This window comes from Amycolatopsis sp. NPDC050768 (genome assembly GCF_040654155.1).
In the GTDB taxonomy this organism is placed as follows: domain Bacteria; phylum Actinomycetota; class Actinomycetes; order Mycobacteriales; family Pseudonocardiaceae; genus Amycolatopsis.
The window spans coordinates 110,688-166,225 of sequence record NZ_JBFAHL010000005.1 but is presented as its reverse complement, the minus strand read 5'-3'; the positions used below and the strand labels follow the sequence as shown (position 1 = coordinate 166,225).

The window sequence follows — 55,538 nt, the reverse complement described above, 5'->3', positions numbered from 1 at the left end:
AGAACCGTCGCGAGCTGCGGTGGGGCATCGGCGCCTTCGCGCCTGGCATCACTGCGACTTCCTTCGTCCTGTCCCTGGGGCCGACCGTGCTCCGCTCCGTCGGAGTGTCAGGGACCTTCGTCGCCGGTGCCGTCGCCTGCGCCATGTTCCTGGTGGCCACCGGGGTGCAGTTCGCCGTCGCACGACTGACCACGCGCGTCCACCTGGCACTCAGCTCGGTCGCGGCGATCGCCGCGATGGTGGCCATCGTTCTCTCCGTCACCGCCGTGCCGACTGTTGCGCTCGTGGTCATCGCCGCTCTCTTCGCCGGCGCTGCACAAGGTTTGGGCCAGCTGGCCGGCCTCTCCCTGATCGCGACCCACGTCCCGGCAGACAAGCGCGCCGAGTCGAACGCGGTGCTCAACATCGGCGGCTACATCCCCGCCGGCATCCTCTCGGTCCTAGTCGGCTACGCATCCGACGCGTTTGGGCTCTCCATCGCCGTCGCACTGTTTGGCGCGGTTCTGATCGCCGCGGCCCTCACCGCCCTCGCTACCACCGGGCGCAGCGTGGGACTCCATTGAGCCGAAGCCGTCAGCGAAGGAGAGTGAACATGACGCGCCCCCTCGCCGTCGTCGCTCACCCGGATCTCGCCCACTCGCGCGTGAATCGTGCGTGGACCGATGTTCTCTCCGCAAGCGGCGCCGTCGACGTCCACGTTCTCAGCGACGACCTCACCGACGGCCGGATCAACGTGCCCAGGGAACAGGCACAGCTGGCTGCGCACGACCGGATCATCCTGCAGTGCCCGATCCACTGGTACAGCGCCCCGGGAATCCTGCGCGATTGGCTCGACGAGGTTCTGGAGCGTGGCTGGGCCTATGGCCCCGGCGGCCATGCCCTCGAAGGCATGAAGTACGTCGGCGGCCACTTCCTGAACGGAGTCGGTCACGGCACAGAAGAACAACTCGCCCTCGACGCCAAGGCTTACCTGTTGTGGCGACAGCCTAATCCCGAGCACCAAATAGAGATCCCGGATCAAGCCGCCCTCAGAAACCAGACGCTCGTACGATGGAAGCGTTCCTGGTCGAGATGCGAACCCATCTCCCGGACGACCTGACCCCGACACCCGAAACCACCTGGAGCAGGGTGAAGCCGCGATGATCACCCGCTATGCGCCCGAGGGCCTGGTCAAGCGGCTGTGGCGTACCAGCGACGGCGACGCTCCCCGCATAGTGGGGTTCCGGTGCGCCGACGGTGAGGCTGAACTGCGGTACCTGCTGGGAAATCTTCCGTTGCGTCTGTGGATGCACGTCCCCGTCAGGCCGCTCACGCCTCATCGATTCGATCCGGCGACAGCGATCTGACAGCGCGTGGACGGAGAACTCGCGACGGTTGAAACGCGAGCCCACCAGTCTTCCCGGGTTGAGGTGCTCCTCGTGGTCTGTTGCCGGCCCGACGCGCCGGTGCGGACCCGCAGGCGCCGTCCGAGATGCCGGGCGTCGCCAGCCATCTGAGCGTCAGTGCTTGGTGTGCTCAGCACGAAGGCAAGGACGCGCATGGGGGACAAGCCAGCCAACTCAACCGGACTGCGTCAGCAAAGCTGATCCCGAGCGTACGGCGTTCAACGGAAGTCGTGGGACGCCGCTGCGAGGCTTTTCAGGTCGAGTGGGGTGATCTGGTCGGCGACGAGGGACACGGCGCCCTGCCCGGCTTGGGCGATGCTGCGCACAAGCAGCGCCGGGCTGGACAGCCACACCTGCCGGCGCCACACCGCTGACCGGGCCAAGCGATAACAGGCCGGTGCGTCGGGTGTGGCGTCCAACGATCGGGTTCGAGACTTCAGCCCGGCGGTCGATGGCGTCCGCGTCGTCGAGGTCAGCGAGAACTTCCGCGGCACCTGCCGCTGCGCGGACTAGGCTGGCGGCCGCCGAACGAGCCACGTGCGCGGCATCACCGAAGACGGGCAGTGCTGATCACTCCGAGAATCCGCTGCCGGTCGGGGGGCCGGAGATAGAGGTAGTGCCCGGCTTCGGGCAGGAGGTCGACCTCGGCATGGGGGAGGAGTGTGCGGAGGTTCGCTGCGGCGGCGGCCGGATCGTGGACGACGCTGCGGCCGCCGAACAGCGCCACTACGGGCACCTGGATCGCGCGCAGGTCTTCCTCCCGCGGGCAGGTCTGGAACGGGACCCGGGCGCGGTAGGCGCGGATCCCGGCAACGATGACCTGTGCGGCGGGCTGGTCGAAGATGTCCTGCCCCGCCGACCAGATCAGGAAGCGCCGCCAGGAGCTGTCCCGGTTCAGCACCGCCGAGGTGAGGCCACGCCAGTGGACTGTCGTCGAGAACTTGGCACGACCGGCGTCCGCTGATCCTCACTGAGAACGTCAGGGAAAGAGTCGGATGGTGTGTGGTGCGGCGCAGCAGGAGACGCCGCCGGAGCGCCCGGTGTTGCGGGTTGGGGGAGCGGCGTGCAGGACGTTCAGGTCGGTCAGCTCTCCCCGGAGCGGCCCGGTCTTGGCCTCCATCGTGGAACGGCTGGGGTAGAGAGCCGTTCGCGCAATGCCTTTGACCTGCGGCCGTGGGCATCCGTCGTCAGCTGCTACTGGCATTTTGGACTGGAGTTCACTGCGGTCCGGCTAGCCATCGAACTGCGCCAGAGGGGCTGATCGCCACTAAGCCTCCGTTTTCGTCATATTTGGCGTCGGCGACGTCGGGTATCGTCCGCAGCAGTTCGCCGGTGAAGCTCGGTTCCTCCGCTACGCCCTCGAGCAAGGCCAGCCAGCTTCGGCCGCCGCCGTTGGTCCGGATCCGGGCTTCGAAGGGACAGGTGCTACGCCAGCGGCTTCGACCGTCGAGCCCGGAGACGACAATGCGGGTTTGCCGTGATGCGCCACTGACTGAGTACTTGGCAACCACGACGCCGTCGGCACCGAAGCCGCAGTCCCCGCCGGAGTCGAGACCCGTGATCGGAAGGCTCCGGCCCGTGGTGGTGTCGAATAAGACAGGCCGCTGTTCGGCCGTCACGAACTTTCTGCCGCTGGACATCGACGGACCGGCCGCGCCGCCGCGCAGCAATGGTGAGCTGCTGTTCACCGAACCTTGGGAGAGCCGGGCGTTCGGGGTTGCCATCGCGCTGCATGACGCGGCGGTGTTCCCGTGGTCGGCCTTCCAGGCCGCGCTGATCGCGCGCATCGCCGCGTGGGAGGCCGCGCCGTCCGGCGAGTGGAGCTACTACCGGCACTGGCTCGCCGCGCTCGAGGACGTGCTGGTCGACAACGGCACGGTGGACGCGGGTGCTGTGGAGGCCTTGTCGGAACTGCTGGCCGAACGTCCTGCCGGTCACCCGCACCCGCACCCGCACCCGCACCCGCACCCGCACCCGCACCCGCACTGAGCCGATGGCCGGCGCCTTTGTGGCCCCGGCCATCTCATCGTTCAGCTTCGCCTGGCGATGCGCCCTCAGACGGCGCATGCGCCGTCGACACCGCAGTGATCACCGTCCCCGAGGAAGGTGAGCGATGGCCGGGTCTCCGCCCAGGCCCGCTCCATGGCGCGCAGGAGCGTGGACGCGTCGACTCCGCCGGAAATCCCGTACTTCCCGTCGATCACCGTGAACGGCGTACCGCGGGCGCCGAGTTGCTCGCCACGCGCCTGCTCGGCCTCCACCTGGCGACGGTAGCGGCGGGAACTCAGGACCGCCCTGGCTTCCTCACGGTCCAGATCGATCTCGCCGGCGAAGTCCACCAGCTGCTCAAGCGTCCACAGTTGGCGTCCTGCCCCGAAGTGGTCGCGAAACATCCTGGTCCACGCTTCGTGGTGCTTGCCCTTTTCCGTCGCGTACGCGAGAAGTTCGTGGGTGAGATCTGTCGGGCCGAGCGTGCGGTCGATAGCCCGGTAGGGGGTGAACCCCTCGGCTTCCGCCGCGGTTTCGATGGGCCGGAGGATCGCCTCCATCTGGGGGACGGTCATGCCGGCGTTGAGACTGAGCTGAGTCTGCGTCACGCCTTCCGGCGGCAGGCCGGGGTGCACCTGGAAGGACCGGTGCACCACCTCGACCTGGTCGCCGTGTTCGAAGCCGGCGACGGTCCGGTGCAGGCGGTTCTGGGTGAGCCCGCAGATCGGGCAGATGATGTCCGACCACATCTCGATCCGCATCAGCTTCTCCTTTCGTGATCAATCGGCGAGGTGCTTTTTTATTTCTTGAGGCCGAATTCACCCAAGGTGGAGGTGAACGTCTCGGCGAGGATCTGACGCAATGCGCTACCGGTGCTGGTGGACCAGTCGAGCGCGAGTTCGCCGATCACGGTGTTGGTGGCGGTCAGGATCACGCCCTCGTTCGCCATCCTGACGCGAGCGGCGTCCTCGGAGAACTGGAAAGGGGATCCGGCTGCGTCGAGCACCGCGTGCACTTCGTAGCCGGCTTTCCGCGCGTTCAGGGCGGTGTAGAGGAGGCATCCGTCGTTGGTGGTGCCCGCCATGATCAGGGTACGCCGACCGGTCGCCTCCACCGCCCGAACGAACCTCGCATCGTTCCACGAGTCGACGATCCCGGTCCGCTTGATGCGGTTCTTGTACGCCTCGGGGTTGATTTCCTCGAGGCCGGGCATCCACCAGTCCTCGTTCTCGTCCTCGGTGCTGCTGGTCCACACGCTGGGGATGCCGAGGACCGACGCCGTTTTCGCCAGGGCAATGGTGTTGTGCCTGGCGACCTCCGGCGACTGAGTCTTGATCGTCGTCATGGAGATGATCTGCTGGTCGATCAGGACCAGAGCTGCGTCGTGCGCCTTGAGGGGCTTGTACATGACAGAATTCCGTTCTTTGATTTACAGGTGGGTCAGGCTACGTGTTGGCCGGTGGCCATTTCGGTGGCGTATTTCGGGCGAGGGCGTGCAGTGGGCGGAGCGCGTCCACAGTGGGGGCGTAGGTCAGTTCCGGTGTGATCACGTGCACGTCGAGTGCCATGAGGGATGGGGTCGCCGAGGATGGTTTTCAGGGCGGGGACGAGGAAATCCTTGCCGTGCTGAGGGGCTCCGGGCCTGTAGCCCCCGCCGCGGGCGGAGATGATGGCGGCGCGCCGGCCGGCTGAGGGTGCCGCATCCGGTCCGATCCCGATGGTCCGGTCGACGATCATGGTCTGGTCCAGCCAGGCCTTGAAGCCGACGGAATCGAGTAGTTGTACATCGGGACGGCGAAGAGATATGCGCTCGCACCGAGGAATTCTTCTACGAGTTCGTCCTGCAGCGCGGCCGCGGCAGCCTGCTCGGCGGTGTGTTCGCCCGGCGGTGTGGTGCGAGCGGTGATTCCCGCCTGACCGAGGTGCTCGACCGGGGTGAGCGCGAGGTCCCGGCGTATGACGTCGCCGGTCCAGGATTGTTCGAACGTGTCCGCGACCAGGCGGGAGAAGGACGATTCGGTCGACGGGGACGCGTCGATGCGCAGGAGGTAGGACATGTGCTCGCTCTCAATGGCTTCTGTTTTCCCGGTCTTCGTCCATTGTGCAGCAGATTCCGGACGCGTACAAAAGGCACATGAATGTGCGTGAAGGCGAGAGGCTTGACACCCAACGGGTGCGAAGAATGTGCGGCCAGTGTTGAACGGTGTCCGCTCATTGTGAAATCGGTACCGCGCCCGCGGTGGCGTGACCCGGGATCGGCACCTCGTTGACGGACGAGCCGGAAGGCCTGGCTGCTCGTGGAGTGATCAGCCGCGATCAGCAGCCGCGCGTACACGGCCCGCTACGCTGGCGATTCGGCGAAGATGCGTGATCGGCCCATCTCACGGAGGCAAACCCGCAGTGAACCGACAGCCGACCTGGACACCACGCGAGGTGAAACTGCTGCGTACCGTCCTGAACCGCAACCAGCGTGATTTCGCCAAGCGGCTCGGATACTCATAAAGTTCGGTGGTCACGTGGGAAAAGCCCGACCGTGACTCCGCTCTCCAGACCGACACGATCGATGTGCTCAACACCGAGCTGGGCAGACTCTCGCCGGAGCAACGGGACCTGTTCGACCGCGAACGCAACGTCACGGCCGGCCGCCTCGGCGCAGGGTCGGCCACGCGCACGGCAGTCCTCCTCGACGCTGCTGGCGACGGACTGGCGCCGGCAGTGCCGTACGCGCCGCCAGAGCCGATCGAGGACGCGGTCCGAGGCTTCGTGACCTCGTCAGCCCGGGTGTTCCTGGTTACCGGGGCTGCGGGGACGGGCAAGACGACCTTCATCGAGTACTTGGCTCGGCAATTCGGGCCCTCCATCGACTGCCAGCTGCTCACCCTGGCCAGCTGGGAGCTCGCCACCGTCGACGTCGCCGCAGAGATCCTGCGGTACACGTCGATCCCCCGCGGTGACGACGCCCTGCTCAGCCTCGAATCCCACAGCGCCCAGCTCACCCGGCCGTTCCTGGTAGTCATCGACGGCACCGCCACCCATGAGGCCTTTGCAGCGATCGGACGCCAGGTCGACGCAATTCTGCGTCAGGTCACGACCAGTGCACTGCGCTTCGTGCTGACCGTCCGCAGCCCCCCGGCGATCGAGACCACCGCCCACCCGTTGCTGCACGCGTCCTTGTTCAAGGAGAACCACGGCGGCGAACACGCCGGCTACCACACGATCCAGCCATGGACCACCGCTCAAGCCCGGGCCCGTTGGGATCGCGCGGCCGATGTTCCATTCAGTGGACTCCCCGCCGGAGTGCAGCACCTCATACGCACACCGCTGTACATGACCCTCGCTCTCGATGCTCCGCCCGACGCAACACGCGGAGACCTCAGTACCTACGCCCTCATCGACCATTGCGTTCGCCGCGTCCTCGGCAACGACACAGACGCTGTCGAACAGCGCATCGCCCTGCTCACCCATTTGGCTCAACATCAGAGCGAGGACGAGGTTCCGCCAACCCTCGCCGGCCTCACCAGCGCCGCCGTGACCACCGCGCCGGAACTGCCCCTGCGCATGCCCGCCACGGTGATCAGGCGAACTCACTCTGGGAAGCGCGAGTTCACCCACGACGTCTTGTGCGAATTCTTCCTCAGCACCAGTCTTGCTGATCGCCTGCACGAACAAGGCCGATCCGTGAACACGGTCAGGGCACTTAACGAACTGGCCGACCGCGCGGCCACATCCGGGACGGCGCGCAGTATCTACGACCTCGTCCTGCAGCGCCTCGACGCCGTCGCGCCAGAGATCCTCGATTTCGTGGCGACCGCCCCTACGGCGTCGCTCGTCTCGACAGTCCCGTTGATGATGACGGGAGCAGAGCGCACTCGCTTCGCGACTTCCGAAGTGCTGCGAGCGTGCGCCGACCGGGCGGCGACCAGTCAGGATCCCGCATTGAGTCGGGCCCTGTTGAGAAACCCGAACACCCACAACGCGCTCGCGCGCACCAGCTACCGGTGGCTCTTGACACTCCTCCGCAGGTTTGGCACAGAAATCTGGCCCGACATCGGGACTTTCGTCGAAACAACCTTCAACAGTGTCGACGCCTACACGCTTCTCGACAGCACCAACCTCGCCGACAGCGGCGAAGCAACCTTCTTCGCACGCCACTTCTACCTGTTTTTCGGCGACGCCGGCGACACGACGCTCGAGACATTTCTTAGCCACCCGGACTGGCGAGTGCGCGCGGCACTCGCCGAAGCCCTCTCCGACGAGACCGTCGCCGTTGACGAGACCGGCCTCACGGTCATGTCGCGGTTGATCGCCGACGCCGACTACAAGGTCCGTGCCACGGTCGCTCCCGTCGTCACCCGAGCTCCCGGAGACGCCGCGATCCACTTCCTGACGATCCTGCTTGAAGACAACAACTGGCATGTGCGCGACCGCGCGCTGCGGGGTCTCGATCGCCTTGGCATACCTCCCCGGCGCAAAGAACTGATCGACTGCGCGTTGTCCATCATGGATACATCGGCCACCTGGCGAAATGCGCCCGGAAACGTAGAGCCGACACAGGACCGACTCCGAATCCTGTACAGCGGCGAACCGCCACACGAAATCGCCGAACTCCGACGACGGCGAGGTGACCACCGTGCCCTGCGCACCATCCTCCGAGAAGTCCGCACCGGTCATCTCAACCCGCCGTTCCATTCAGATCGCGCTCGACATGCACAACATCGAAGACGCAGTCACCGTCGCTCGTGCTGCGGCCAACGCGGGGGCAGACCTGATCGAAGTTGGCGATCCTCTGATCAAGGAAGTCGGCGTCGGAGCGATTTCGCCTGCGGCGGAAGCGTTCGCGGGCAAGGCGAGGTTCATCGTCGGGCGACGTTTCACAGATGTAGGCGGCTTCGCGGGCAACGAGCCACCGGCCGTTGCGTTTTCCCTGCTCGACGAGCCTGCTCCTCGCCGCTCATGCAGGGGCAGACATCGTTCAGCTCATTGGTCCTGCGACCACCGCCAGCGTTCGAGCAGCAGTTGATGCCGGGCGTCGGCTTGCGGTCCCGATCCTGCTCGACACTCCTGTCAACGCCACGCATCGATGGATCACGGATATGGAACGTGCCGGCGTAGACGGCTTCACGGTGACCACCAACATCGACATCGGTATCGGCAGCGCAACCCCGCTCGACGTTGCCCGCGCGGTCCGCAGCTGGACGGAACTCCCCGTCGCCGTCAGCGGCGGGTTCAGTGCCATCGACTCAGGCGTGTTCGCCAGCCGGGACTGGGACATCGTCATCATCGGCCGCAGCGTCGCCGACGCCGTCGACCCGCCACGGCCGCGCGGCACCTCGTCGAACTGGGCGGCCGGAAGAGTGATCGCGATCACTCGCCGGGTCGGCAGCGGCCTCCGGCACGGCGCGGGAACGCCCGGCCGAAGAAGGGGCGGACGAAAACACCGGCGGGTACTCGCTTCGTGGCGCTGCCGTCGGGGATCGCGGTGTTGTACGAGGAGCTGATGGACAGCCATCGGCATCCCTTTGTGTTGTCCACGGCGGAGGGGCACCCCTGGCGGCGGTCTAATTTCCGGATCCGGTTCTGGCGTCCGGCGTGGGACGGAGTGGATCTCGACGAGTCCGGGGCGGGGGAGCGGCGACCGCCGATTCTGCCCACGTTCACCTTCCACGAGGGCCGGCACGCCCACGCCACGTGGCTGACCGAGGACGGGATCCCGGAGGTGGCCCGTCGGGCGCGGCTGGGGCAGAAGATGAAGGGGATAGCGCGGGTATACGACCATGTGACCCCGGCGATGGTGAACGAGATCCTGGACGCGTTGGAGGAGCGCTGGCTGCGGTCGCTGGCTTCGCTGTATCCGGGGGAACGGGCGAAACTGGTGTCGTGGTTCCCGCACCTGCGGTCTCGACGGACGATCGGGCCCGGGCCTGGGGCCATCGCCGGATCATCGCCATCCGACGACTGAAGCCCCGCCCCTCCGGGGAGGGACAGGGCTTCTGACCTGCGGTTTCAGCTGGTGCGCGATACTGGGATTGAACCAGTGACCTCTTCCGTGTCAGGGAAGTGTGGCACCTGGTTCGACCTGGTGAAACGCGTCTCTCCGCAGGTCGTAGGCTCGGATTGCTCCCCGTAGGGGCGGGTTCGGCACGGTCGTCTCGCGTTGGCGTCGCCGAGGAATCGCCACGTCGGCCGTCCCCGTTGCGGCAATCTGGTCGTGTGCGGTGCGACATTCGTTGGATGTACCGGGCGGTCATTCGTCGTGCTCGAAGGCGTGATGAATCGAACCGACCTCGATACCGGGACAAGTACGAGTGCACCTCCTACGATTGGCGCTGGTGACGCCGCTGGTGTTCGGTCAGCACGTTCTCGACGGCCTGGACGGCCTGGACGGGGGCGTTTCGAAGCCCGACGGCTTGCACCTGGTGGGGTGATTCGTCACCGACCGGGGCTCGCGTGCGATTCGTCTCGTCCTCGTCGAGAAACACTCGGTGGTCCTGCCAGCAGCGCCGGCCGACCTTCGTCGAGACCTCGAAGATGGCGAATTTGCAGGCCCAGGCCGTGAACTGCGCATCGCCCCGGAACTCACCGAGGATGTGAGTGATCTACATGAGGGCGCCGGTCGTGGCCTGGCTGGCCCCGGCGAGCGACCACCTGTTCTCAGAGGTAGCGATCATCGCACGGCTCGCGCGTGCCCCGTTCGGTGGCGACCACGGCGTGCTGTGGAGCACGTTCGAAACCGGCTACGACTCGACCCGTGACAGCATCTCGCGGGTGGTGCCCGGCTGCGAGGACTGCACACTCGCGTGCAGCAGCCCGACGATCTCGTGCCCCTCAGCCCGCCGCTCGACTGCAGAGAGTTCACTGTAACCCTCACCGGCAAGCCGGTGTTCGCGCTGAACGAGCTGGCGTTCCCCGCCGCAACGCTGCTGCAGTTGGTCACCGACTGGCGTCCCGACCTCTTCTTCAGCCCCTCGTCGGGGTGCTCCTGGCGTTGGTACCTGGCCCCGCCCGGCCTTGGCGTCGCCGGTGTCAACGGCGGGCTGGGCTCACCGCCGGAGGCGGAAGCGCCTGGCGGTGCTGGATGCGGGAATAGTGCGGTCGACTGGCAGTCCGTGGGAGCGTCGGTCCGTGTCGAGGTTGGGGGCAAGGAGCCAGGGCTGCTTGCGGTCGCTCGGCAGGGCTCTGGCGGCCGATCCGCCGAAGTGTTCCTGGAGCAAGCCCGCCGTCAGGACGCAGCTCATCTCGTGGCCAACCAGCGGCGCCCGTCGGGCGACGCTCGTCGCCGCCCACCCTGAGCCGTGGGCGAATGGCAGGGCGCCAGCTGTGCAGAGGTTGCGCGCGAGCGAGGAGTCCAGTGGGCGCTGGGCCAGAACAACGCGCCGTCCGGCTGGTTCGGTTGTACATAAACCGTAAAAGCCGCCTAAGCTCGCTTGTGGTGTGCCGGGAAGTCTGGTCGGCGATGTGACGTGCACCCGACCGACTGGAGCGGCGATGACCTCGACCCCATCACGGTACCGGGCGGTTTTCATCCGCGGATCCTGGCCGGAAGCGCGACGTATCGCTGACATTCTCCGTAAAGAGACCATCGGGGGCGCGCTGCTGCTCGCGGCCGCGGTGGTGGCTCTGGTGTGGGCGAACTCCCCCTGGGCGCCGGCTTACGAGGCAATGCGCTCGTTCACCATCGGTCCGGCCGCCCTGCACCTGGACCTGTCGTTGGGCGCCTGGGCGGCTGATGGGCTGCTCGCGATCTTCTTCTTCGTCGCCGGCCTCGAGCTCAAACGGGAGTTCGTCGCGGGCGACCTGCGCGATCCCCGCCGCGCTGCTGTTCCCGTAGCCGCCGCTGTCGGCGGTGTCGCCCTCCCCGCCCTGATCTATTTGCTCGTCAACTGGAGCGGAGCCCTCCAGGGCTGGGCGATCCCCACCGCCACCGACATCGCGTTCGCTCTCGCGGTGCTGGCGGTGGTCGGCCGGTGCCTCCCCGCGGCGATGCGCACTTTCCTGCTCACCCTGGCCGTCGTCGACGACCTCATCGCGATCGTCATCATCGCCGGCTTCTACACCGACCACCTCCAACTCTGGCCGTTGCTGGGTGCGCTGGCACCGCTGGCCGCCTTCACCGTCCTGGTGCAACGCCGGGTCCGGTCCTGGTGGCTGCTGCTGCCGTTGGCGGTTGCGACATGGGCTCTGGTGCACGCCTCCGGGGTCCACGCCACCGTCGCCGGCGTCCTGCTCGGCTTCGCCGTCCCCGTGGTCCGCAGCCAGGCCGCCGGTGGCCCCGATGCCGGCCCCGGTCTGGCCGAGCACTTCGAGCACCGGTTCCGGCCACTGTCGGCCGGGGTCGCGGTGCCGGTGTTCGCCCTGATGGCCGCCGGGGTCCCGCTCGGCGGCTGGACCGGGCTCACCAATGCCCTGTCCGACCCCGTCGCGCTCGGCATCGTCGCCGGGCTGCTCCTCGGCAAGACCTTCGGGATCCTGGGCGCGACCTGGCTCACCGCCCGAATCACCCGCGCCCGCATGTCCGAAGGTCTGCACTGGATCGACTGCGCCGGGCTCGCGCTGCTCGGCGGTGTCGGATTCACCGTGTCCCTGCTCATCGGCGAACTCGCCTTCGGAACCGGCACTCCTGCCGACGACCACGCGCGGATCGCCATCCTCACCGGCTCCCTCATCGCGGCGCTGCTCGCCACGATCGTGCTCCGTGCCCGCAACCGCGTGTACCGCCGCATCCACGACGCTGAAACCCGAGACCAGGATCGCGACGGCATCCCCGACGTCTACACCGAACTCGCGACACCGACCGATCCCGCGACAGGAGTTGACAAGTCCCGTTGACGAAATCTCGCGCGTGCGCTTGGGAGACATGCCGCTGCAGCCTCCCACCGCTCGCCGGGTCCCGCTGAGTCGGAGCCGCGCGTCGACGGTAGTCCGTTCGGCCAAGCTCCCGCGTCATTGCTGGTCGCGGCGCGCGTGGACTGGCGCGTGGCTGACAATGCCGCCCCGAGGCCGGGTCGTCGATTGAGCGCAACAGGACAATGACCGGTGTCTTATTTCCGACTTGTGAAGTCTTGTCGTCACTATCGAGTGCGTCGGAACCGAGAGCCCCCGCAGCCGAGCGCGATGGGTCATGCTCGGGGTGCCCCTTCGCAGCGGACGACTTCGACCTCGTCGAGGAGCACTGTGCCATCGGCGATGAGCTCGTCGAGCTCGGGCAGGAACGCGCGGACTTGTCTTCGGTGTCGACGATGATCACGACGATGGGAAGGTCCTCGGTCAGGCTCAAGATCTCGTCGGTGTGGATTCGTGATGTCGTGCCGAAACCTTCGCAGCCGTGCAGCACCGTCGCGCCGGCAAGGCCGGCTTCGCGGGCACGTTTCACGATTTCGTGGTGCAGTGGTTGGTGATTCCAGGTGTCGTCCTCGCCGAGGAAGATCAAGGTGCGCAACGCCTTTTCGGTGAGCTGCATGGGTCGCGCCTCCTGCCCGGGAGTCCTCGTGTCGGGTACCGTCTGCCTACTCGGTGTGCTGCCACCAGTGGGTGTGTGGGCGCTCGGGTGCGGTGTAGCGGATGCCCTCGACCTCGTCGAGGGTGACCAACCCGCTCATGTCGAGGTCGTCCAGTTGTGGCAGGAAGGCCCTGATCCGCTCTTCGCTGTCGGCGATCGTGATCAGCATGGGGAGGTCGTTGCCGAGCCGGAACGCGTGTTGGGTGTGAATCCGGGAGGTGGCGCCGTAGCCCTCGATGCCGCGGATGACGGTCGCGCCGGCGAGGCCGGCATTGTGGGCGCGGTCGACGATCTCCGTGGAGAGCGGTTTGTGGTGCCAGAGGTCGCCGTCGCCGACAAAGATCGACAGCCGCAAAACCCGCTCGGAGCTCTTCGTGGTCATCTGCGTCCTCCTGGCACGAGTGGTCGTCACACGTCTGCACCAGGAAGCCATCAGCCTCATGCGAGGCGGTTCGGCCCAGCGGGCCCGGGGGGATCCATCGCCAGGTCCAGCACATCCCCGGTGGCCCGATCGCGTCAAGCACGAGAAAAAATGCGATTCACGTCGACCTGGTCCCGCTTGCGCAAATGGCCACGCCCACGAGTCACACCAGCGCGAGTCACGGTGCAATTCGCACCCTGCCTTGATTTCTGACGTGGTGCGGCTTCACTGCGGAGCCGGCGGGCTCAGCGGCTGAACAGTGAGGTCACCAGGCTTTCCGCGATCGACTTCAGTTCGGTCGGGGAGTAGTTCGCGCGTTCCATCACTGCGAGGCCGCGGGTTGTGGTGACGATCAGGCGGGCGGCTGCGCGCAGGTCGACGGAAGGGGACGCGCCGTCGTCGGCAGCAGACAGTTTGATGAAGATGATGGTCTCCAGGTTGTTCAGCATGGTGCGGACTGCGGATTCCGCCCGGGGCACCTCATTCGCCGCTTCGATCGCCGTGCGGGTGGAGAGGCAGCCGTGAGAGGGACGGCCCTCGGTGAAGGTTTGGATGCAGTACTCGAAGAAGGACAGCACCGCGGCGTGCTTCGTGGGCCGGTCCAGGGCTGCTTCTGCGCCGGCGAGGAAGCGGGAGGTGTACGCGCCGAAGGCGAGCAGGAAAATCTCCTCTTTGCCGCCGTAGGCGTGGTAGAGGGAGCCGCGCTGGACGCCGGTGGCGGTGGCGAGCTCGGGCATCGTTGTGGCGCGGAAGCCGCGTTCGGTGAAGAGGTCCAGGGCGCGGTCGAGGGTCACGCGCTCGTCGAACTGGCGCACGCCAACCATGGGGCTCCTCCCGGTGGCCACCACGCGGCTTGATCCGCGCGGCGACGTCGTCGACGCAGGCGGACCGTAGTGTGGGCCGCCAGCTGTTACTCACGGCAAGTGTTGCATACTGCAACTGTGTCTGGAGGTAATGGTGTGACAGGTCGGCGACTGGTGGTTCCTCCGCGGCAGCTGTTGGGTCGGTGGTTGCGGGAGAGCACGACCGGCTTGATCGGCCTGGCGCTGGTCATTGGTGCCGGCGCGGGGTTGGGTGCGGTCGTGTTCCGGTGGTTGATCACCACGTTCACGCACGTGTTCTCCGGGCATGGCGATTATTCGGCCGCGGGACGTGAGGCGCACCCGTGGTTTCCCCAGCTCGGACCGTGGTTCCTGCTGCTCGCGCCGGTGGTCGCGGGGCTGGTGTACGGGCCGTTGGTGTATTGGTTCGCACCGGAAGCCCGGGGCCACGGGGTGCCGGAGGTGATGTAAGCGGTCGCGGAGCGGGGCGGGCGGATCCCGGTGCAGGTGAGCGCGGTGAAGGCCCTCGCGTCCGCGCTGACGATCGGGTCGGGCGGTTCGGTGGGACGAGAGGGGCCGATCGTGCAGATCGGGTCGGCCCTGGGCTCGACGCTGGGGCGCGTGGCGAAGCTTCCGGAGTCGCGGTTGCGGGTGCTGGTGGCGTGTGGTGCCGCGGGCGGGATCGCGGCGACGTTCAACGCGCCGCTGGCCGGGCCCTTTTTCGCGATGGAGCTGATCCTGCGCGATTTCGCCGCGGAGTCCTTCGGTGCGGTGGTGCTGGCCAGCGTCACGGCGAGCGTGGTGGGCCGCGCGGTGTTCGGCAACGTGCCGTTCCTCGACCTGCCGCCGTTCACCCTGCGCAATCCGGTCGAGTATCTGCTGTTCATCGTGCTCGGGCTGATCGTCGGGGCGTGTGGTGTGCTGTTCACCCGCGTGCTCTACCTGATCGAGGATCTGTGCGACTGGCTGTGGCGCGGTCCGGAGTGGCTGCGGCCCGCGGTGGGCGGGGTGTTCCTCGGGGGCCTGCTGCTGCTGTTGCCCCAGATGTACGGGGTCGGCTATCCGGTGCTGCAGAACGCGGTCGAGGGCAAGTACGTGATCGGGTTCCTGCTGCTGTTGCTGGTGGGCAAGATCGTGGCGACTAGCTTGACGATCGGCATCGGCGGCTCGGGCGGGGTATTCGCGCCGTCGTTGTTCATCGGGGCGATGGCGGGCACTGCGTTCGGCATCGTCGCCCACGCCTGGCTGCCGGATCTTACCGCCTCACCGGGGGTCTACGGCCTCATCGGGATGGGCGCGGCCTTCGCCGGAGCGGCCCGGGCACCGATCACAGCGGTGATCGTGCTGTTCGAGCTGACGGGGCAGTACACGATCATCCTGCCGATGCTCACGGCCATCGTGATCGCGACCGCGACCAGCCGGGCGTTGAGCCGCGACACGATCTACACGCTCAAACTGCGCCGCCGAGGTGTCGACCTCGACCGGCACCCGGACGCTCGCCGGCTGGCCGAGACCCGGGTGGCGGCGGTTGCCGAACCGTTGCCGGATCCGCTGGACGGGGGGCTGGCGCTGGAGCGCGCAGCGCACGCCCTCGCCGTGTCCGGTCACGGGATCCTGCCGGTGGTCGGATCGGATGGCCGGTACCAAGGATGCGTCACCGCGCGGGCGGTCGCCGAAGCGCTCGCCGACGATCACGAAGGCACCGTCGGGGACCTCGCCGAGCTGCCCCCGCTGGTGACCTGTGAGACCAGCCTCGCCGACGCCCTGACCGCGCTGACCAACGCTCCCGGCACGGGCCTGCCCGTGCTGGAAGGAGAACACCGGCTGAGCGGGTGGATCACCCACCAGGCGGTCCTCACCGCCCTGGACCCCGCGACGGCGGCCACGTGACGTCGATGCTGCCGCAGTGGGCCCGCCTGGCTTGGGTGGCCGTCCTCGCCGGCGCTGCTGTCGTGCACCTCGCTCACGTCGTCGCGATGGACGGCCGGCAGCGCTGGTGGCACGCCGGGCACACGGTGATGGCCGCGGCCATGGCGGCGATGTACGCGCTGCCGAGAATGGCCCATCCGAGCCTCTACGAGGCCGGCGCAGTGCTGTTCTCGGCCGGCGGGGCCGTGCTCGCCGTGACAACTGTCAGTCTGTGGTGGCGTGACCGCCGCGTACACCACCGCTGGGTGCTGTCGACGGCGGATTTCCTGGTGATGGCCGCGATGTGCGCCGAGTCGCCGGCGCGGCTGGGCCTCCTGGCGCAGCTCTGCGCGGCCTACCTCACCATCGAGGGTTTGGCGTGGGTTTTCGATGTGTGGGGGCGGATCCACCAGGGCCGTACCGGAACCGAACCCGCGCGGAACCCGGCGGTTGTCACCCGCACCGACCTCGGGGCCCGGGCAATGCTCGCCACGATGGCCGGCGGGATGGCGTTCATGCTGGTGGCTGCGCGGTGATCACGCGGCGCGTGGCCACGGCCAGTGCCGTCGCGGTCGTCGGTCTCGGCGTCGCGGCGTGGCTCGCGGGGTCGGGGCCGTATCTGGCGGTGGGCGACGGGGACCCGGGCGTCGTGGTCGCCGTCGGGGCTCCGGTGGCGAGGCTGGTCGCCGACTTCGCCGCGGCGATCTGTGTGGGCTCGCTCGCTTACACCGTGTTCTGCACGCGGCCGCGCCCGTCCGGATCGGTGGGGCCCGACGCGTACCGCGAGCTGCGCGTGGCGTCCGCCGCTGCCGCCTGCTGGATGTTGGCCGCCCTGGTCGAGGTGCCGCTGTCCGCGGCGAACGCCGCTGGGCTGCGGCTGGGCGATGTGCTTGTGCCTGAGCATTTGATCGACCTCATGGGGGCGACTGAGGAACCGCGTGCCTGGCTTGTGACGACGGTCTTGGCAGCGGTGACCGCTCTGGGCGCCCAGGGCACCCTCCGGTGGACCACATCGGTTGCGTTGCTGGCGGTCGCCGTCCTGGCCGTGCTGCCTCCCGTCGTGACGGGGCACGGTTCGGCCGACGTCGGTCACGACCTCGCGCTGGGCGCACTGATCCTGCACGTCCCGACGGCGTGCGTGTGGCTGGGACTGCTTTTCGCTGTGCTGCGCCGACGCCCGGCGCCCGATAGTTCCGCATTGCTCAGGTACCACCGTGCCGCAGTCGGGTGCTGGCTCGTTCTCGTCGCCAGCGGGCTGGTCCTTGCCGGAGTGCTGGTCCCGGCCACGGGCTGGACATCCGGCTACGGGCTCGTCTTGATCGGGAAGACGACGGTGGTCCTGGGCATCGGCGTCCTGGGCTTCCGGCTGCGTCGCCGTCCGGGCTGGCTCGCCTGGACGGGTGCCGAGTTCGCGGCGCTGGCCGGTGTTTTCGCGGCGTCCGTGGATCTGACACACCTCCCGCTGCCCGAGTTCTTTTCGCGGGCGGCCACGACGGGACAGGTGGTGCTGGGTTACGACCTCACCGGACCGCCGACCCTGCTGCGGCTGCTCGTCGACTGGCGCCCCGATGTGGTGTTCGGCCCGCTCTCGGTCGTGCTCGCCATCGGGTACTGGCTCTTGGCGCGCCGCGCGGGTGAATGGCCGTGGTCTCGCACTCTGGCGTGGCTGGGCGCCTGCCTCGTGCTCCTCTTCGCGACGTCGTCGGGCTTCGGGCGGTACGCGGCCGCGCAGTTCAGCGTGCACCTCACCGTTCACATGGTGCTCTCGATGCTGGTTCCCGCGCTGTTGGCGCTGGGCGGACCGCTCGGTCTTCTCAGAGCGTCCGCTCCCGGCCTTCGACCGCGGCTGGACGTGCTGATCGGCACCGGGCCGCTACGGTTCCTCACTCATCCGGCGCCGTCGCTGCTGCTGTTCGCCGGCTCCCCGTTCGGGCTCTACTTCACCGGAGTCTTCGACGCCGCGGTCCGCTTCCATTGGGCGCATCTGGCGATCGACTGCTGGTTCCTGGTGGCCGGCTACCTGTTCTTCTGGCCGGTGATCGGTACCGACCCGCCACCGCGCCCGATGCCGAACATCGCCCGCCTCGGGGTGGTCCTGGCCGCCATGCCGGCGGACGTCGTCTTCGGTGCGGCCGTGGTGACCAGCCACCGCGTGCTCGGAAACGGCCCGGCCGCGGCGGCCATGTACCAGGCCCTCGCACTGCCCTGGGTCCCGGACCTGCACGCCGACCAGCGGCTGGCCGGGATCCTCGCGCTGGTCGTGAGCGAACTCGTCCTGCTCGCCGTGCTCGCCGCGCTGCTGGCGAGCTGGGAGCACACCGACCTCGACGTCCCGGACACACTACGAAAGGACACCTTCGAGAAATGGCACGGAACAAACGCAACCCGGTGACAACCGGGAAAGGACTGTCGGCGAACACGTGGACGACGATCGCCGTGATCGTCGTCGCCGTGCTGGTCATCGGTGGTGTTCTGGTGTTCAACCACAGGGACGAGCCCGCGCCGAGCTCCGGCACCGTCGCCGCGGACGTCCTGCGCCATCGCGACAGCCACACGTTGAGCCAGGCGGACAACGGCGCGGTCACCGTGGTCGAGTTTCTCGACTACCAATGCCCGGTGTGCGAGGCCTACTACCAGAACGTGACCAGCAGCATCGAGCACGACTACGCGGGCCGGATCACGTTCGTCACCAGGAATTTCCCGCTCCCCATGCACCCGCTCGCCGTCCCTGCGGCCCGGGCCGCCGAAGCCGCGGCGCTGCAGGGCAAGTACCAGCAGATGTACGAGAAGCTCTACGGCGATTACCCCACGTGGGCCCTGGCCGCCGACGGCAAGAACGTCAGTGACGACACTGCTCGTGCCCAGGCCCGGTTCGACAGCTACGCCGAGGATCTCGGCCTCGACCTCGGCCGGTTCCACTCCGACATGGCCTCGAAGGCGGTGCAGGCGCGGATCGACCAGGGGCAGGCCGACGGGAACGAAGCCGGGGTCACCGGAACGCCGACGATCTTCGTCAACGGCAGCAAGTTCTCGCCGGCCGGCACCACCTATGCCCAGGTCGCCCGGCAACTGCGCGGGCAGCTCGACCGGGCACTGGCCTCGTGACCACCACCGGCGACACCACCCGGGGGCCGGCTTGGCTTTACCTGATCGGCGGCGCACTCGGACTGGCCGCGGCGATCGCCCTCACGCTGGAGAAGATCGCGAAGCTGCGCGATCCGGCCTACGTGCCCAGCTGCTCGATCAACCCGGTCATCTCGTGCGGCTCGGTGATGGACAGCCCCCAGGCCTCCGCGTTCGGCTTTCCCAATCCGCTGATCGGGATCGCGGCTTTCGCCGTCGTGGTGACTTTCGGTGTGGTGCTGCTGACCGGGTACACAGCGCCGCGCTGGGTGTGGTTCGGGATGCAGGTCGGCGCCACGTTCGGCGTCGGGTTCGTCCACTGGCTGATCTTCGCTAGCCTGTACCGCATCCACGCGCTCTGCCCGTATTGCATGGTCGTGTGGATCGTCACGATCGCCACGTTCTGGTACACCACGCTCCACAACCTGCGCGGGACTGTATTCGGCGGACTCGTCCGACGTGTCCACAGTGGACTGCTCGCGTTGTGGTATGTCGTTGTCGTGGTGCTGGTGCTGCAGGCGTTCTGGCCCTACTGGTCCACTGTGGTCTGACGGTCGGCGTCGAACGTGCGCAGCCGCAGGCTGTTGGACACGACGAACAGTGAGGACAATGCCATCGCCGCGGCGGAGACGAGCGGGTTGAGCAGGCCGGCTGCGGCGAGCGGCAGAGCGGCGATGTTGTAGCCGAACGCCCACCACAGGTTGCCGCGGATGGTCCGGGTGGTGGCGCGGGCCAGGCGCAGCGACCGTGGCACCACGGACAGGTCGGTGCTCACGAGGATCATGTCCGCCGCGCCTGCGGCCACGTCGGTTCCGGTGACCATGGCCAGCCCGAGGTCGGCGCGGGCCAGCGCCGGGGCGTCGTTGACCCCGTCGCCGACCATGGCGACCGTGCGGCCTTCACGTTTCAGCCGGTCGATCACCGCCGCTTTGCCGTCGGGCAGCACGTCGGCGATCACCTCGTCGATGCCGGCTCGGGCGGCGATGGTGCGGGCGGTGGCCTCGCGGTCACCGGTGAGCAGGATCGTGCGCAGCCGGAGACCGTGCAGCGCCGAGATCGCCGCGGGCGCGGTGGGGCGCAGGGTGTCCGCGACCGCGATGAGTCCCGCTGCTGTGCCGTCGACCGCTGCGGCCACGACGCCGAGGCCGGCGTGTTCCCAAGTCTTCACGTCGTCGTGGAAGCTTGGCGACAGCGCGATGCCGTGGTCTCGAAGCAGTCGGGTCGACCCCACGAGCACGTCGTGGCCTTCGACGCTGCCGCGTGCCCCCAGCCCCGAGAGCGACTTGAACTCCTCGACCATGGGCACCTCACCCGCTTCAGCACGGGCCTCGGCGGTGATCGCTGCCGCGATGGGGTGCTCGGACGCGGTTTCGACCGCTCCCACCAGCCGCAGGAACTCTTCTCGGCCGTACTGCTCGCTGCGGACTCCGGTGACGACGAGCTGTCCCGTGGTCACGGTCCCCGTCTTGTCGAAGACGACAGTGTCGACCTCGCGAGCCGAGTCGAGCGGCGCGGTCCCCTTGAGGAAGATCCCGAGCTGAGCACCGCGGCCCGACGCGACCAGCAGCGCCGTTGGTGTGGCCAGACCCAGCGCGCACGGACAGGCGATGATCAGCACGGCGAGTCCGGCGCTGAACGCGTGCGGCGCACCGCTGCCCGCGAGCGCCCAGCCCACCGCGGTCAGCACCGCCAGAGCGACCACGGTGGGGACGAACACCGCCGAGATCCGGTCGGCCAGCCGTTGCGCGGAGGCCTTGTCGTGCTGGGCTCGTTCGACGAGCCGGGTGAGCAGTCCGATCCGGCTGTCGGCCCCGATGTGGGTGGCGCGGACGACCAGGCGGCCCCCGAGCGCGACGGTCGCGCCCAGCACGGTGTCGCCCACGGTCACGTCCCGCGGCACGGACTCCCCGGTCATAGTGGCCCCGTCGACCGTGCACGCGCCGTCCAGGACCACGCCGTCGGCGGCGATGGTCTCCCCAGGCCGGACGACGAAGCGGTCACCCGCTCTGAGTTCGGCCGCGCGCACGCGCCGCTCGCCACCGTGCTCGTCGAGCAGGGAAACGGCTTTCGCGCCCAGCTCCGACAGCGCGCGCAAGGCGGCTCCGGCCGTCCGCTTGGCTCGAGCTTCGTACAAGCGGCCGGCGAGGACGAACACCGTGACGCCGATGGCGACGTCCAGGTAGATCGAGCCGGCCGGCCGCAGCAGCAACCCCCACACTCCGTCGGCGCCGGAAGCGGTGTCCGCCCCGAACATCGAATACAGCGACCACGCGGTCGCCGCGAGGATCCCCGCCGACACCAGGGTGTCCATCGACGTGCTCCCGTGCCGCAGCGCCACAGCGGCTTTGCGATGGAACGGCCACGCCGACCACGTCAGGACAGGCGCGGCCAGTGCGAGCACCACGGCCTGCCAGCCGGTGAACCGCAGCGACGGAACCAGCGCGAGGGTGAACGACAGGTCCGCCGCCGGAATGCCGAGCAACAGCGCCACCACAAGGCGACGCCACACCCGCCGGGCCTCGTCGCCCCGCGCCGCCGACATCCGTTCCGGCCGCAGCACCTCGGCGGTGTAGCCGGCCTGGCTCACCTGCCGCAGCAGCACGTCCTCGTCCGGCGGGGCGTCAGACTCCACGATTGCCCGTTCGGTGGCGAAGTTGACACTCGCGCGCACCCCGTCCAGCTTGTTCAGCTTGCGCTCGACGCGCGCCGCGCACGCCGCGCAGGTCATGCCGCCGATGGCCAGTTCCACCGAGCGCACGGGGGCGACCGAGGTCATCCGCACCGCTCCTCTCCGGGCCCAGCAGGCCGAGTAGCATCGTGCAAGTGTTGCTCACTGCAAAAGTTACCCCGAGCATGATTATCGGCCGAGCCGAGCCCCGGTGACCACCGTGGCACCACTCGGCGCGTGGACGCTGCTGACCGACTGGGACGTGCCGGTGGCCGGCGCGATCGCCGTCGGTCTCGCAGCGCTGGGGTACGGCTGGGCCGCGGCGCGGGCCGGTTCCTGGCCGGCGCGGCGGACGTGCGCGTTCTCCGCCGGCCTGATCGTGGTTCTGTTCGCGCTCGGCAGCGGGGTGAACACCTACAGCTCGGTGCTGTTCACCGTGCACATGGCTCAGCACCTGCTGCTCATCATGGTCGCTCCGGCGCTGCTGCTGTTCGGGCAGCCGTTCGAGCTGCTGCCCCGCGGCGGCGCGGTCGTCGCCGCAGCCGCTCACCCGATCTGCGGGTTCGCCTTGTACACGGTGGTGGTCGTGGGCACCCACCTCACCCCGTTCCTGCAGGGCGCCCTCACCGTCCCGGCACTGCACGGAGTCGAGGAAGCCGGCTACGTGCTCGCCGGTCTGCTGCTCCTGTTGCCGATCCTGGGGGTACGACCGCGCAGACGTCCCACGCCCTATTTGATGCGGCTGGTGCTGTTGTTCGCCGCGATGGTGGTCGACGCGGTCGTGGGGGTCGCGCTGATGATGACGCCGCACGAGCCGTTCCCCGCCTATGCGGCCGTGGCCCGGCACTGGGGGCCCGGACTGGTCGAAGACCTGCACTGGGGCGGCGCGATGATGTGGGTCGGTGGCGACGCGCTGATGGCCGTGCTGGCCGTCGTCGTGATCGGCGGCTGGCTCCGGTCGGCCGAGCGTGGCGACGACCTCGGATCGTGGCTGGAGAACGCGCGCCGGTCCGCGCTGGAGCTCGGCGACGGGACTCGAGTCGACGAGGACGAGGACGCGCTACGGGCGTACAACACGATGCTGGCCCGTCTCTCGGACCGCGACGCGCGCCGGTGATCCGCGAACGGCCGTTGCCGCCGGAGGAACTCGGGCTCGCTGCGTACATCCGCGCGGTCGGCCACGCCCTGCGGGTGCCGCCAGGGGGAACGGCTTGCGAAGGCGGGGCACGACCAGCCGCCTACTTGGCACTGCCCGACCGGTGCGTCCGCCATCCGGACCGAGACGTGATGGCGATCTGGTCCGCGCGCAGCGGCTGGAAAGTCGTGCTGGAGAACACGAGCCGGCAGCCTTCGACGGTGCTTGCCCGGCTGGCGGAAGCGACGGTGCCGCCGCCCGCCGTGGTCGAGGGTTTTGTGCGCGATGTGTTGTCCGGCGCACGCGAAGGCGGCGCGCCGGCCCGCGGACGGGACGCGGCGGGGCTGCGGGAACTGCTGGGCTCCTACGCGGTCTGGGGCTGGCCGGAGGACGAGGGAAGCCTGTTCTGAGTTCCGCGCGTGGCGTCGACCAGCCGGACGAGGCGGAACCGGGCCAGCCGGTGCAGCATTTCGTCCAGTGCTTCCGGAACGATCTGGCCTTCGAGGTCGCGGGCCGCGGCGTGCACGATGGTATCGATCGCCGCGGCGGAGAGCTGTCCGGTGAATTCTTCCGCCAACCGCTCGCTGACCTGGGCGGGGACGGCTACAGAAGTTTGGTTCGGCACGGGTGGTTCCTCGTTCCTGCTGCTGTGATGACCGTCCCATTCTGCTGCTCCACGGCTGTGGTGCACCTGACGACTGCCTGACGATCGGCGCGGCGAGGGCGAGCGTTGGTGGAGAGTCGGGTCATCCGCGAGCTTCCGCTAGCTCGACCACGAACCGGGCTCCGCCGCCCGAGCGGTCTTCGATGTGCACGCTGCCGTGGTGGCGGCGCACGTGGTCGGCGACGATGGCCAAGCCGAGACCGGTTCCGGAATCCGGTCCGCGCCGCCCGGAGTGCACGCCCCGGGCGAAGCGTTCGAAGACGCGTTCGCGGAGATCCGCGGGCACGCCCTCGCCGGCGTCGTCGACCTCCAGCCGTACCGCGCCGTCGTGAGCGAACACCCCGACGCGAACCGGCCCACCGCCGTAGCGATCGGCGTTGTCGAGCAGGTTCGTCAAGACCCGGTCGAGCCGTCGCCGGTCGCCGAAGACCAGAAGCGGTTCCGCCGGTGAGTCGACGGCGAGGCCCGGGCCGGATCTGCTGGCGATGACGTTGCGCGCCAGCGCCGCCAGATCGATCAGTTCGCGGTCGTGGTCGGCATCCTGTTCGTCGGCCGAAGAGATCTCCAGCAGGTCCAGCACCATGCGCTGGAAACGGCGCAGCTCGGCGAGCAGCAGCCGCAACGCTTTCTGCGCCGGGGCCGGCATGGACTCGCGGCGGCGGTCCAGGACTTCGGCGACGGTGGTCATCGTCGTGAGCGGGGAGCGCAGTTCGTGGCTGACGTCAGTGGTGAACCGAGCGTCCCGGCGCACTCGCTGTTCGAGCGCGTCGGCGGTCGCGTTGAAGCTGGTGGCCAGCGGAGCGAGATCGGGATCGGCCTGGTCCGGCAGCCGGGCGCTCAGGTCGCCACTTGCGACCCGGGACGCCGCAGCGGTGAGCGCGGTCAACGGGCGCAGGGCGCGGCGCGTGGACCACGCGCCCAGCGCGACCCCCAGGACGCTGCAGGCCACGGTGCCCGCGATCAGGATGGTGCTGAGGTAGCGGAAGGTCCGATCGAGTTCGAGCAGGGGGTAGAGCTCGACGTAGAGGCCGTTCTGGGCGGCGACGGGAAGGGCGACACCGAGGACCGGAACGCCATCGGCCGTGAACCGCTGCCGCGCCGGCTGCCCAGCTCGCGCTTGCGCGACCAGCTCGGCCGGAAGGGCCTGGGGGACGATGTGGCGGCCGGCGGTCAGCCAACCATCCGGCAGGGACAGCAGGATCGTCGAGTCAGGTCCGGTGGCGAGCCCGGTCAGGAGCTCGTCGAGGCTGTCGGGGTGCGCGCGGATCGCCGCGTCGACCAACCTGACGTTGACGTCCGCTTGCCGTGCTGCGCTTTGTTCGCGCTGGCTGAACATGTACCCCGTCGTGAGGTTCCAGACCGCGATGGAGAGCGTGCTCACCACGAGCAGAAGTCCCAGCCCGAACGCCGCGGAGACCCGCCAGCGCAGGGAAACGCGACTGAGTGCGCCGGTACTCACGCCGGCGAGCCCACACGGTAGCCGATCCCGCGCACCGTCACCACCATGGTGGGGACGTCGGGGTCGGGTTCGACCTTGCGCCGCAGCCGTCTGATGTGGACGTCGAGCAGTCGGGTGTCGCCGAAGTAGCTGTGGCCCCATACCCGCTGCAGCAACTGCTCCCTCGTGACAACCTCGCCCTCGGCCGCGGCCAGCTCGGTCAGCAGGCGGAACTCGGTACGGGTCAAGTGGATCGGCTTACCCGACCGGTATGCGCTCGCGTCTTCGGGGCGCAGTTCCAGATCACCGACCCGCAGCCGTGCCGGGCGAGCCGGAGCCGCCCGGCGGAGCAGGGCCCGGACCCGCGCCGCCAGCTCTCCTGGCACCAACGGCTTGGTCACGTAGTCATCCGCGCCGGCTTCCAGCCCCGCGATCACGTCGGAGCTGTCAGTGCGCGCGGTGATCACGATGACCGGCAGGTCGCCGTTGTCGCGCAAGGTCCGACATACGCTCAACCCGTCGATGCCGGGCAGCATCAAGTCGAGGAGCACGACGTCGACGGTGGTGGTTTCCACGGTTTCGAGCGCTTCTTCACCCGAGCCCGTGGAAATGACGTCGAAACCTTCGTCGGCGAGCGTCAGGGCGAGCGCCTCGCTGATCATCACGTCGTCCTCGACCAGCAGCACGCGCACGGTCATCGTTTCGGGCCCTTCCCGGTCATCGTTCACCACGATACCGCCCACCCCGGATTGATGTCGTAGGAAAATGTTGCATACTGCAATGGTGACCGGGGAGGTGGGAAGCTGTGGCGAATGGTGACCGGAGGTGGTTCGGCAAGCCGGACCCGTACTGCTGGCTCGCGGTCGTGCCCGTGCTGCTGGTGTCGGGTTTGGCGGTGGCGTTCGGCGCCGTGCTGCTGGGCGGGCTGGGTGTCGTCGCGGCGTTGTCGCTGCTGGCGTTGGACTGGTGGGTGAACCGGCCCGAGCAATCCGTGCGGCATCGCCGCCGCGACCCCGGCTGTCTGCCGTCGCCCGGTGGTGTGCGGTTCACCCCGGGGGCTCCGCGGGCCGGTGGTAGCGGCTCGTCCCGAGCCACGCGACGGCCGACCGGACGGCCTCGCGGTCGCCGGTGAGGCGAACCACGTGGTCCTTGATCGCGTTGAGCCAGCTGTCGTGGCCGAGCCAGATCGCCGCGAGCGCGGAGGGCGTGCACTCGATCTGCATGATGATCGGCAGTGCGGGGTCCTCGGCTGTGGCCACGGCGGCTGCCTCCGACAGGACCAGCCACCACCACCGCTGCCGCAATGTTTCGGTGAACCGGAAGTGGATGCTGACCGGCGCGGCCGGCAACCGGAGCCGGCCGATGCCGCGGGCGATGTCGAGCAACAGCAGTTCCGGATCCAGGTCGCCGGTGCGCGGTGGTGGGAGCCACCGACGTCCCCAGCGCCCGAGTAGGTCGATCACGCCTTCGAGTGCTCGGCCAGCGTCGGTCAAGGCACACGCGGTGAGCGTTCCCTTCGACCGCGCCACCGTCACCAGCCCGGCTGCGGACAGCTGGTGGAGACGTTTGCCGAGGAGACCGCGCGACAGGCCTGGCAGTCCGCGGATCAGCTGCGGGGGAGTGCTGCTGCCGTGCAGGAGTTCTCGGATGATCAGTACGGTCCAGGGCTCACCGAGGACTTCGGCTGCTGCGGCCACCGGGCAGTGTTGGGCGTAGCGCATCACCGATCCCGCAGCACCGTCCGGCCCGGGTGCGGCTGATCCTGTCGATGGCTGGTGCGATCGGGAGCGCTCACTGGCTCATTCTCGTGCGCGGCGGGTCCGCGGCACCTGACATTTGCCTGACGATCCTGTCAGCCCCAGATGCCGTCCGCGGTCGCGTCGACAGAGGGCTCGCCGCCGGCTTCGGTGAAGGCGGTCAGCACATCGACCAAGCCGTGGCGGGCGTGTTCGGGCATCTTCGCGACGATCTTGGCGATCTCGCGGCGGCGCCGGTTGGTCACCAGTCGCACCACCCGGGCGCCCTCGTCGGTGAGCTCGATGAGGATTTCCCGGCGTGACGACGGGCTGTTCTGCCGGGCGACCATGCCGACTGCGGTGAGCCGGTCGACCATGCGGCTCGTGGTCGAAGGTGTGACGTTCAGCAGTTCCGCCAGCGCGGCGTGGTTCAAGGCGCCGCGCGAGTGCAGGATCACCAGGACGCGGAACTGCGGCAAGGTGATGAGGTCGCCGGCTGCCGCGATGGATCGGGCCGACACGGCGACCAGGAGCCGGGACGCCGTGAGCACGGCATCCGTGATCGCGTCGACGTCGGTACCGGCTGCGGCGGGCGTGGGACGGGCCATGCTTTCAGTGTGCCGTATCCGGTCGAAAGCGGTCGGACAAGGCCAGCGCGTTTCCGGCAGTGTGCTTCTCCGGTGTGGAGGGCGCGACCGGCCGTGCCGCGGGCGGGGTCCGCTCACCGCGACGAGAGTGGACCGCGCGAGCCGTCAGAGGCCGGCGAATGCCTGGTCGACCAACTGTGGTCGGCCCACTTCCCGGCCGCGGCCATCTCCTGGCCCCTGGGTGCCTGCTGGCTCATGTCCTCGAGCGAACCGAGCTGGTCGTCGGTGAGCGTGAGGTTGTTCGTGATCTTGCCCAGAGCGGGGAAATCCGCTCCGAAGCTGCTGCGGCCGATGGCGTGCAGCTGCTCGCCCTTGCCCATGGCATCTTGAGGGTCCTTCAGGTGGTAGTGGGAGTAGGTCCAGTGCGGGTGCCAGAGCGTCACGACGATGGGCTTCCGGGCCTTGATCGAGCTGTCCAGCGCGGCGAGCATCGCCGTGGTCTCGCCGGCGCTCACCTCGATCCCGGTGATCTTGCCGCCGAATTCCGCGGCGTGCGTCTTGAGGTCGACGATGCTGTCGACGTCCTTGACGTAGTCGGGCGCTGCGAGGTTCAGAGTCGCATTGTCATACCAGACGCCGAGGTCTTCGAGTTTGTCCTTGTACTGGTTCCAGTAGTCCTTGCGCGTGGGCGGCGTAGATGGGGCCGACGTCGAGAAGCTGGGTCTTGACGGTGTAACCCTTATCCGCGAGCACCGACTGGTACAGGGTGCTCAGCGCGATGTCCTCGTCCCAGTTGATGTAGCCGATCGAGAGCGGTCAGAGAGACGGTGGCCGTGCCCGGCGCGAGAATCCACTTGGCTGTGCGCACTCATCAGTCCTTTCTGGACGGCGTTCGTATCGGGAGGCGCCCGCGAGCCGGCGGGCTTGTCCACGGCCGAGCGATCGCCCTGCGACGACGTGATCCTGTCGAGGTAGATGGCGAGGACGACGACACCGAGCCCGGATTCGAATCCTGGGTCGAGCTTCAGGCTGGTCATCGCCGCATACACCTCGGCGCCGTGGCCGGGCGCGCCGACCATGCCGGAGATCACGACCATCGCCAGCGCCGGCATGGTGATCTGGTTGGCCCGGCCATGATCGTCGGCATCGCCAGCGGGATCGAGGAGCTGGTGTCCCCTGAACATCGCCGACGTCTGCGCGGACCTGATGACCGGAGGCGGCGCAAGCACGTACTCCACGGTGGTTCCGGAGTCGGCGGGATCTCCAAGTGTCGAACTGTGCCGGGCGTCACTCCGGCGGCACCACGGGGCGACGCTGCTCGCGGTGCGGGACCGCGACCGGCTCATCGTGAACCCAGCGGGGGCGGCGTCCCTTCCACGCGGCGCGACCGTCTACTACGTCGCGTCCGAGCGGCTTTCCCCGCAACGCCTGGTGTGGTCGCTGCGCCAGGAGGAGTGATTCCCGGTTTGCCCCGAGCCGGTCTTTGCGGCATCTTTACGCGCGGAGCGCCGGGAAGTCTGGTCGGCCTGCTCGTGCCCGCCCGGGTGACGAGTCGGTTTGTCGACCTCGGGGAGTGCCATGGCGCTCGTTCTCGCCTTCGGTGTCGTGTTGCTGATCAGCGTGTCGCTGTCCGGCGTCGCGGCGCGCACGGTCTTGTCGACGGCGTTGTTGTTTCTGCTCGCGGGAGCGTTGCTCGGGGGCGGCGGTCTGGACTTGATCCACATCGCGCCACGCGACCCGCTCGTCACCTCGCTGGCCGACATCGCGCTGTTCACGGTCCTGTTCACCGACGGGCAGCGCGCGAACCTGCCGGCCTTGCGGGAGAACTGGCGGCTGTCGGGCCGGGCCCTGGGGCTCGGGATGCCCCTGACGATGGTCGGTATCGCGGTGCCCGCCCATTTCCTGGTCGGTGTGGACTGGCCGACGTCGTTGCTGCTCGGCGCGACTCTCTCCCCGACGGACCCGGTGTTCGCGGCCGCGATCGTCGGCCGCGATGACGTGCCCCTGCGGCTGCGGCGGTTGCTCAACGTCGAGTCGGGCCTCAACGACGGGCTCGCGCTGCCGTTCGTGCTGATCTTCCTCGCCACCGCGACCCACACCTCGTCCGACCTCGGCACGGTCGTCGTCGAACTGTTGCTCGGCCTGGCCCTCGGGATCGTCCTGCCCCTGCTGGTCGCCCTGGCGTGGCGGCTCAAGGTCCTCACCGCGGAACCACGCCTGCATGCGCTGGGGCCGCTGGCGATCGCGGTGATCCTCTATGCGGGCTGCCACCTCACCCACGCGAACCCCTACCTGGCCGCCTTCGCCGCCGGTTCGACACTGGCGACCGTCGACAAGACCGCAGCCGAGCAGTTCGAGCCGCTGGGCGACCTGCTCTCGGAGATCACCAAATTCGCCGCGCTGCTGGTGTTCGGCGCGCTGATCACCCCCGACCGGCTCTCCCACCTCGACGCCGGCGGCTGGGTCTTGGCCGTGCTGGCGATCCTGCTCGTCCGGCGCGCCGCGATGCTGCTGTCGCTGCTGCGGACCCCGCTGTCCGGGCGCGAGCGAGCGACCGCTGCGTGGTTCGGGCCGAAAGGCTTCGCTTCCGTGGTCTACGGCCTGCTCGCGCTGCAGTCGGGCATCGCCGACAGCGAACTCTTGTTCGACCTGGTCGCGGTGACGATCGCGCTGTCGATCGTGCTCCACTCGTCGACCGACGTGCCGATCGCGAAGCTGCTGCGGGTCGAGCCACCCGGCAACCTGCCCACCGGCCGGGCCCCCGCCGGTGATCGTCAAGAAAACGACAGGAGCGGCCCGTGAGCCCCAGCACCACCACTCGATTCGTCGTAACCTGGGCGAATGCATGCTGCCGAGATGGCCGAGGAGTACCCGGTCGTCGACCTGGACTCCGATGCGCTGGCCGCGGTGCGGCTGCTCGCTCAGCAGCGGCTGCCCGGCCTGGTGGTGACCGACTCGACCGGGTGTCCGCAATCGGTGCTGCCGGCCTCACAGGTAGTGCAGTTCCTGGTGCCCCGGTACGTGGTGGACGACCCGGCCCTGGCCGGGGTGCTGAACGAGTCGATGGCCGATCGGGTGGCCGACAGGCTCGGCGGCCGCACCGTCCGCGAACTGCTGCCGGCCGAGCCCACGGAGCTGCCGCGCGCGAACGCGGACGACACCGTGGTGGAGGTCGCCGCGATGATGGCACGGCTACGCTGCCCGCTCGTCGCCGTCATGGACGGCCGGACGCTGCTCGGCGTTGTTTCCGCCTCGCGCCTGCTGGAGCTCGCGCTGCGCTGACCCAGGCGGTGCCGCGATGAGCACCGTCATCGCGGTCACCGTGTTCGTCATCGCCTACTTGTTCATCGCCACCGAGAAGATCCCGAAGATGGCCGCGGCACTCGCCGGAGCCGGTGTCGTGCTCGCGACCGGGGTCAGCGGATCGGCCGATGCGTTCTTCTCCGAGGACACCGGCGTCGACTGGAACGTCATCTTCCTCCTGCTCGGCATGATGATCATCGTCGGCATCCTGCGCCGTACCGGGGTGTTCGAGTTCGTCGCCATCTGGGCCGCGAAGCGCGCCAAGGGTTCACCGCTGCGGATCATGATCCTGCTCGTGCTCATCACCGCGGTCGCCTCGGCGTTCCTCGACAACGTCACGACCGTGCTGCTGATCGCCCCGGTGACCCTGCTGGTGTGCGACCGGCTCGGCATCAGACCGGCACCGTTCCTCATCGCCGAGGTCGTCGCGTCCAACATCGGCGGGACGGCGACCCTTATCGGCGATCCGCCCAACATCATCATCGGCAGCCGCTCCGGCCTGACCTTCAACGACTTCCTGGTCAACCTCGCGCCCATCGTCGCCCTCGAGCTCGTGGTGCTCGTCCTGGTGCTGCCGTGGCTGTTTCGCGGTTCCTTCTCGGCCGACCCGGCCCGGGTCGCCGACGTGATGGCACTCAACGAACGCGAAGCGATCCAACGGCCGAAACTGCTGCTCAAATCCGGCTTTGTGCTCCTGTTCGTATTCGCCGGGTTCGTGCTGCACTCGGTGATCCACCTCGACCCGTCGGTCGTCGCACTGCTCGGTGCCGGGGTGCTCGTTCTCGTCTCGGGCACGCAGCCGAAGCAGTATCTCGCCGGGGTCGAGTGGGAGACGCTGTTGTTCTTCGCCGGGTTGTTCATCATGATCGGCGCGCTGGTCAAGACCGGTGTGATCGACAACCTGGCGCACCTCGCGGCCGAGGCCACCGGCGGCAACGCACTCCTCGCCGTGTTCCTGATTCTGGGTGTTTCCGCACTGCTGTCCGGAGTGATCGACAACATCCCGTACGTGGCCACGATGAGCCCGCTCGTGCTGGCTCTTGCGCAGGACATCCCTGACCCGGCGCATTCACAGGCGCTGTGGTGGTCGCTGGCTCTCGGTGCCGATTTCGGCGGCAACATGACCGCGGTGGGAGCCAGCGCCAACGTCGTCATGCTCGGCATCGCCGCCCGCTCCGGCTCACCGATCTCCTTCTGGGAGTTCACCAAGAAGGGCGCGATCATCACCGTCATCACCGTCCTCGTCGCGGCACCCTACCTCTGGCTGCGCTATTTCGTGCTTTCCTGAAGACACACACCGGACGAAGGAGCTCGCATGAACCAACTCATCGTCGCGGTGATGGTGATCGTGGTGTTCGTTCTGGTGGTCCTCGCCCTGCGCTTCTCCAACCACCACCAAGACCGCTGACCCGGCAAATCCGCGCGTAGGAAACACCGGGCACCGCACACGTCCACGCCAAACTGGCCCCTGTTGCGGAGTGCCGGCGCTGCTTTTCGTTACCAGGCCAACCTCTTTGCCGCTGATGGCTTCATCGCCGCCTCTTCGGCCACGACGGTGAGCACACCTGCGGGCCTCATGGTTCGGGTGCACCAGTTCGACGAGCGCGTCCTCGACGTCGTCACCGAACAAGGCTTCCGTGCCGCGATGATGGTCGGCGTGGTTACGGTCACCGGCGTCCAGTGCGGCTCCCCGTACCACACACCTACGGCGGCAAAGAAATAATCTTCCTGCGCGCCTCAACTCACGGCGGTCGCAAGGCCATCGTCAGCTCACTGTTTCGCCGCTGATTCCGCTCAGGCGGTGTCGCTCAGCGGCCGTGGACCTGGTCACCGGGGTGGCGACTGAGTCAGTACCACGGTGCGATCGCCAAGCGGTGCGGCGAGCGTCACGGGGAGGTACGGGTAGCGCAGATCCTTCGTGCAGAGTTGGCCGGGTGGGACCTTGGTCTGGCTGAGGTCCACGACCACGTGCTGTGCGGTCTGCTCTGTCACCTCCGCGAGGGCGTGCTGGCAACCGCCCTCTATCGCGCGGACGTAGAGGACGGTGCCTCCGTTGGTGATGTACGCCTCGGCTGGGAACCTGGGTGGCAGAGCGGCCGCGTCGACCTGCCCCGCCGGCACTGGCGTGCTGTCCGCAGGTACGTCGTACCGCGAATCGCCAGGCGGGCTGGCTGATGGCGAAGACGCCGAGGGCGGCGAGGTCGAGATGGTGCCGCTCGGCGCTCCAGAGACGCCGCCCGAGCCAGGTGGGGTTTGGGTCGTCGGGCCGCCACAGGCCATCACCGTGACGAGGGCCGAGACTGCGCCGACCAGCTTCGTCAAGTACCGCATGCCTCTACGACGGAATGCGCGCCGTACCGCGTTGCACGACATCCTGAACCAGGACGCAGTATTAGTTTCGGGCCGCGCGGTTCTGTCAGCGGCACCGGCAGCGACAGTTCGCGCACGTACGGCGGGCACCGCTGCCCGGAAGGCGCGGTCGTAACGGTGATCAGCACGACCACCTGTTGCGCGGTCTGTTCGCCGGCGGCCGCCGTGACGTGTTTGCAGCCACCCGGTTCGGCGCGGGCCATGATGACGCTGCCGCCCGCTCGAGGGTCACGTTGTGGGGATAGCTGGGGGGCAGCGCTGACGCGTCGACTTGACCCGCAGACGGTGCGACGTCGCCTGCCGGATTCCTTCGGCATCATCCTCGTGACCACCACGGTGAACATCGGTTTACAATGATAAACATGGGTTCACTTCCGGACGACCGGACGGCGAAGGCGAGGATCCGCGACGAGGCGCTGCGGCTGTTCGGCGAGCGCGATCCGGACGCGGTGACGGTCCGTGAGGTGGCGTCGGCGTCGGGCGTCTCGCCGGCGCTGGTGATCCGGCACTATGGGTCCAAGAACGGGCTGCGTGCCGCGGTCGACGAGCACGTGGCGCGAGTCTTCGCGGCTGCGCTCGCCGAGGCCGCCGCCCCGAGCGGCGACCACCCGTTCGACCCGGAGGCAGTGCCCAGCCTCGTCGAGGCGGTGGCCGGCAACCTTCCGGCCGACTCGGCCATCCCCGGATACCTCGGTCGGCTGCTGCTCGCCGGTGGGCCGGCGGCGTCCGCGTTGTTCGGCAAGCTCCACGCGCTGAGCCGCGACGTGCTCACGGCCATGGCGCGGGCCGGCCTGGCGAATGCGGGTGCCGATCCCGAGGTGCGTGCGGCGTTCCTGCTTGTCAACGACCTCGCCGTGCTGATCCTGCGCGACCGACTGCGCGATGTGCTCGGCGTCGACCCGCTGTCGGCCGAGGGGATGCGCCGCTGGGGCACCGAGGTGTTCGCGGTCTACCGCGACGGCCTTGGCGACCCCGCGGCCGGGCCGGGCTGACAAACCCTTCCTCCGACAACGAATCGAGGTCGGCAGATGACCGATGCCCCATCACCTTTCGCCTCAGGCATGATCGGACGCACGGGCGCCCGGCTGCTGCGCAACCGGCGGCTCATGCGTGCCCCCATCTGGCTCTACCGCGCCCGGCTCGGGTTCCTCCTCGGTTCCCGGTTGCTCCTGCTCGAGCACGTCGGCCGCAAGACCGGTGCGCGGCGCACGGTCGTGTTGGAAGTCGTCGGACACCCAGCCCCGGACACGTACGTGGTGGCGTCCGGCTTCGGCGACCGGGCGCAGTGGTACCGCAATGTCGTCGCCGAGCCTCGGGTTCGGGTCGCCAGCGGAGCGCGGGGCCTGTCGCCGGCGACTGCGCGGAGGCTGCCCACCGCGGAGGCGGACGCCGTGCTCGCGGTCTACGTGAGCGAGCACCGGCGAGCCTGGCGCCGCTTCAAGACGATCCTCGAGAACACTCTCGGCACGACGATCAGCGAGCGGGACACCGACCTGCCGATGGTCGAGCTGCGCCTCGACGGAGCGGGATCATGAAGGCCGTGGTGTGTGGTGCGGGGATCGCCGGCCTGGCCGCCGCACAGTGCCTTTCGCGGCACGGTTGGGAAGTCGTGATGCTCGAGCGCGCACCGGCCCCACGCGCCCAGGGCTACATGATCGACTTCATGGGCCCCGAATACGACGCCGCGGAGGCGATGGGCATCCTCCCGCGGCTGCGCGAGCTCGGTTACGCGGTCGACGAGGCCGGCTACTACGACGAAACCGGCCGGCAGCGTGCCGTGATCCGGCACGACGCGTTCGCCAAGCCGGTCGGCGGGCGGCTGCTGAGCATCATGCGGCCGGATCTCGAGCTGGCGCTGCGGGAAAGCCTGCCCGGCGACGTCGAACTCAGGTTCGGCGCGGAGGTCACCGCCGTCTCCGACCGCGAGAGCGGCGTCCGGGTGGGCATGGCCGAGGGAACCGATTACGAGGCCGACTTGCTTGTCGGCGCCGATGGGGTGCACTCGACTGTCCGCGGGCTGGTGTTCGGTCCCGAGCACGGCTATTTCAAGTACCTCGACTTCCACACCGCGGCGTTCACGTTCGAGGACCCGAAGGTGCAACCGCTGGTTCGTGACCGGTTCTGCCTCTCCGACAGCACGGGCGCGCAACTCGGCTGCTACGGGCTCCGTGACGGCCGGGTCGCCGTCTTCGCGGTCCACCGCACCCCGGATCCGACGCTGCCCGCTGACCGCGCCGCCGCGCTCCGGCGCGAGTATCGGGGGCTCGGCTGGATCGCGCCGCGGGTGCTCGCCGCTTGCCCGCCGGACGACGAGGTGTACTACGACCAAGTCGCGCAAATCGTGATGCCACGCTGGAGCAGCGGCCACGTCGTCCTCGTCGGCGGAGCGGGGAGCTGGCACGGTCGCGGGAACAGGGGCACTCGATCCTGCTCGCGCGGTGCCGATGGGGCCGGTGGGTGTGACCGGGAGTCTTCGTGGTGGGGCTGGACATTCCCGTTACCGCCGCGGCAGCGGGAGTCCAGCGGCAGGAGCAGGAGGCACATGAGCCCGACCGCGCTGCCGTGCGGAAGGGGGCGCAGCTGGACGGGTGGCTTGAAGGCCGCAACGCTGCCCGGCTCCGGATATTCCACAGTGGACGTGGGGGAGGTGCTCCCACTCGCGGCTCCGCCGTCACGAGGAAGCAAGCCCCGGCCGGGCGGCCCGCCACCACAGTTCGCCGTCCTGGCGGGGATCCCCGTCGTCGACGTTGACGATGGCGCCCGTGGTCCAGTTCGAGACGGACGAGAGGAGGAAGACGATCGCGCTCCTGCGGGGTGCCGACCCCAGTGGGTGCGGTCCGCTTAACTGGTCTCGAAGGTGGCGAGCTGTGTGAGCTGGCGTCATTCCGGCGTCGCCGGAATGACGGAGTTGCCGACTGCGGTGAGAGCGCTAGTTCGCGCGCGCGGTCAGGATGGGCACGGCGCCTTCGGCCAGTTTGAGCCGGGTCCAGACGTTCATGTTGATGACGATACCGATGATCTCGAGGATCTCCTCGGGCGAGAAATGCTCGGCGAGAGTGTCGTGCCGGGCACCGAAACCACCGGCAATGGGCGCATCCGCGACGCGTGTGAGCGCCTCGGTGTAGGCGAGGGCGGCGCGTGCCGCGTCGTCGTGGAAGTCGGTCTCCCACCAGGCGGTCAGGGTGTCGATGACCGGTCGGGGTATGCCGGCGGCGCGGGCTGCCTCGTAGTGGAGGTTCAGGCAATAGACGCAGTTGTTGAGCTGCGAAACCCTCAGGCGCAGGAGCTGGGCAAGTTGGCGGTCGATGCGCAACTCGGCTCGGTAACCGAAGGCATCAGCGCCCTGGCGAGCCAGTTTGGCGAGGGCCTCGTGGGCTGAGCTGTCGGCCCGCCGGTTCCGAACGGTCTCGTCGGTCATCTCGTTACTCCTGTCGGTTATGGTGATCTCCCAGCGAAAGCTTAAACCTCAGGATTGGACTGTATAGTCCCGTTCAGGGTTTCGAGTACGGACTGACGTCCACCCGGTCGCTCTGGCGCAGGCGATGGCTCAGCTTGGAGCAGTTCAGCTGAGAGATGGCCGGGCCCGCATGTGTCGGCGGCGGCGTGGTTCGCGGCTACGGTGGGCGCTTGTCTCGCCGGGGAGGATGGATAGCTGTTGAGGACGTGCGGCGTGTCGATGTGAGGGGTGAGGTGCTGGTGCTTCCCGTCGCCGACGTGGAGCGCGCGAAGGAGTTCTACGGGCGTCTCGGGTGGCGGCTGGACGTGACCCGCCGGGGGTTCTGCAGTTCACGCCGCCCGGATCGGCGTGTTCGGTGCAGTTCGGGGCGGCGCTGACCGAGGCCGAGCCCGGCTCCGCCAAGGGGTACCTGATCGTCGCGGACATCGTGGCGGCGCGGGACGCGCTGGTAGCCGCCGGGGTCGAGGTGGAGGAGATCTTCCACGAGGGGCCCGGTGGACGCGAGGCGGGCCTCGATCCGGACCGCGGGACGTACCGGTCACGCGCGACGTTCGCCGATCCGGACGGCAAGCAGTGGCTGCTGCGGGAGATCACGAGCCGCCTGCCGGGGCGGGTGGACCCGGCAGAGGCGAGGTTCTCGTCGGCCGGCGACCTCGCCGCGGCTCTGCGCCGTGCGGAGGCCGCGCACGGTGAGCACGGGAAGCGCACCGGCGAGCGTGACATCAACTGGCGCGACTGGTACGCCGAGTACATGGTCGCCGAACGAACCGGCACGGGACTGCCGACCTGGGACCGACGCGGAGGCGATTAGAGCCGAGCAGGGACTCGCGGGCCAGGCCGTGGTCCTCATCAGGAAGGCCTGAAATCCCAGCACGATTACGTAGTGATCGCGAACAACGCAACGATCACCGGGAACAGCGTCGATCAGGTCGTGCAGCAGTAGCTGCAAAACCCTGTGGGGAGAGAAGACATCAGTGATGTTGTCGAACGGGTCGTAGCTGCCCAGCCGGCCCGGCACCGGCGAGGCGTTCTCCCGCGCGATCTCGCGAGACCGATCGGTCGAGGACCTGCGGCATGAGTGACCCATCGGGCACGAGAACACCACGCGCCTGGTCGTGTGCGGACTGTACGGCTCAGGCAAAACGACGTTGGCCGAGGCCTTGCGCATCAGCTACGGCCGCGGCCTGGCCCTCGTGCGGCGGGACGTGCTTCGCCGGCAGGTGCTGCGTGAGCAGGCACCCGCGTTTATCGGAGATGCCCGTGCGCGGGATCGCGGCCGAATGCGGCAACGACCTGGCGACGTGGGCCATGCACATGGTCACCGGCGAGGACGCGTCGTTGTTCGTCGCCACGACCGCGGGGTTCGTGCGTCGCGCGTTCCCCACCCAATGGCGTGCCGAGTTGCTTGAGGCGCGCTCAGTAACAATGCCTCGTTAGGCTTGATCGGTAAGACCATCAAGCTCTAGCGCCGCAGTGTTCCTGCGAGTTAGTTTCGCTGCTACATACCGAACCCAGCTCAAGACGACGGACGGATCGCATCATGCCCCTGGTTGTCAAACAGATGGCCGATGTCTACCCGAGTTCCCGGCCGGTCTACCACGACGCACTGATCGAGTGCGTTGAAGAATGCCTCGCCTGTTTCCAGGCCTGCGCCGCGTGTGCCGATGCTTGCATGGCGGAACCTGACATCGTCTCGTTGATCAAGTGCATGCGCACAGATCTCGATTGTTCTGACGTGTGTGCCGCGACAGCAACCGTCCTATCGCGTCGCACAGCTGTTGACCTGACCGTCACCCGGGCAGCCGTGGAGGCCTGCCTTGCCGCTTGTATTGCATGCGCCGAGGAGTGCGAGCTGCACGCTGCGCACCATGAACATTGCCGCATCTGCGCTGAGGCGTGCCGGCGGTGTGAGGAGGCGTGCCGGCGGCTCTTGGCAGCGCTCCCCGGTTCCGGATAGGTCGCACCGCGGAGGGGCTGCGCGGATCGCGCTGGCTGGCGAGCGCAACGACGACCCGTTGATAACTCTGAAGGACCTGGGCCAGGCCGTCGCGGCGATCGCCGCGACCGCCCACGAGTTCGTGACCAGCCGGGTCGGCGGTGACGAGCTCAGCGAGGAGGAGCGTCATGGTTCTGACCTCACCGAAGTGCCTGGCCGGCCATATTCGCCCCATCACCGTGGAGGCGTGATGGGTGCCTCGTCCACGCAGCTCGCAGCCGACCACGCAGTGAGAGTTGCAGGCTGGAGGGGCGTTCGCAAGACGCGCGTCGCGTCAGTTACTCTGACGGCATGATCTCCCAGAAGCTGGGAGATCTCCCATACGTGGGGGTTCGAGTCTCGGACACAGTATTACCCCACGGATCGCGAAACGCGATCCTGGTGGTTCTGGCTGGCGTGTGGCTCAGATCGAGTTGATCGTTTCGAGTCGCCAACCGGTGCTGTCGCAGATGACGAACGTTGCCGATGTGCGTAGCGCTGTCGCGATGCGGTTGCGTCGTGTTCGGTCGGATCCAGGTCCGGTGTGGCCGCCGTGGGTCGTCGGGTCTTCGAGTTGGATGCTGATCTGATCGATGAGATGGTCTTCTCGGATGTACAAGGTCTTCGGCCGAGCCTGGTTTGGGCCTCGGGTGCTGGTGTGGCCGTGGCGGCAGCGGTAGGTGGGGCGTCCGTGGTTCCAGTGGGAGTCCAGACGTCGGTTGCAGGTGCCGCAGTGGATGAGGCCGGCGAGGGCGAACTGGTGGGTCCGGCCGTCGTTGGATGGTCGCGCCGCCCGGATCTGCTGAGCAGCGACGAAGTCGTGCTCGGTGACGAGGGCTGGGTGGGCGAGCTTGATCGACAGCGCGGGTGTTGAGCTGGGATCGGTGGACCCTGTGGCGCGGCGGTTCCAGGTTTGGCGTCCGGTGTAGCGGGGGTTGGCGAGGATGGCGGCGACGGTGCGCAGTGTCCAGGTGCCGCGGGTCCGGTGGCGGTTGCGTTGTGGGTCGGCGCTGGAGGGGCAGGGGATGCCGCGTTCGTTGAGTGATCGGGCGATGCTGGCGACAGTGTGCCTGGCGAGACGTTGCTGGAACATCCGTGTCACGTGGGGTGCGGTGCGTGAGTCGGGGGCGAGGCGTTGGAGTCGTCGGCCCCAGCGAGCCTCGGCGGGATTGGGGTGCGGTCCGGCGTCGACGAGTTGGTAGCCGTAGGGGGGTCGTCCGCCGAGGTAGCGGCCTTGCTGGGTCGCTTGGTTGTGCATCGCGGCCAGGACCCGGTGTCGGGCGCGGAGTACTTCGCGTTGCGACTGGGTCGCTAGCAGGGAAAGCAGTGCTCGGTGGTCGCGGTTGCCGAGGTCTACTGGACCTTCTGTTTCCGGTAGCCAGAGCTGGATGCCGTACCGGGTGCACCAGGCGTAGATCGTGGCGAACTGGCTTCCGGTGAAGGCGCGTTCGTATTCACCGACCACGATCGCATCGATCGCCGGCTCGGGGTTGGTAATCTCTGCCATCAGCTGGGCAGCTTGGGGTCGCTGCGGCCACGGGGTGCGGCGGGAGGTGCCGGCGTCGAAGTAGTCGGCGACGATCTGGCCGTGGCTGGTGACGAGGTCGTCGGCGGTGTCGCGTTGCCAGCCTTGCGAGGACACGCGGTCTTGGTGGCGCAGGGTTGAGGTGCGGCCGTAGAAGGCGAACCGCAGCCCGCCGTCGCGGTGGGGTGGGGGAGAGGGCTGGGTAGGTCTGCTGGTGGTCATCCACTGCGCGAGCGCGTCCACCGTCGCTGTTGAGGATGGCGCTGGCCCGGGGAGTGGTCGGGGAGGGGGCACGATGAACCGATGCACCGGTTCCGGGTTCATGACGGTGAGCCTGGCTACGTTCGCCCGAACAGCGCAGCCGAGGCACCGGCGACGAGGGCGTATAACGCCGTAGTCATCGCCGTGTATGAGTCTTTGAACTCGGCGCCTTCCGCCTCGTCAGGTCACAGGGATTCGACCAGGCTTCCGACCGGGAGACGGCAGCGCGTTGCTGGCGGTCGGTGCAGTTGGTGGCGGTCGGCTCGACGTTGGAGCTGTCCGGCGTCGTTGGTTGATTGCTGCGAGGCTGTCCGCAACCAGAGCCTCGATGCCGAGATCATCGACCGCCTCATCGCCGATCTTGATGCGGCTAAGGCGTACTCCGAGAGCGGCAACATCACGGTCGACTTCTCTGCGGAGCAGTACGAGACCCTGGTCCAGGTTGTCATCGACTACACGCGGCAGCTGGCCCAGGCGAACTCGATCGATCTGGATGAGTCGCCTGAGTCGACCCCGACTTCGGCGGACGCTCCCGTCGTGGACCTGCGTCGCTCCCTTGAGGTCCAGCGGAGGATCTTCAACGACGCAGCCTGATCGACTCAGCCCTTCGGCGTCCCGCTGCAACGCCCACTGAAATCTTGGGGTGCCGGGCTGAAGTCTTCGGCGGCACCCGACACCTGGCCCCCACCGCGATCGAAGAGGGGGCACAGCAGTGAAGCACTACCAGGTCACCGTCATCCGCGAGGGCAAATGGTGGCGCAAATGGTGGATGGTGCACATCCCCGAGATCGACGGGCTAACTCAGGCCCGCTGTCTCAAGGACGCACCTCGCATGGCCCGCGAATCCATCGCTGCCGCCCTCGACCTCAACCCCGACGACATCACTGTCGACGTCCACGTCAAGTCGTAAATCAGCTGGTAGGTCACGACTCGGGGTGCTCGGCGGCCTCGCGCAACGACGTGGTGCGCTTGCCAATTTCCGCGAACGAGGGACTAGTTGGGGGGCGGGGACACGGATTCAATCCAGTCCCCGGCCCCGATGCGGGGGACCTTCTCACACCCACCCCCCAAGGCCGCGAGTCCCTCACGATCTCCGTCCGGCGCCGCATCATAGCCAGAGTCACCGACAACTTTGGCCGGCGACGGCAGCGCGCTTGCCGATCTCCGCGAACTACTGCCGCAGCTCGCCGACGCGGATCAGCGCGCGCCGGCCATGGAAATGCCAGAGCACACCCAAGATGGGGCATTGAGTTCGACTGGCTGTCGGCTCGGCGGGGTCAGATCTCGTCTTGGTAGATGTCGATCGAGGTCGGCTTGAGCTGGTTCAGGACGGACCACTCCGGTCGGAGTGAGATGGCCCCCGCCCAGTCGTCCACGGCGGTGTCGTCCTCGCTGAACCACCATTCGGTGTGTCGGCCGAGTGCGACGAGCGAGGGGTCTAGCGCGAATCGGATGTCGAGATGGACCTGGACGTACTGCTCTTCGCGAAGGGCAAGCTGACGCGTCGGGTCCAGGTGAAAGGCCGGCTCACCGGTGAAGTCGTAGACACCGAACTGGTAAAGCAGGCCGTCGGCATCTGGCTCGTCAGGGAGGTCGAAACGAAGGGCTGCGAAGTCCAGGAACGCCGCCCAGGCCTGCTGCGCGCTCAGGTCGCTGACGGACCATCGCCGTGCGTCGATCTTGGCGAGCAACGCCTCGGCGGCGCTGTCGATGGGCAGAGTGTGCTCGGCTGTCACAGGAGCATTGTGGCGTCTAGTCACTCGGGTGGGGCGGAAATTCGTGACGACAAGGCCGACCGACCGCGCAGTCACAGCGGCATACCTCTCGCGGTCTGGTCGCGGGGTTTCGGCCTCGATCAGGACTCCCCAGCTGCGCACGATGGGTCTTCTACCGGCGTCGCACTGTGCGCCGCCGGGCCTGTTGCCGCGACGTCCGCGGCGTCGTCATCCCCGCGTCCGGTCACAACATGGCGTGGGAGAACCCCGACGCCCTGGCCCAGGCCTACCTCGACTTCTTCGCCACCGGCTAAGAGCGTGTCTCAGTAGGGGTTTGGCTGGTCTTGGTGGATGATCTTGGGTTGTGGATGATCTGTCTCGGCGGCTGGTGCCGGATGAGTTGTGGGCGCTGGCGGAGCCCCTGATTCCGGAGCATGGGGTTCGTCCGCAGGGCGGTGGGCCGGCGCGGGTGGATGACCGGGAGGTTTTCACGGCGATCGTGTTCGTGTTGACCAGGGGGTGCGCCTGGCGGTATCTGCCGCCGTCGTTCGGTGTCACGGTGCCGCCCGCGCATCGCGTCGTTCGTCTGACGCTGGCCCGCGGATCAGCGGTGGGCGCGCATCGCCGCTTGGGCGATGGAAGTCGATCCCTCCTGGTACATGGTTGCCAAGGACGATCAAGCTATCTCGCCCGATCCCGAGCGGTTCAAGGCCTGCCGGGCACACGCACACACCGTCGAAGTGGCCTGCCCGCATCTGATCAAGCCGACCGCGTGAGTTCCGTCGCCCTGAAGTTCAGGCGCTGAGATCACCCGCGGGTTCCAGCGATGCGCTCGCGTGTCGCCGGCCGCCGCCACCAGCGGACCCTACCTGTGCGAGGTCGATGAGCGAGGTGCACGGCTGGATACCGCAGCAGCGGGCCCGATGCTGGCCGACTGTCCCGAGAGTCAGGGACTTCTTGCCCTGACCCCGCTGCCTGCAGCCGCGCACACTCGACGGTGAACTCACTTTTCCGCCGACTACCGGGATCAACGATGACCGAGTTGCGCCCTTTGACCACGCGGGAATGCATCGACCTGCTGTCGACCCAGCCTGTGGGCAGGCTGGTGTTTACCGAGAACGCGTTGCCTGCCATCCGGCCGGTCAACTTCTCCGTGCACGAGGGAAACATCATCGTCCGGAGCAGCCGCACCGGGTCGGTTGCCAAGCTCCGCGACGAAGTGGTCGCGTTCGAGGTCGACAGCATCGACCTCGCCACCCGCACCGGATGGAGTGTTGTCGTGCTTGGCAAGGCGAATCCGATCACCGAAATCGACGAACTGGTGGCGCTGGCCGAGCCCCGCCACCGGCCATGGCCCGGTGGAGAACGTTCACACTTCGTGCGGATCCCGATAGAAGTCATCAACGGGCGAATGTTCCACGTGTCGGACGCTGGCACCACTCAGCCCTGCGGACTGGGAAGCCAGGAATAGATTCTCTCGTCCGTGCCGGGAACCCTCAGTCCGGCTGGTGAGGAGTTCGTCCCCCCGCTCATCGTTGATGCTTGGCGCATGGTCGGCGGGTTCTGTCCGTGTCCTTGGTGACCTCGCCGGGGCGGAGTAGCGTCGTCCATCGTGGCTCACCGCGATGGCGGGAGGTTGCTCGTGAACCAGGAAACGTTGGCCTGGGAGGTGGACCGGGCGAGCACGGAGCTGGTTGAGCTGGTCGGTTTGGCGAGCGACGCGATGAGTCGCGCGACCGAGGCCGTGTTTGCTCCGGATGCTTCCCTGGGCGACAGCTTGAACACCGCTTACCGGGCGGTCGATGCGCTGCGGCGTGAGGTTGACAGCCATGTGACTGACACCTTGGCCGTCCGTCGCTGCTCGGCGGAGCCGAAGCTGTTGCCCGCGACCATTGCGGCCGTGCACATCAACGCCGAGGCCGAGGAGATGGGGCAGCTGGCGAGGGAGGTCGCCGACATCGCCCGGACCCGGCGTTCCTGGTCATCCATCCCCGAGGCGCTGCGGGAGGTGCTGCGCGAGGTGAGCGGGATCTGCCTCGATATGACTGTCAAGGCAGCCGATGTTGTGGAGTCGCGTGGGGCTGTCGGGATCGCGGAGCTAGCCGGGTTCGACGCGTCAGCGGACCGTGCGCAGCGGTTGCTGTACCGGCGCCTGCTGTCTCGAGGTGGTTCGATCGACGCGGATGCGGCGGTCGATCTCACCCTGGTGGCGCGCTGCTACGAACGCTTCGCCTGGCATGCCATGGCGGTCGCTCGCCGCGCAGCGCTGCTCGATGTGGACACAGCGACGACGTGAGTTTCACGGCAGCCCGGCGATCGCGGTCTCGGCGAGGATCCGCCGCCACACCGCGCTGTTGAGGACGTGCCGGTCATGGGTCACCACGATCGTGGCCTGGAGGGGGTCGCTCAGGTCGATGGTGAGTGCCCCGTCGCGGACCAGGTGCTCGAGCAGGTCCGCGAGGATCGTGGCGTAGTCCTCCGATCCGGCGTGTGCCGGAGGTACGCTGACGAAGGTCGGGGGAAGCAGGTCCAGCGCGATCGCGGTGAGTCCCTGATCGGCCCAATCGCGGATCCGGAGCGGGATGCGCAGCGGCTGCATGAGACAGAGCAGTGCCTGTCCACGGCGGAACCGATGCCCGAACGGGTTGACCGGGAGCCTCACGCCGGCGAGCACGGTGGCGGTGTCGAACAGGTCCTGACGCGGTACCAGGTGCGCGCCCATCGCGGTGTAGCTGTCGTCCGGGATTCCGGTCCGTCGCCCGGCGCCGCTCTCGATCAGCACGTCCAAGCCAAGCCCTCGGATTCGTTTCACGGCCGCGGGCACGAGGGCGACGCGCCGTTCGCCAGGGGTGTCCTCGGTGTAGACACCGATCGTCTGGGCTGTCACTTCGGATCACCTCGCTTGCCGGTCGCTGTTGACAACCCGAAAAGCGTGAGTCACCGGCTGTTCGGTGCGGAACGCGCGGGCGTGTCCGCCACCGCTGACGATTGTAGGCTCGGTGGGAGGGGCCTGGTGACCGGTGAAGGGAGCCGGTGTGGCGAATGCGGAGTGGCAGTTCTGGGTCGACCGGGGCGGTACGTTCACCGACATCGTGGCGCGGCGGCCGGACGGGCAGCTGCTGACGCACAAGTTGCTGTCCATGAACCCGGCGCGCTACCGCGACGCGGCGGTGGCTGGGATCAAGGTGCTGCTGGGGGTGAGCGGGGATGCGCCGGTGCCGGTCGAGCGGGTCGAGACGGTGCGGATGGGCACTACGGTGGCGACGAACGCACTGCTGGAACGCAAGGGCGAGCGCACGCTGCTGGTGATCACGCGGGGATTCGCCGACGCGCTGCGCATCGCGTACCAGAACCGTCCCAGGATCTTCGACCGGCACATCGTGCTGCCGGAGATGCTGTACGAGCGTGTCGTCGAGGTCGACGAACGGATCGCCGCCGACGGCACGGTGCTGCGCGCGCCCGATCTCGACCAGCTGGGCCACGGGCTGCGGCAGGCGTACGCCGACGGGATTCACGCCGTCGCGGTGGTGTGCCTGCACAGCCACTTGTACCCGGCCCACGAGCAGGAGATCGGCAGCCTGGCCGAGCAGATCGGCTTTCCCCAGATCTCGCTGTCGTCCGAGGTCAGTCCGCTGATGAAGCTGGTGCCTCGCGGAGACACCGCGGTGGTGGACGCCTACTTGTCCCCGGTGTTGCGTCGCTACGTCGACCAGGTGGCCGCTCAGATGCGCGGCGTCCGGTTGATGTTCATGCAGTCCAACGGGGGACTGGCCGAGGCCGGGCATTTCCGTGGCAAGGACGCCATCCTGTCCGGCCCGGCTGGGGGCATCGTCGGCATGGTGCGGATGTCGGCGCTGGCGGGATTCGACCATGTGATCGGCTTCGACATGGGTGGTACCTCGACCGACGTGTCGCACTACGCCGGCGAGTACGAGCGGGTGTTCACCACTCAGGTCGCCGGGGTCCGGCTGCGCGCCCCGATGCTGGACATCCACACCGTGGCCGCCGGGGGCGGGTCGATCCTGCACTTCGACGGGAGCCGCTATCGCGTCGGCCCGGACTCGGCCGGCGCGGACCCCGGCCCGGCCTCCTATCGCGGCGGCGGACCGTTGACCATCACCGACGCCAACGTCATGCTCGGCCGGGTACAGTCCGCACACTTCCCGGCTGTGTTCGGCCCCGACGGGGACCAGCCGTTGGACAGTGACGTTGTGCGGCGCCGCTTCACCGAACTGGCCGGCGAGGTACGGGCACAGACCGGTGATGAGCGCTCACCGGAAGAGGTCGCCGAGGGGTTCCTGCGGATCGCGGTGGCGAACATGTCGAATGCGGTCAAGAAGATCTCCGTCCAAAAGGGACACGACGTGACCCGGTACGTACTGACCACTTTCGGTGGTGCGGGCGGGCAGCACGCCTGCGCGGTGGCGGACGCACTCGGTATCCGCACGGTGCTCGTGCCGCCGATGGCCGGCGTGCTCTCCGCGCTCGGGATCGGGCTGGCCGACACCACCGCGATGCGGGAACAGTCCGTCGAGATCAGGCTCGACGCCGCGGCGCTGCCGAAGCTGGCGCAGGTCGCCGACACCCTCGAGGAGGCCGCGCGTTTCGAGCTGCTCGACGAGGGCATCCCGACTGAGCGGATCCGAGCGGTCCGTCGAGTGCAGGTGCGCTACGACGGCACTGACACCGCGGTGCCAGTAGAACTGGCCGAACTCGACACCATGATCACCGAGTTCGAGACAAGCCACCGAGCGACGTATTCGTTTCTGATGGACCGTCCGCTGATCGCCGAAGCGATCTCCGTCGAGGCCACGGGACTGACCGAACAACCGGATCTGTCCCAGCTGGGCGAGCAGACTCCCGACGCCGCCGATCTGGGCGACACCGCGTCCCTCTGCACCCAGGGAGCCTGGCGCGAGGTGCCGTTGCGGCAGCGGGAGCGGATGTGCCCCGGCGATATTCTGACCGGGCCGGCGATCATTGCCGAGGCCAACGCCACCACCGTGGTCGACGACGGCTGGCGGGCGACGATGACGAGGTCCGGGCACCTGGTCGCCGAGCGGGTGGCGGCGCCGGATGAGACGGACGCGGCGACTGCGTCGGATCCGGTGCTGTTGGAGATCTTCAACAACCTGTTCATGTCGATCGCCGAACAGATGGGCACCCGGCTGGAAGCCACGGCCCAGTCGGTGAACATCCGCGAGCGGCTGGACTTCTCGTGTGCGTTGTTCGACGCGGACGGCAACCTCGTCGCCAATGCGCCGCACATCCCCGTCCATCTGGGCTCGATGGGGACCAGCGTCAAGGAGGTGGTCAGCCGACGCGCCGGCGAGATGAAACCCGGTGACGTGTACGCGGTCAACGATCCCTACCACGGCGGCACGCACCTGCCGGACATCACCGTCATCACCCCCGTCTTCGACGCCGTGGGCAAGCACATTCTGTTCTTCGTCGCCTCTCGCGGGCACCATGCCGAAATCGGCGGTATCACGCCTGGCTCCATGCCGGCCCACAGCCGCGAGGTCGACGAAGAAGGGGTGCTGTTCGACAACTGGCTGCTCGCCGAAAGCGGCCGGTTCCGCGAGAGTGAAACGCTGCGCCTCCTGACCGACCTGCCTTACCCGTCTCGCAGTCCGGAGACGAACCTCGCCGATCTACGTGCCCAGATCGCCGCCAACCAGAAAGGTGTCGACGAGGTCGGCAAGATGATCGACCATTTCGGACTCGAAGTCGTCCAGGCGTACATGCGGCACGTTCAGGACAACGCCGAGGACGCTGTCCGCCGTGTGATCGACACGCTCGGCGACGGTGAATACCGGTACCGTATGGACTCCGGCGCGATCATCGCCGTGCGGGTCACAGTGGACCGCGCGAGTCGCAGTGCGACCATCGACTTCACCGGTACCTCGCCCCAGCTGGACACGAATTTCAACGCACCGTCCTCGGTCGCCAACGCCGCGGTGCTGTACGTGTTCCGGACCCTCGTCGCCGACGAGATCCCGCTCAACGACGGCTGCCTGCGCCCATTGCGGATCATCATCCCGGAGGGCTCGATGCTCGCGCCCACCTATCCCGCGGCCGTCGTCGCCGGCAACGTCGAAACCTCTCAGGCGATCACCGGTGCGTTGTTCGCCGCTCTGCGGGTGCAGGCCGAAGGCTCGGGGACGATGAACAACGTCACCTTCGGCAACGAACGTCACCAGTACTACGAAACCCTCGCGTCCGGCTCCGGTGCAGGCGAGGGATTCGACGGTGCGTCCGCGGTGCAGACGCACATGACGAATTCCCGGCTCACCGACCCCGAGGTACTTGAATGGCGCTTCCCCGTCCTGTTGCGGGAATTCGCCATCCGCCGCGGCAGCGGCGGCCGCGGAAGATGGCACGGAGGCGACGGCGCCACTCGCCGCCTCGAGTTCACCGAACCCGTGACCGTGAGCACCTTGTCCAGCCACCGCAAGGTCCCGCCCTACGGCATGGCGGGCGGCTCGCCCGGAGCGCTCGGTCGCAACCACGTGCGGCACGCCGACGGCACCGTCACCGACCTCGCGGGAGCCGATTCGGCCCAGGTCCGCCCTGGTGACGTATTGATCGTCGAAACCCCGGGCGGTGGTGGCTACGGCGCGCCGCAACCACCACAGTAGTCCACAGCGGATCATCAGTGGCCGCGATCCAGCTCCGATTTGGCTCAGTTCCTGACTCATTGTCCGAGACTGGACGAACCGACACCGTAGATCCAACAAACAGCGGTTTAGAGCGTGTCTCATTTGGTGAGTTTCTTGTAGCAGGTGAGGGTGGCAGCGAGGGTGAGGAAGGCGCAGAAGTGGTTGGCGTAGCGGTCATAGCGGATGGCGAGTCGGTGGTAGCCGAAGAGCCAGGCGATGGATCATTCGATGACCCAGCGGTGTTTGCCGAGTTTCTTGCTGGTCTCGATGCCTTTGCGGGCGATGCGCACGGCGATGCCGCGGTCTCGGACCCAGTCCCGCAGGTCGGCCTGGTCGTAGGCCTTGTCGGCGGGCAGCTTGCCGGGTTTGCGGCGGCGGGGTCCGCGCCGGGACCTGATCGACGGGATGGCCATGACCAGGGGTTTGAGGGCGTAGGAGTCGTTGGTGTTGGCGGCGGACACCGCGACCGCCAGGGGCAGACCGGCCCGGTCGGACAGAACATGGATCTTCGATCCGGACTTGCCGCGGTCGACCGGGTTCGGGCCGGTCATGGGTCCCCTTTTTTCGGGCTCTGTTGATCTATGTGTGGGTGCGGTCGGGTAGTTCGGGGCGGTAGCCGCCGAGGGCGAGGAGCGCGAGGGAGATCAGGGCGTGGGGGTGTTTGAACCCGAACGCCAGACGTGTCAGCAGCCGGATCTTGGTGTTGGTCGACTCGATCAGTGCGTTGGACAGGCGATGATCGAGGGTCGCGTGGATCGCCGGCAGTCCCGATTCGACGCCGAACTCCCCGAACGGCTCGGCAACCACTTTTCCCTGGTGTTCGCGCGGTTGCCGCTGGGCGGCCGGACGTTCGGGGAACGGCTCGCCGAGACTCACTGGCGCGTCGCGCGGATCTGTGAATCCTACGAACCGGTGGTGAACTACGGGCTCTAATACGTCGTCGCCCGTACCCCGGGACCGGTGTCGGAGGGGCTGAGCGCATTCCTGTCCGCCAAGGCGGTGGGCGTGCTCGCCAACGTGCCCGGCCCCGCGGGTCGATGGCGACGGCAGGGGCACCCGTCGAGGGGATCGTGGGCTGGGCGCCGTGCGGCGACCGCCACGCGATCACGGTGTGCGAGTTCAGCTACGCCGGTCAGGTCCGCTTCGGCTTCGGCATGGACCGGCGCGGGCTGCCGGATCCGCGGGATCTCGTGGCGGCCCTCGATGCCGAGACCGCGGCGGTCTTGAGCGCATCCAGCTCTGCCACGACCGCGTCGGCGAGGAACCGCGGATCCGGCACGGTCGCGCGGTCGACCGTGACGCCGAAGAAAACGCAGCCCCGGTAGGTCAGCATCGCGACCCCGGTGCGCAGGCGCAGGGCGATCGGCACGTACGGGTAGAGCTCGAGCACTTCGCGGCTGGTGACGGTGAGTTCACCGGGCGGAGCGGGCACGTTCGTGGTCACCGTGACGATGTTGTGCTGGGGAAGCCGGGCGGCGCCGCGAATCGCCCACGCCGATGCGGCGAACGGGCCCAGCGCTGCCGATGTGGTCACGAACTCGCCCGCGATGGCCTCGCGGCTGTCCTTCAGCGCGGCGACCCTGCGGTGCACCCGGATCAGGCGCTGGACGGGATCGGCCAGGTCGACGGGCAGCAGCGGCAGCAGCAGCGACACCCGGTTGTCCACCTCGGACTCGTGCCCGGCTCGTACCGCGACGGGCACGAGGCTGCGGACGCTGTCGGCGGCGGGTTCCTCACCGCTGCGGACGAGCAGCTCCCGCAAGGCGCCGCTGACCGCGGCGAGCAGGACGTCGTTGACGGTGACCTCGAACGCCTTCGCGGTGGTGACCACGTCGTCCAGCGCGGCGCGTGTGAACGCGTAACCGCGCCGCCGGCCGAGCGGCCCGCTCAGCGAAGTGGGGGCGACGGGCATGAGTGCCGTGCTGAGCGCGGCGAACCCCCGGGCGACGTCGGTAGCGCGGCGGGCGAGCGCGCGGGGGTGCAGCGCGCTGCGGGCCAGATGGCCCAGCCCGCTGAACGGGCTGGTCACAAGGTCGCCGAGCGCGAACGCGAGCAGCCGCAGCGAACCGGGGTCCGGCGCGGGTTCGGCGTCCTCGGCGGATGGGGGCGCCGAGCCGAATAGCACCCGCTGCAAGCCGATGCCGGCGACACCGTCGGCGAGGCTGTGGTGGACCTTGGACAGCACGGCCCACCGGCCACCGGTGAGCCCTTCGATCACCCAGAACCGCCACAGCGGACCGTCGCGGTCGAACCGTTCGTCCATGAGCAGTGCAACGAGCTCGCCCAGGGCGGCCTCGTCATGGGGTGCCGGCACGGCCAACCGGCCGATGTGGTCCTCAGGGCGGAAGGCTTCGTCGTCGACCCACACCGGAGGCCCGAGGTCGAACGGCACACGGCGGATCTTCTGGTGGCACCGCGGGACGCCGGGCAGCCGGGAGGTGATCGCCGCGGCGAACTCGTCCTGCGCCGGGGCGGGGCCGGCCAGGATCGCCAGCGACGCGATCGCGAGAGTCGCGTGCGGGTCCTCGTCCTCGATCTCCAGGAACGCCGCGTCGAGGGGACTGAGCCGCTCCATGGCGACCTCCTCGGTGATCTTCGGCCGTGTCGAGGGGCGTCACGACGTCTTCCAAGTCACGGCGCGGGATGGCTGGCAGCGAGTCTGCGTTGGCGGGTGCCCAGCCGAGGCGCAGGACCATCTGCGGGAAGGGTGTAGGACGAGACTTTCGCCTTGACGGTGTCCCGGACGGTGGGCAGCTCGAGCGGTTCGGTCATCGGGCACGCGGCGAGCCCGAAGCAGGTCGCAGTGAGCGGGGCCGCGCTGGTCGCTTCCCCTGCGCAGGCGGGACATCTGGTCTACGGACGCGGTACTCAGCACGAGGAGCACGGTCTCATCGTCCTCGCTGGCGGCGCCGGGCGGTTCGGCCAATTCGGGTTCGGCGAAGGGCCGAGCCGGGACCGTCCCCGGCGTGCCGTTGTCCTCGTCGATGAAGATGTCCAGCCGCCAGTGCTTCTCCTGCATCACAGGCCTCCTTCCGGATCAGGTGCTCGGATACTTGGCGAGGATCTCGCGCAGCGTTCAGGCAACCACCGAGGCGGCGGCCTTGCCGTTCGGCTCCGCCACCTGCGGGGCCGGCGGAGTCGAGGCAGCCGCCTCGCGGGTCAGGAACGAACCGAGCTCGCCGATGGTGCTCATCAGCGGCGCCGGGAACACGACGGTGCTGTTGTGGTCGACGGCGATCTCGACCAGGCTCTGGAGGTTCCGCAGCTGGAGGGAAAGCGGGTGCGCCATCATGGTGTCCGACGCCTCGCCGAGCTTCGCCGCGGCCGGCGCTTCACCTTCCGCGTTGATGATCTTCGCGCGCTTTTCCCGCACGGCTTCGGCCTGTTTCGCCAAGGCGCGCTTCATCGTCTCCGGCACCTGGATGTCCTTCAACTCCACGAGCGTCACGTCGACTCCCCTTTCAGTCGTGGTGGTGTCGAGGATCAGGCGGATGTCGGAGTTCACCGCATCCGTCTCGGCCAGCGTTTCGTCGAGCGTGTGCTCCCCGATGACCTTCCGCAACGTTGGTCTGCGCGATCTGGTCGATCGCGGCGTAGACGTTTTCGATCGCGACGACCGACTTCACTGCGTCCACTAGCCGGAAGTATGCGACGGCCGAAACGTCGACGCTGACGTTGTCCCGCGTGATGATGCCCTGCGACTGGATCGGCATGGTGACGATGCGCAGAGAGATCCCGCGCAGGAGGTCGATCACCGGTATGACGAACCGCAACCCGGGCTCGCGGACACCGATCACCCGGCCCAGCCGGAACTGAACACCTTTCTCGAACTGCTTGACGATCCTGATCGACATACCCAACAGGAACAGGACCACACCAGCGATACCAACGATCACCCAGGGATTCATCGTCGGTTCCTTCCTTGGAAGCGCGGTTCGCCCGTCCAGCAGACCGGTTCCGCCTGGCACCAGGGAACGGCCGCTCGGCCCTGGCCACGAGGACCAAAGGCACTCGCGGTGGCCGCCAGGGCGCCACTGGGGGACGGATTCCGCTAGGCGAGTCAGGCCAACTGCCTGCAACGTCGTACACAGCCCTCCGCGACGACCTCGGTCAACCACCCGCATCGCAAACGAAACAAGCCGAATCGCCGTCGGCGCACGATCCATCCATCGCGCGATCGACCTAGGGTTCACTCGTCGCGCATCGAGAGGCTCAAGCGAGCAAGACGCCGCTGTCATCGGCGATGTGGCTGCCAATCAGGCAGAAGGCCAGCTCAAGAACAAGAAAGCGGGCCGTTCGACCGATGTGTTCGGGGTGGCCAATCCGCTGCATCGGGAAGTTCCGGAGCAAACGTTTCAACCTGCGCACTCATGCCGTCGACGGCTACCAGCCAACGGCGACACCACAAGTCGAGCCCAACGGCCTGCCAGTGACGATCGACGTCGGGTCACTACGGGCCGATCAGCTGTAGTGAGGTCAGGGCCGTCGTCATCGATCTCGTCGTCCAAGAGAGTGCCGGAATCCTCGCTGCCACCGCAGCGAAGCACTGCCACCGCGTCGTGTTCTCCCGGAACCGATTCCTCCTGGTACGCGACCGGCTCACCGTCGAGAGCGCCGAAACACTGCGCGATAGCACCGGCGCAGAGGAGGCTCCGATGGACCGCGTGATCGCCAGATACGACGGCTCACCACACTCGGCGACAGCGCTGGCGTGGGCAGCCGAACAAGCCCGCCTGCGCCACGCGGAAATCCACGCACTCACCGTCGTCGACCGCCATACTCGACGCGACCGCAGTGAGGACCTTCGCGCGCAGATGCTGCCTGCCATCGAACGGGCCAGCCACGGCCTTGCGGTCAAGCACCACATCGAACACGGCGATGCCGCGGCCCACCTCGTCCAAGCCTGCGCCACCACCGACCTGCTGGTTGTCGGCTCCCGAGCACACGGCCCGGTGACTCGACGGCTGCTCGGCTCGGTCAGCCGGGCCTGTGTGCACACTGCCGCGTGCCCGGTCGTGGCCGTGCGCACGGAACCAGAGGAAACCCACGGCGTGATTCTCGTCGGCGTCGACGGATCCACGGCCGCCCGCCACGCCCCCACCTGCGCGGCGCCACTCTGCTCGCGATACACATAGTCCACACCGTCTGCTGGAACCACTTCGGCGCTGAGTGGGCCACCCCCACTGTCCCGACCTCCTGGACAGTTGCTGGCCAAGGAATTCGACGAGACCGGTGTGACCGCAGAGCCGGAAGTGATCCACGGCCACCCTGCCGACGTTCTCGTCCGTCGCAGCGATCACACCGATTTGCTGGTTCTGGGGTCACGCGGACACAGCCCGCTGGCCAACCTGCTACTAGGGTTCACCGCAGACCACTGTGCCCGCCACGCCCTCTGCCCGACCATGCTCGGCCGTGCTTCGTAGCCTGGCCCCGGCCATGTCCTCATCGATTTCCGGTGGAGCGGAATTGACCGTAAGACGCGAGGACGGCTCGATACCCGACCACCGTCAGGTTGTGGGACAAAGCCTGGGCCGAGTTCGTGCCGCTCCTGGCGTTCGACCCCGAGATCCGGCGGGTGATGTGCACGACCAACGCGATCGAGAGTGTTAAGGCCCGAATCCTCCGCGCCGTGAAGGCCCGCGGACACTTCCCGAGGCGAGCAGGCCGCGCTCAAATGCGTCTACTGGCGATCATGAGCTTGGACCCGACCGGCGCCGGCCGCAAACCGACCATGCGCTGGAAACCCGCTCCGAACGCCTTGGCCGCCTGGCCGCCGGACGCAAGTAGCTCCTCAACCCGACTTACACTGCTCGTTTGACAGACCCGCTGCCGTGGCAGGCTGCGCACGCTGGACACTCGCGGGGCGAGCTCCGCTCGCGAAAGCGGTCGTGGCCCGTGCAGGTTCGGCGCAGGGATGGGACACCGGTCACCTTCGACGTGACGCGGATCGGGGCCGTGGTCGCCTTCACAGCTCGCGACGCCGGACACGCGAACCCCAGTCAGGCCCAACGTCACCTTAAAGCGACAGCCGACGCACTCGCGACCCCGTTGCGGGGCGCGTTCCCCGCCGTTGTCCTCCGCGGGCGCCATGGTTAACGCGGTCGCCGCGGTCGGCCTGTACTTCGTGACGTGCTTTTCACCGCGGCTGGCCTACTGGAGTTCCGTGTTCGCGCTGAACCGTCATCGTGTCGGAAGTGGCACCGGGAGTGGTCGGCGGAGCTGGAGAAGAAGGCGCATTCCTGAGCCCCTTCTACAGCTGCCCGGGATCGCGCCGGTGGGCAGAAGGGACACCCAGTGCGGGTCGGCACCTGCGGCCAGGCCGCCCGGTCGGGTGCCAGGATCCGACCACCCGTGCGTCTCGGCGTTCCGGCGGAGTTCGCCTCTGTGCCAGGGTTTCGCGGTCATCGGTTCGCCCTTGCGGATTCGAGGTACGCGGTGCGGTAGGCCTGCGAGCAGACCTTCACCGCGCTGCTGCATGAAGCGATCGACGGCACAACGGCGGTGTATCGGCGTCAACGATGAGGACTTCCGCCGGCGTGCCCTCGTCGCGGTGTCGGACGAGGTGTCCGGGCCGGTGCGGTGGTTCGTGCGCAACACCGAGGCCAACGTCGAGCTCGACCTCACTGCGGCCGATGCCCTCGACCAGCTGCGTGAGGAACTCACCCGCTGCGGCGTGTCCGCGCTCGCGCACGTCAAGCAGGACCTGCGCGACGACCTCGAAGCCGCGGGACTGGTCGGGAAGGTGGGGGAGAAGCGGATTTTCCCGACGCTGCCGACGGCCGTGAGCGGCGACCGGGACTGGGTCGCCGCGCGGAGCTGACGTTGGTCCCCGGCTGCCAGGACGAACGGCTGCAGCAGAGCAGGTCCGCGCGGGCCTACGTTCGTGCTTCGTCGTAGTG

The 55,538-nt window shown here is 68.1% G+C and carries 57 protein-coding genes and 8 pseudogenes (1 of these 65 only partly in view); 37 read left to right on the top strand and 28 right to left on the bottom strand.

All coding sequences use genetic code 11. The features are described from left to right. The 3 genes in view from AB0H62_RS16860 to AB0H62_RS16850 are tightly spaced (at most 40 nt apart) and all read left to right on the top strand, a layout consistent with a single transcriptional unit that may run on beyond the window. On the top strand, positions 1-563 hold the end of the coding sequence (locus AB0H62_RS16860) for an MFS transporter (RefSeq protein WP_255638131.1). 613 nt of this gene lie to the left of the window's left edge; only the last 563 of its 1,176 coding nucleotides appear in the window; its start codon lies off the left edge, out of view; it ends in the stop codon at positions 561-563. A 29-nt stretch (positions 564-592) separates the two neighbouring features. Next, entirely contained in the window at positions 593-1,099 is a 507-nt protein-coding gene (locus AB0H62_RS16855; protein WP_360586776.1) for an NAD(P)H-dependent oxidoreductase, read from the top strand. Positions 1,100-1,139: 40 nt separating this feature from the next. After that, positions 1,140-1,346 carry a muconolactone Delta-isomerase family protein gene (locus AB0H62_RS16850; protein ID WP_255638130.1) on the top strand — a complete coding sequence of 69 codons (207 nt, stop codon included), beginning with the start codon at positions 1,140-1,142 and terminating at the stop codon, positions 1,344-1,346. Between the two features lie 257 nt (positions 1,347-1,603). Here AB0H62_RS16850 and AB0H62_RS16845 read toward each other — a convergent pair whose 3' ends face one another. After that, positions 1,604-1,768 carry a hypothetical protein gene (locus tag AB0H62_RS16845; protein ID WP_220241626.1) on the bottom strand — a complete coding sequence of 55 codons (165 nt, stop codon included), beginning with the start codon at positions 1,766-1,768 and terminating at the stop codon, positions 1,604-1,606. Between the two features lie 164 nt (positions 1,769-1,932). Then, positions 1,933-2,286, bottom strand: coding sequence for an alpha/beta hydrolase (locus tag AB0H62_RS16840; protein ID WP_220241625.1), 354 nt, complete (start codon positions 2,284-2,286; stop codon positions 1,933-1,935). A 677-nt stretch (positions 2,287-2,963) separates the two neighbouring features. Here AB0H62_RS16840 and AB0H62_RS16835 point away from each other — a divergent pair. After that, a complete protein-coding gene (locus tag AB0H62_RS16835; RefSeq protein ID WP_360586772.1) occupies positions 2,964-3,374 on the top strand; it encodes a nitrile hydratase accessory protein in 411 nt (136 codons plus the stop codon). A gap of 65 nt (positions 3,375-3,439) precedes the next feature. On the opposite strand, the gene AB0H62_RS16830 is transcribed toward AB0H62_RS16835, so the two are convergent. From AB0H62_RS16830 to AB0H62_RS16820, 3 genes are all read right to left on the bottom strand, one after another. After that, on the bottom strand, positions 3,440-4,135 hold the full coding sequence (locus AB0H62_RS16830) for a DsbA family oxidoreductase (protein WP_220241623.1): 696 nt from the start codon (positions 4,133-4,135) through the stop codon (positions 3,440-3,442). 38 nt (positions 4,136-4,173) lie between these two features. After that, entirely contained in the window at positions 4,174-4,782 is a 609-nt protein-coding gene (locus AB0H62_RS16825; protein WP_220241622.1) for an isochorismatase family protein, read from the bottom strand. 325 nt (positions 4,783-5,107) lie between these two features. Beyond that, positions 5,108-5,431: an NAD(P)H-dependent oxidoreductase gene (locus tag AB0H62_RS16820; protein WP_220241621.1), complete on the bottom strand. Its 324-nt coding sequence runs from the start codon at positions 5,429-5,431 to the stop codon at positions 5,108-5,110. 451 nt (positions 5,432-5,882) lie between these two features. Between AB0H62_RS16820 and AB0H62_RS16815 the strand changes: the two genes are divergently transcribed. The 4 genes from AB0H62_RS16815 to nhaA all read left to right on the top strand — a co-directional run bounded on the left by AB0H62_RS16815 (position 5,883) and on the right by nhaA (position 12,200). Further along, positions 5,883-8,486: an AAA family ATPase gene (locus AB0H62_RS16815; protein WP_220241620.1), complete on the top strand. Its 2,604-nt coding sequence runs from the start codon at positions 5,883-5,885 to the stop codon at positions 8,484-8,486. Positions 8,487-8,829: 343 nt separating this feature from the next. Further along, the gene (locus AB0H62_RS16810) at positions 8,830-9,333 is read left to right on the top strand and encodes a hypothetical protein (protein WP_255638128.1); all 504 of its coding nucleotides are present in this window, start codon (positions 8,830-8,832) and stop codon (positions 9,331-9,333) included. An 838-nt stretch (positions 9,334-10,171) separates the two neighbouring features. Then, the gene (locus AB0H62_RS16805) at positions 10,172-10,663 is read left to right on the top strand and encodes a hypothetical protein (protein ID WP_360586769.1); all 492 of its coding nucleotides are present in this window, start codon (positions 10,172-10,174) and stop codon (positions 10,661-10,663) included. A 196-nt stretch (positions 10,664-10,859) separates the two neighbouring features. Next, the gene (nhaA, locus tag AB0H62_RS16800; protein WP_220241618.1) at positions 10,860-12,200 is read left to right on the top strand and encodes a Na+/H+ antiporter NhaA; all 1,341 of its coding nucleotides are present in this window, start codon (positions 10,860-10,862) and stop codon (positions 12,198-12,200) included. A gap of 290 nt (positions 12,201-12,490) precedes the next feature. Here nhaA and AB0H62_RS16795 read toward each other — a convergent pair. The 3 genes and pseudogenes from AB0H62_RS16795 to AB0H62_RS16785 form a co-directional block, all read right to left on the bottom strand. Further along, positions 12,491-12,831, bottom strand: a pseudogene (locus AB0H62_RS16795) (DUF190 domain-containing protein). A 46-nt stretch (positions 12,832-12,877) separates the two neighbouring features. Continuing rightward, positions 12,878-13,252 carry a DUF190 domain-containing protein gene (locus AB0H62_RS16790; protein ID WP_220241617.1) on the bottom strand — a complete coding sequence of 125 codons (375 nt, stop codon included), beginning with the start codon at positions 13,250-13,252 and terminating at the stop codon, positions 12,878-12,880. A gap of 284 nt (positions 13,253-13,536) precedes the next feature. After that, positions 13,537-14,106 carry a TetR/AcrR family transcriptional regulator gene (locus AB0H62_RS16785; protein ID WP_220241616.1) on the bottom strand — a complete coding sequence of 190 codons (570 nt, stop codon included), beginning with the start codon at positions 14,104-14,106 and terminating at the stop codon, positions 13,537-13,539. 144 nt (positions 14,107-14,250) lie between these two features. Here AB0H62_RS16785 and AB0H62_RS16780 point away from each other — a divergent pair. The 5 genes and pseudogenes from AB0H62_RS16780 (at position 14,251) to AB0H62_RS16760 (ending at position 19,694) form a co-directional block, all read left to right on the top strand. Beyond that, positions 14,251-16,002, top strand: a pseudogene (locus tag AB0H62_RS16780) (chloride channel protein). Positions 16,003-16,007: 5 nt separating this feature from the next. Beyond that, a complete protein-coding gene (locus tag AB0H62_RS16775; RefSeq protein WP_255638862.1) occupies positions 16,008-16,556 on the top strand; it encodes a DUF5134 domain-containing protein in 549 nt (182 codons plus the stop codon). Between the two features lie 11 nt (positions 16,557-16,567). Next, the gene (locus AB0H62_RS16770; RefSeq protein ID WP_360586766.1) at positions 16,568-18,412 is read left to right on the top strand and encodes a cytochrome c oxidase assembly protein; all 1,845 of its coding nucleotides are present in this window, start codon (positions 16,568-16,570) and stop codon (positions 18,410-18,412) included. Next, on the top strand, positions 18,385-19,125 hold the full coding sequence (locus AB0H62_RS16765; protein ID WP_360586764.1) for a thioredoxin domain-containing protein: 741 nt from the start codon (positions 18,385-18,387) through the stop codon (positions 19,123-19,125). The genes AB0H62_RS16770 and AB0H62_RS16765 overlap by 28 nt, the downstream gene beginning before the upstream one ends. Further along, positions 19,122-19,694, top strand: a complete 573-nt coding sequence (locus AB0H62_RS16760; protein ID WP_360586762.1) for a vitamin K epoxide reductase family protein — start codon at positions 19,122-19,124, stop codon at positions 19,692-19,694. The genes AB0H62_RS16765 and AB0H62_RS16760 overlap by 4 nt, the downstream gene beginning before the upstream one ends. Here the strand turns inward: AB0H62_RS16760 and AB0H62_RS16755 are convergent. Then, positions 19,673-21,919 (bottom strand): heavy metal translocating P-type ATPase, encoded by a 2,247-nt coding sequence (locus tag AB0H62_RS16755; protein WP_360586760.1) that lies wholly within the window; start codon positions 21,917-21,919, stop codon positions 19,673-19,675. The genes AB0H62_RS16760 and AB0H62_RS16755 overlap by 22 nt on opposite strands. Before the next feature lie 103 nt (positions 21,920-22,022). On the opposite strand from AB0H62_RS16755, the gene AB0H62_RS16750 reads away from it, so the two are divergent. Together AB0H62_RS16750 and AB0H62_RS16745 are read left to right on the top strand one after the other, a co-directional pair. After that, a complete protein-coding gene (locus AB0H62_RS16750) occupies positions 22,023-22,928 on the top strand; it encodes a cytochrome c oxidase assembly protein (protein WP_220241609.1) in 906 nt (301 codons plus the stop codon). After that, positions 22,925-23,356 (top strand): DUF6292 family protein, encoded by a 432-nt coding sequence (locus tag AB0H62_RS16745; protein ID WP_360586758.1) that lies wholly within the window; start codon positions 22,925-22,927, stop codon positions 23,354-23,356. The genes AB0H62_RS16750 and AB0H62_RS16745 overlap by 4 nt, the downstream gene beginning before the upstream one ends. On the opposite strand, the gene AB0H62_RS16740 is transcribed toward AB0H62_RS16745, so the two are convergent. The 7 genes and pseudogenes from AB0H62_RS16740 to AB0H62_RS16710 all read right to left on the bottom strand — a co-directional run bounded on the left by AB0H62_RS16740 (position 23,311) and on the right by AB0H62_RS16710 (position 28,609). Next, entirely contained in the window at positions 23,311-23,571 is a 261-nt protein-coding gene (locus AB0H62_RS16740; protein WP_360586756.1) for a hypothetical protein, read from the bottom strand. The two genes, AB0H62_RS16745 and AB0H62_RS16740, sit on opposite strands and share 46 nt — an antisense overlap. A gap of 121 nt (positions 23,572-23,692) precedes the next feature. Continuing rightward, entirely contained in the window at positions 23,693-25,069 is a 1,377-nt protein-coding gene (locus AB0H62_RS16735) for an ATP-binding protein (RefSeq protein ID WP_360586754.1), read from the bottom strand. Continuing rightward, on the bottom strand, positions 25,066-25,746 hold the full coding sequence (locus AB0H62_RS16730; protein WP_360586752.1) for a response regulator transcription factor: 681 nt from the start codon (positions 25,744-25,746) through the stop codon (positions 25,066-25,068). The genes AB0H62_RS16735 and AB0H62_RS16730 overlap by 4 nt, the downstream gene beginning before the upstream one ends. A 348-nt stretch (positions 25,747-26,094) precedes the next feature. Continuing rightward, positions 26,095-26,769: a helix-turn-helix domain-containing protein gene (locus AB0H62_RS16725; protein ID WP_360586750.1), complete on the bottom strand. Its 675-nt coding sequence runs from the start codon at positions 26,767-26,769 to the stop codon at positions 26,095-26,097. A 131-nt stretch (positions 26,770-26,900) separates the two neighbouring features. Continuing rightward, a complete protein-coding gene (locus AB0H62_RS16720; RefSeq protein WP_220241605.1) occupies positions 26,901-27,392 on the bottom strand; it encodes a MarR family transcriptional regulator in 492 nt (163 codons plus the stop codon). 113 nt (positions 27,393-27,505) lie between these two features. Then, a pseudogene (locus AB0H62_RS16715) lies at positions 27,506-28,124 on the bottom strand (glycine betaine ABC transporter substrate-binding protein). Positions 28,125-28,141: 17 nt separating this feature from the next. After that, positions 28,142-28,609: a hypothetical protein gene (locus AB0H62_RS16710; protein WP_360586749.1), complete on the bottom strand. Its 468-nt coding sequence runs from the start codon at positions 28,607-28,609 to the stop codon at positions 28,142-28,144. Between the two features lie 85 nt (positions 28,610-28,694). On the opposite strand from AB0H62_RS16710, the gene AB0H62_RS16705 reads away from it, so the two are divergent. The 5 genes from AB0H62_RS16705 (at position 28,695) to AB0H62_RS16685 (ending at position 32,397) form a co-directional block, all read left to right on the top strand. Next, positions 28,695-28,829 carry a hypothetical protein gene (locus AB0H62_RS16705; protein ID WP_360586747.1) on the top strand — a complete coding sequence of 45 codons (135 nt, stop codon included), beginning with the start codon at positions 28,695-28,697 and terminating at the stop codon, positions 28,827-28,829. Between the two features lie 120 nt (positions 28,830-28,949). After that, positions 28,950-30,173, top strand: coding sequence for a cation:proton antiporter (locus AB0H62_RS16700; RefSeq protein ID WP_360586745.1), 1,224 nt, complete (start codon positions 28,950-28,952; stop codon positions 30,171-30,173). Positions 30,174-30,212: 39 nt separating this feature from the next. Then, the gene (locus tag AB0H62_RS16695) at positions 30,213-30,653 is read left to right on the top strand and encodes a CBS domain-containing protein (RefSeq protein WP_360586743.1); all 441 of its coding nucleotides are present in this window, start codon (positions 30,213-30,215) and stop codon (positions 30,651-30,653) included. A gap of 16 nt (positions 30,654-30,669) precedes the next feature. Next, complete coding sequence (locus tag AB0H62_RS16690; RefSeq protein WP_360586741.1) at positions 30,670-31,962, top strand: ArsB/NhaD family transporter; 1,293 nt, start codon at positions 30,670-30,672, stop codon at positions 31,960-31,962. 183 nt (positions 31,963-32,145) lie between these two features. After that, positions 32,146-32,397, top strand: coding sequence for a hypothetical protein (locus AB0H62_RS16685; protein ID WP_220241601.1), 252 nt, complete (start codon positions 32,146-32,148; stop codon positions 32,395-32,397). Positions 32,398-32,501: 104 nt separating this feature from the next. Here the strand turns inward: AB0H62_RS16685 and AB0H62_RS16680 are convergent, their stop codons facing one another. After that, positions 32,502-32,666 (bottom strand): hypothetical protein, encoded by a 165-nt coding sequence (locus AB0H62_RS16680; RefSeq protein WP_255638125.1) that lies wholly within the window; start codon positions 32,664-32,666, stop codon positions 32,502-32,504. A 740-nt stretch (positions 32,667-33,406) separates the two neighbouring features. On the opposite strand from AB0H62_RS16680, the gene AB0H62_RS16675 reads away from it, so the two are divergent. The 3 genes from AB0H62_RS16675 (at position 33,407) to AB0H62_RS16665 (ending at position 35,889) form a co-directional block, all read left to right on the top strand. Continuing rightward, complete coding sequence (locus AB0H62_RS16675) at positions 33,407-34,036, top strand: TetR/AcrR family transcriptional regulator (RefSeq protein ID WP_220241600.1); 630 nt, start codon at positions 33,407-33,409, stop codon at positions 34,034-34,036. Positions 34,037-34,105: 69 nt separating this feature from the next. Further along, on the top strand, positions 34,106-34,579 hold the full coding sequence (locus AB0H62_RS16670; RefSeq protein WP_255638124.1) for a nitroreductase family deazaflavin-dependent oxidoreductase: 474 nt from the start codon (positions 34,106-34,108) through the stop codon (positions 34,577-34,579). Continuing rightward, positions 34,576-35,889: an FAD-dependent oxidoreductase gene (locus AB0H62_RS16665; protein WP_220241598.1), complete on the top strand. Its 1,314-nt coding sequence runs from the start codon at positions 34,576-34,578 to the stop codon at positions 35,887-35,889. The genes AB0H62_RS16670 and AB0H62_RS16665 overlap by 4 nt, the downstream gene beginning before the upstream one ends. 84 nt (positions 35,890-35,973) lie before the next feature. On the opposite strand, the gene AB0H62_RS16660 is transcribed toward AB0H62_RS16665, so the two are convergent. Next, positions 35,974-36,462: a carboxymuconolactone decarboxylase family protein gene (locus tag AB0H62_RS16660; RefSeq protein WP_220241597.1), complete on the bottom strand. Its 489-nt coding sequence runs from the start codon at positions 36,460-36,462 to the stop codon at positions 35,974-35,976. A gap of 331 nt (positions 36,463-36,793) precedes the next feature. Here AB0H62_RS16660 and AB0H62_RS16655 point away from each other — a divergent pair, with 331 nt between their 5' ends. Further along, positions 36,794-37,312, top strand: a complete 519-nt coding sequence (locus AB0H62_RS16655; protein ID WP_255638123.1) for a glyoxalase — start codon at positions 36,794-36,796, stop codon at positions 37,310-37,312. Positions 37,313-37,634: 322 nt separating this feature from the next. Here the strand turns inward: AB0H62_RS16655 and AB0H62_RS16650 are convergent, their stop codons facing one another. Both AB0H62_RS16650 and AB0H62_RS16645 read right to left on the bottom strand, forming a co-directional pair. Then, the gene (locus AB0H62_RS16650; protein WP_220241596.1) at positions 37,635-37,853 is read right to left on the bottom strand and encodes a hypothetical protein; all 219 of its coding nucleotides are present in this window, start codon (positions 37,851-37,853) and stop codon (positions 37,635-37,637) included. Positions 37,854-38,900: 1,047 nt separating this feature from the next. Continuing rightward, positions 38,901-40,244 carry a recombinase family protein gene (locus AB0H62_RS16645; protein WP_255638122.1) on the bottom strand — a complete coding sequence of 448 codons (1,344 nt, stop codon included), beginning with the start codon at positions 40,242-40,244 and terminating at the stop codon, positions 38,901-38,903. A 306-nt stretch (positions 40,245-40,550) separates the two neighbouring features. Here AB0H62_RS16645 and AB0H62_RS16640 point away from each other — a divergent pair, with 306 nt between their 5' ends. Both AB0H62_RS16640 and AB0H62_RS16635 read left to right on the top strand, forming a co-directional pair. Further along, complete coding sequence (locus AB0H62_RS16640) at positions 40,551-40,856, top strand: hypothetical protein (protein WP_220241595.1); 306 nt, start codon at positions 40,551-40,553, stop codon at positions 40,854-40,856. A 118-nt stretch (positions 40,857-40,974) separates the two neighbouring features. Beyond that, the gene (locus AB0H62_RS16635; RefSeq protein ID WP_220241594.1) at positions 40,975-41,172 is read left to right on the top strand and encodes a hypothetical protein; all 198 of its coding nucleotides are present in this window, start codon (positions 40,975-40,977) and stop codon (positions 41,170-41,172) included. 367 nt (positions 41,173-41,539) lie between these two features. Here the strand turns inward: AB0H62_RS16635 and AB0H62_RS16630 are convergent, their stop codons facing one another. Beyond that, positions 41,540-41,998 carry a hypothetical protein gene (locus AB0H62_RS16630; RefSeq protein ID WP_220241593.1) on the bottom strand — a complete coding sequence of 153 codons (459 nt, stop codon included), beginning with the start codon at positions 41,996-41,998 and terminating at the stop codon, positions 41,540-41,542. A 167-nt stretch (positions 41,999-42,165) separates the two neighbouring features. On the opposite strand from AB0H62_RS16630, the gene AB0H62_RS16625 reads away from it, so the two are divergent. From AB0H62_RS16625 to AB0H62_RS16605, 5 genes and pseudogenes are all read left to right on the top strand, one after another. Beyond that, complete coding sequence (locus AB0H62_RS16625) at positions 42,166-42,291, top strand: hypothetical protein (protein ID WP_255638121.1); 126 nt, start codon at positions 42,166-42,168, stop codon at positions 42,289-42,291. 50 nt (positions 42,292-42,341) lie between these two features. After that, positions 42,342-42,632 (top strand): annotated as a pseudogene (locus tag AB0H62_RS16620) (transposase); the annotation flags it as partial. Beyond that, positions 42,613-42,753: a hypothetical protein gene (locus AB0H62_RS16615; protein ID WP_255638886.1), complete on the top strand. Its 141-nt coding sequence runs from the start codon at positions 42,613-42,615 to the stop codon at positions 42,751-42,753. The pseudogene AB0H62_RS16620 and the gene AB0H62_RS16615, both read left to right, overlap by 20 nt. A gap of 257 nt (positions 42,754-43,010) precedes the next feature. Next, positions 43,011-43,448: a pyridoxamine 5'-phosphate oxidase family protein gene (locus tag AB0H62_RS16610; RefSeq protein WP_220241591.1), complete on the top strand. Its 438-nt coding sequence runs from the start codon at positions 43,011-43,013 to the stop codon at positions 43,446-43,448. Positions 43,449-43,619: 171 nt separating this feature from the next. After that, positions 43,620-44,273 (top strand): hypothetical protein, encoded by a 654-nt coding sequence (locus AB0H62_RS16605; RefSeq protein ID WP_220241590.1) that lies wholly within the window; start codon positions 43,620-43,622, stop codon positions 44,271-44,273. A 3-nt stretch (positions 44,274-44,276) separates the two neighbouring features. Here AB0H62_RS16605 and AB0H62_RS16600 read toward each other — a convergent pair whose 3' ends face one another. After that, positions 44,277-44,864, bottom strand: coding sequence for a hypothetical protein (locus AB0H62_RS16600; protein ID WP_220241589.1), 588 nt, complete (start codon positions 44,862-44,864; stop codon positions 44,277-44,279). Between the two features lie 148 nt (positions 44,865-45,012). Between AB0H62_RS16600 and AB0H62_RS16595 the strand changes: the two genes are divergently transcribed. Then, the gene (locus AB0H62_RS16595) at positions 45,013-48,618 is read left to right on the top strand and encodes a hydantoinase B/oxoprolinase family protein (protein WP_220241588.1); all 3,606 of its coding nucleotides are present in this window, start codon (positions 45,013-45,015) and stop codon (positions 48,616-48,618) included. Between the two features lie 119 nt (positions 48,619-48,737). Here the strand turns inward: AB0H62_RS16595 and AB0H62_RS16590 are convergent. After that, positions 48,738-49,205, bottom strand: a pseudogene (locus tag AB0H62_RS16590) (IS5 family transposase); the annotation flags it as partial. A gap of 13 nt (positions 49,206-49,218) precedes the next feature. After that, positions 49,219-49,398, bottom strand: a pseudogene (locus AB0H62_RS16585) (transposase); the annotation flags it as partial. A 278-nt stretch (positions 49,399-49,676) separates the two neighbouring features. Between AB0H62_RS16585 and AB0H62_RS16580 the strand changes: the two are divergent. Continuing rightward, a pseudogene (locus tag AB0H62_RS16580) lies at positions 49,677-49,787 on the top strand (WS/DGAT domain-containing protein); the annotation flags it as partial. Here the strand turns inward: AB0H62_RS16580 and AB0H62_RS16575 are convergent. From AB0H62_RS16575 to AB0H62_RS16560, 4 genes and pseudogenes are all read right to left on the bottom strand, one after another. Next, positions 49,772-51,214: a wax ester/triacylglycerol synthase family O-acyltransferase gene (locus AB0H62_RS16575; RefSeq protein WP_220241587.1), complete on the bottom strand. Its 1,443-nt coding sequence runs from the start codon at positions 51,212-51,214 to the stop codon at positions 49,772-49,774. The pseudogene AB0H62_RS16580 and the gene AB0H62_RS16575 overlap by 16 nt on opposite strands. Before the next feature lie 28 nt (positions 51,215-51,242). Further along, positions 51,243-51,607 (bottom strand): annotated as a pseudogene (locus AB0H62_RS16570) (NAD(P)H nitroreductase); the annotation flags it as partial. A gap of 108 nt (positions 51,608-51,715) precedes the next feature. Then, positions 51,716-52,201 (bottom strand): SPFH domain-containing protein, encoded by a 486-nt coding sequence (locus tag AB0H62_RS16565; protein ID WP_255638120.1) that lies wholly within the window; start codon positions 52,199-52,201, stop codon positions 51,716-51,718. Next, positions 52,101-52,547 carry an SPFH domain-containing protein gene (locus tag AB0H62_RS16560; RefSeq protein WP_255638119.1) on the bottom strand — a complete coding sequence of 149 codons (447 nt, stop codon included), beginning with the start codon at positions 52,545-52,547 and terminating at the stop codon, positions 52,101-52,103. The genes AB0H62_RS16565 and AB0H62_RS16560 overlap by 101 nt, the downstream gene beginning before the upstream one ends. A gap of 747 nt (positions 52,548-53,294) precedes the next feature. On the opposite strand from AB0H62_RS16560, the gene AB0H62_RS16555 reads away from it, so the two are divergent. The 4 genes from AB0H62_RS16555 to AB0H62_RS16540 all read left to right on the top strand — a co-directional run bounded on the left by AB0H62_RS16555 (position 53,295) and on the right by AB0H62_RS16540 (position 55,459). Continuing rightward, positions 53,295-53,774, top strand: coding sequence for a universal stress protein (locus AB0H62_RS16555; protein WP_220241586.1), 480 nt, complete (start codon positions 53,295-53,297; stop codon positions 53,772-53,774). Positions 53,775-53,843: 69 nt separating this feature from the next. Beyond that, complete coding sequence (locus AB0H62_RS16550; protein WP_220241585.1) at positions 53,844-54,062, top strand: universal stress protein; 219 nt, start codon at positions 53,844-53,846, stop codon at positions 54,060-54,062. 116 nt (positions 54,063-54,178) lie between these two features. Continuing rightward, the gene (locus tag AB0H62_RS16545; protein ID WP_360587082.1) at positions 54,179-54,457 is read left to right on the top strand and encodes a transposase; all 279 of its coding nucleotides are present in this window, start codon (positions 54,179-54,181) and stop codon (positions 54,455-54,457) included. Positions 54,458-55,114: 657 nt separating this feature from the next. Further along, positions 55,115-55,459, top strand: coding sequence for a hypothetical protein (locus AB0H62_RS16540; RefSeq protein WP_360586730.1), 345 nt, complete (start codon positions 55,115-55,117; stop codon positions 55,457-55,459). The last annotated feature ends 79 nt before the right edge of the window (positions 55,460-55,538 follow it).

Excerpts from the sequence above, each read along its gene's own strand:
- AB0H62_RS16855 (WP_360586776.1), top strand. The coding sequence starts at position 593 with ATGACGCGCCCCCTCGCCGTCGTCGCTCACCCGGATCTCGCCCACTCG.
- AB0H62_RS16850 (WP_255638130.1), top strand. The coding sequence starts at position 1,140 with ATGATCACCCGCTATGCGCCCGAGGGCCTGGTCAAGCGGCTGTGGCGT.
- AB0H62_RS16830 (WP_220241623.1), bottom strand. The coding sequence starts at position 4,135 with ATGCGGATCGAGATGTGGTCGGACATCATCTGCCCGATCTGCGGGCTC.
- AB0H62_RS16825 (WP_220241622.1), bottom strand. The coding sequence starts at position 4,782 with ATGTACAAGCCCCTCAAGGCGCACGACGCAGCTCTGGTCCTGATCGAC.
- AB0H62_RS16820 (WP_220241621.1), bottom strand. The coding sequence starts at position 5,431 with ATGTCCTACCTCCTGCGCATCGACGCGTCCCCGTCGACCGAATCGTCC.
- nhaA (WP_220241618.1), top strand. The coding sequence starts at position 10,860 with ATGACCTCGACCCCATCACGGTACCGGGCGGTTTTCATCCGCGGATCC.
- AB0H62_RS16790 (WP_220241617.1), bottom strand. The coding sequence starts at position 13,252 with ATGACCACGAAGAGCTCCGAGCGGGTTTTGCGGCTGTCGATCTTTGTC.
- AB0H62_RS16775 (WP_255638862.1), top strand. The coding sequence starts at position 16,008 with ATGCTGCCGCAGTGGGCCCGCCTGGCTTGGGTGGCCGTCCTCGCCGGC.
- AB0H62_RS16765 (WP_360586764.1), top strand. The coding sequence starts at position 18,385 with ATGGCACGGAACAAACGCAACCCGGTGACAACCGGGAAAGGACTGTCG.
- AB0H62_RS16755 (WP_360586760.1), bottom strand. The coding sequence starts at position 21,919 with ATGACCTCGGTCGCCCCCGTGCGCTCGGTGGAACTGGCCATCGGCGGC.
- AB0H62_RS16730 (WP_360586752.1), bottom strand. The coding sequence starts at position 25,746 with ATGACCGTGCGCGTGCTGCTGGTCGAGGACGACGTGATGATCAGCGAG.
- AB0H62_RS16725 (WP_360586750.1), bottom strand. The coding sequence starts at position 26,769 with ATGCGCTACGCCCAACACTGCCCGGTGGCCGCAGCAGCCGAAGTCCTC.
- AB0H62_RS16720 (WP_220241605.1), bottom strand. The coding sequence starts at position 27,392 with ATGGCCCGTCCCACGCCCGCCGCAGCCGGTACCGACGTCGACGCGATC.
- AB0H62_RS16700 (WP_360586745.1), top strand. The coding sequence starts at position 28,950 with ATGGCGCTCGTTCTCGCCTTCGGTGTCGTGTTGCTGATCAGCGTGTCG.
- AB0H62_RS16695 (WP_360586743.1), top strand. The coding sequence starts at position 30,213 with ATGCATGCTGCCGAGATGGCCGAGGAGTACCCGGTCGTCGACCTGGAC.
- AB0H62_RS16690 (WP_360586741.1), top strand. The coding sequence starts at position 30,670 with ATGAGCACCGTCATCGCGGTCACCGTGTTCGTCATCGCCTACTTGTTC.
- AB0H62_RS16675 (WP_220241600.1), top strand. The coding sequence starts at position 33,407 with ATGGGTTCACTTCCGGACGACCGGACGGCGAAGGCGAGGATCCGCGAC.
- AB0H62_RS16670 (WP_255638124.1), top strand. The coding sequence starts at position 34,106 with ATGATCGGACGCACGGGCGCCCGGCTGCTGCGCAACCGGCGGCTCATG.
- AB0H62_RS16665 (WP_220241598.1), top strand. The coding sequence starts at position 34,576 with ATGAAGGCCGTGGTGTGTGGTGCGGGGATCGCCGGCCTGGCCGCCGCA.
- AB0H62_RS16660 (WP_220241597.1), bottom strand. The coding sequence starts at position 36,462 with ATGACCGACGAGACCGTTCGGAACCGGCGGGCCGACAGCTCAGCCCAC.
- AB0H62_RS16615 (WP_255638886.1), top strand. The coding sequence starts at position 42,613 with ATGGAAGTCGATCCCTCCTGGTACATGGTTGCCAAGGACGATCAAGCT.
- AB0H62_RS16610 (WP_220241591.1), top strand. The coding sequence starts at position 43,011 with ATGACCGAGTTGCGCCCTTTGACCACGCGGGAATGCATCGACCTGCTG.
- AB0H62_RS16575 (WP_220241587.1), bottom strand. The coding sequence starts at position 51,214 with ATGGAGCGGCTCAGTCCCCTCGACGCGGCGTTCCTGGAGATCGAGGAC.
- AB0H62_RS16560 (WP_255638119.1), bottom strand. The coding sequence starts at position 52,547 with ATGAATCCCTGGGTGATCGTTGGTATCGCTGGTGTGGTCCTGTTCCTG.
- AB0H62_RS16555 (WP_220241586.1), top strand. The coding sequence starts at position 53,295 with ATGGACCGCGTGATCGCCAGATACGACGGCTCACCACACTCGGCGACA.
- AB0H62_RS16540 (WP_360586730.1), top strand. The coding sequence starts at position 55,115 with ATGAAGCGATCGACGGCACAACGGCGGTGTATCGGCGTCAACGATGAG.